The following is a 48,859-nucleotide window of genomic DNA, read 5'->3' as shown; positions in this document are numbered from 1 at the left end:
GGCGAATTACGGGCACACCGAGCCTGAGCGAGGTGCCGAGTGGTGGGGCAAGAGCCTTTTGCTTACTTTTGGCTGGGCCGGCATTCCGGCTCTTTTCAAAAGTGAGCCGCTGTCAGAGCGGAACCCCAAGTGGCCGTTACCGCAGGAATGGATATGTACACAATCCAACTGTGTCGACTGGGAGGCCGTCATCGCAGGCAAGCCAGCTCCCACATTTGGACTGCGGGGTGTCAGGTAGATAGGCGCCTCACGGGTGCAGAGCGGCACTCACACATTCGCGATCATGAATGGGGCGGCAATACATCGAGCCGATACGGCTGAAGAATGCGCTGGTACTCGCCATTCTGCATCAATTGCTCAAGCGCATGATTAAGCTCATTACGCAACGCCGTATCGGTTTTTCGCACCGCAATCGCCACGCTATTACCCAGCAGGCCCGACGACACAGGCGGCCCCATGTAATCGAAGTCCAGCCCCTGGGGCGTGTCGAGCAGGGCTTCACGGATCTCCACCGCGCCTTGCAGGGTCGCGTCGATATCGCCCGAAACCAGGCCCTGCACCAGTTGGTCGTTGAGCCAGAAACTCCTGATGATCACTCCCGCCGGCGCCCACTTCGACAGGGCAAAGGCTTCGCGATTACTGCGCACCAGCACCCCGACACGCTTGCCCCTGAGCGAGCGCCGATCAGGGCGCAGGCCCGAGGTTTTACGCGCCACCAGCCGAGTGGTGATCGGGTAGAGGTCATCGGTAAAACTCACCCGTCGCCGCCGACTGCAGGTGGGCGCCATGCCCATGATCGCGTCGAACTGCCTGGCTTCAAGGGCCGGAAAGTTTTCCATCACGACCTGGTCAACCCAGGTACAGCGCACGTTGAGCTGCTCGCACAGGGCATTGCCCAGTTCGATATTCAGCCCCACCAATTGCCCTTGGGCGTTGCGGCTTTGAAAGGGCGGAAAATGCGCGGCAACGGCGAAACGGATTTCACGCCGAGGTTGAACGTCGGCGGCGACGGCACTCGTCGAGAGCAAGAGAGCAAGCACTGCACAGAGGTGTATCAGGGCCACGGGAATGTCCTTTTCCGGAAAGCTGACTCACCACGTCCCGATGGGCGTCATCGGGACGAAGCAAACGCTGTGCAAGCTTTCAAGAATCGGTCGCGGACCTACAAGCAGAAATGTCCACGGGCGATGTAGGCAACTGCCTATAACGCACGCAACGCTTTAATCTCAGCGTTTACCCATCGAGCGGCGAGTGCCCGGAGGCGCCATGCCTGGCGTCTTGGTATGCCCGTTCTTGGCGCCGCCTTTGTACCAGGGCTGGCTGGCATTCTTGGCACCGGCCAGCTCACCCGGCTTGAAGGGGAACTTGAACGCCGGGATCTCGGCTTTTTCAACGCCGTCGGCGGTAGCCGGATCGACGAGTTCGGCCGCGTCGACAGCGGGTTGGGTTGGGGAAGTCATAAGGGCTCCGGCACAGCTAATAGGTGTAAAAGCGCGAGTATACGGGGCCTGAGCTGCCAGCAGTAACTTCAAGCGACAAGCTCACATGGCCTAGCTGTCACGGCTGTCAGTTTGCCGTCACCGTGCTGACGGCGGAACAGCGCTATAAAGGACGTTCCGAACTCCAACTTGCAGTTTGCGCCGGCGTCCTCCTATGCAGATCAAACGAAACGTGGCCCTGATGCTGGGTGCTCTCCTGATACTGGCCGTTGCAGCCTGGGCGTTAACCCGGCCGGCCAAGGCCCGCCTGGCAGCGCCTACCGCCATTCCTGTGCGGGTGGTGAGCGTGACGCAACAGGATGTGCCTCGGTTTGTCAGCGGCATCGGCTCGGTGTTGTCATTGCACAGCGTGGTGATTCGTCCGCAAATCGACGGCATCCTCACCCAACTGCTGGTCAAGGAAGGCCAATCGGTGAAGGCCGGTGACCTGCTGGCTACCATCGATGACCGCTCGATCCGCGCCAGCCTCGACCAGGCCAGGGCGCAACTCGGTGAAAGCCAGGCGCAGTTGCAAGTAGCATTGGTCAACCTCAAGCGCTACAAAGCGCTGAGCATCGACGACGGTGTGTCGAAGCAGACCTACGACCAGCAACAGGCGCTGGTCAACCAGCTCAAGGCCACGGCGCAAGGTAATCAAGCGGCCATCGATGCGGCTCAGGTACAACTTTCCTATACCCAGATTCGCTCCCCGGTCAGCGGCCGAGTGGGCATCCGCAATGTGGACGAAGGTAATTTCCTGCGCATGAGCGATACCCTGGGGCTGTTTACCGTCACCCAGCTCGACCCGATTGCCGTTGAGTTTTCCTTGCCACAGCAGATGCTGCCAACCTTGCAGGGCCTGATCGCCGCCCCCACCCGGGCCACCGTCGACGCCTACCTGGGCGCCGACACCGATGGCCAGACCGGCGACCTGCTCGGCGAAGGCCACCTGAGCCTGATCGACAACCAGATCAGCTCCACCACCGGCACCCTGCGGGCCAAGGCCGAGTTCAGCAACCCGGCGCATAAGCTATGGCCGGGGCAATTGGTGACCATCAAGATCCAGACGGCCCTCGACAAGAACGCCCTGGTGGTACCGCCGACCGTGGTGCAGCGCGGCCTGGACTCACATTTCGTGTACCGCGTAAGCGCTGACAAAGCCGAGGTGGTGCCGGTGCAGGTCGCCTACCAGAACAGCGACATCAATATCATCAAAGGCGTGCAGGCCGGCGATGTGCTGGTCAGCGATGGGCAGTCGCGGCTCAAGGCCGGCGCCCAGGTGACGGTGCTCAAGGAGCCGCCGCAAGTGATCCACACCGCCAACGCCCAGGTGCAACCATGAGCGCCAGCCGGTCGCCCTCGGCCTGGTGCGTTGATCACCCGGTCGCCACCTTGCTGCTGACTTTCGCCCTGGTGCTGCTGGGGATCATTGCCTTCCCGAACCTGGCCGTCGCGCCACTGCCGGAAGCGGAATTCCCGACGATTCAGGTCACCGCGCAACTGCCCGGCGCCAGCCCGGACACCATGGCCTCATCGGTGGCCACGCCTCTGGAGGTGCAGTTCAGTGCCATCCCCGGCATGACCCAGATGACCTCCAGCAGCGCCTTGGGCTCCAGCCTCTTGACCCTGCAATTCACCCTGGAAAAAAGCATCGATACCGCCGCCCAGGAAGTGCAGGCCGCGATCAACACCGCGTCCGGCAAGCTGCCCAGCGACATGCCGAGCTTGCCTACCTGGAGGAAGGTCAACCCGGCGGACAGCCCGGTGCTGATCCTCAGCGTCAGTTCCAGCAGCATGCCCAGCACCGAGCTGAGCGACTACGTGGAAACCCTGCTGGCGCGCCAGATCAGCCAGATCGACGGCGTCGGCCAGATCAACATCACCGGCCAGCAACGCCCGGCGATCCGCGTGCAAGCGGCCCCTGAAAAGCTCGCGGCCATCGGCCTGACCCTCGCCGACATACGCCTGGCCATCCAGCAGTCGAGCCTCAACCTGGCCAAGGGCGCGATCTATGGCGAGAACAGCGTGTCCACCCTGTCGACCAACGATCAGCTGTTTCACCCGGAGGAATACGGCCAACTGATCGTTTCCTACAAGGACGGTGCGCCGGTTCAACTGCGCGATATCGCCAAGGTTATCAACGGCTCGGAAAACGCCTACGTACAAGCCTGGTCCGGCGATACCCCAGGGGTGAACCTGGTGATTTCGCGCCAGCCCGGCGCCAACATCGTCGACACTGTCGACCGCATTCAAGCCGAGCTGCCGCGCCTGCAAGGCATGTTGCCGGCCTCGGTGCAGGTCAGCGTGTTGACCGACCGTACCAAGACCATCCGCGCCTCACTGCATGAAGTGGAGATGACCCTGCTGATCGCCATCCTGCTGGTGGTGGCGGTGATGGCGTTGTTCCTGCGCCAACTGTCGGCGACGCTGATTGTGTCTGCGGTGCTGGGTGTCTCGCTGGTGGCCAGTTTTGCCCTTATGTACGTGATGGGGTTCAGCCTGAACAACCTGACCCTGGTCGCTATCGTGATCGCCGTGGGCTTCGTGGTGGACGATGCGATTGTGGTGGTGGAGAACATCCATCGGCACCTGGAGGCCGGCCTGGGCAAGCGCGAAGCGGCGATCAAGGGCTCCGGCGAAATTGGCTTTACCGTGGTGTCCATCAGCTTCTCGCTGGTAGCAGCGTTTATTCCGCTGTTATTCATGGGCGGTGTGGTCGGGCGGTTGTTCAAGGAATTTGCGCTGACGGCCACCGCGACCATTCTGATTTCGGTCGTGGTTTCGCTGACATTGGCACCGACGCTGGCCGCCTTGTTCATGCGCGCCCCTTCCCACCCTGCCCATGCCAAGCCCACCTTCAGCGAACGCCTGCTGGCCGGCTATGCGCGCAACCTGCGCCGTGCCCTGGCGCACCAACGCAGCATGGCCGCGATCTTCGTGGTGACCCTGGCGCTGGCGGTGGTCGGCTATGTGCTCATCCCCAAGGGGTTCTTCCCGGTGCAAGACACCGGTTTCGTGCTCGGCACCAGCGAAGCGGCGGCCGACGTGTCGTACAAGGACATGGTCGCCAAGCACAAGGCCCTGGCCGAGATCGTCAAGGCCGACCCGGCGGTGCAGGCGTTTTCCCATTCGGTCGGCGTCACCGGCAGCAACCAGACCATCGCCAACGGCCGCTTCTGGATCGCCTTGAAAGACCGCAGCGAGCGCGATGTGTCCGCCAGCCAGTTCATCGACCGCATCCGCCCGCAGTTGGCGAAGGTGCCGGGCATCGTGCTGTACCTGCGCGCCGGCCAGGACATCAACCTGAGCTCCGGCCCCAGCCGCGCCCAGTACCAATATGTGCTCAAGAGCAACGACGGCCCGACGCTGAACACCTGGACCCAACGCCTCACCGAAAAACTGCGCGCCAACCCGGCGTTTCGCGACCTGTCCAACGACCTGCAACTGGGCGGCAGCATCACCCACATCAGCATCGACCGCCAGGCCGCTGCGCGCTTCGGCCTGACCGCCACCGATGTCGACCAGGCGCTGTACGACGCCTTCGGCCAGCGCCAGATCAACGAGTTCCAGACCGAGATCAACCAGTACCAAGTGATACTCGAACTGGACAGCCAACAGCGCGGCAAGGCCGAAAGCCTCAACTATTTTTACCTGCGCTCGCCATTGACCAACGAGATGGTGCCGTTGTCGGCCTTGGCCAAAGTCGACCCGCCCACAGTCGGGCCTTTGTCCATCAGCCATGACGGCATGTTCCCCGCCGCCAACCTTTCGTTCAACCTGGCGCCTGGCGTGGCCCTGGGCGATGCGGTGATCATGCTCGACCAGGCCAAGAACGAAATCGGCATGCCGAGCACAATCATCGGCAACTTCCAGGGTGCGGCCCAGGCGTTCCAGAGCTCGCTGGCCAGCCAACCCTGGCTGATCCTCGCGGCGCTGGTAGCGGTCTATATTATTCTGGGTGTGCTGTATGAGAGTTTTGTGCACCCGCTGACGATCATTTCCACCCTGCCTTCGGCGGGCCTCGGTGCGCTGATCATGCTGTGGCTGCTGGGCCAGGACTTTTCGATCATGGCCTTGATCGGCCTGGTGCTGCTGATCGGCATCGTGAAGAAAAACGGTATCTTGATGATCGACTTCGCCTTGGAGGCGCAGCGGGTACGCGGGCTGCCGCCCGAAGATGCGATTTATGAAGCCTGCGTGACACGGTTCCGGCCGATCATCATGACCACCCTTGCCGCGTTGCTCGGCGCAGTGCCGTTGATGCTCGGCGCTGGCCCGGGGGCGGAGTTGCGCCAGCCGCTAGGCATCGCGGTGGTCGGTGGCTTGCTGGTGAGCCAGGCGCTGACGCTGTTCACCACGCCGGTCATATACTTGTACCTTGAGCGTTTTTTCCACAGGCCCAAACCAGCGCTGGCGCTGGCGACCACACACTGAGGCGGTCATGCGCGTCCTGATTATTGAAGATGAAGAAAAAACCGCGGACTACCTGCACCGCGGCCTGACCGAGCAAGGCTACACCGTTGATGTAGCCCGCGAAGGCATCGAAGGCCTGCACCTGGCGCTGGAGAACGATTACGCGGTGATCGTGCTCGACGTGATGCTGCCCGGCCTGGATGGCTTCGGTGTATTGCGCGCCCTACGCGCCCGCAAGCAGACGCCGGTGATCATGCTCACCGCCCGCGAGCGCGTGGAAGACCGCATCCGCGGCCTGCGCGAAGGCGCCGACGATTATCTGGGCAAGCCGTTTTCGTTCCTGGAACTGGTGGCCCGCCTGCAAGCCCTGACCCGTCGCAGCGGCGGCCATGAACCGGTGCAGGTCACCGTCGCTGACCTGTGGATCGACCTGATCAGCCGCAAGGCCAGCCGCAACGGCCTGCGCCTGGACCTGACCGCCAAGGAGTTCTCGCTGCTCAGCGTATTGGCGCGGCGCCAGGGCGAGATCCTGTCCAAAACCGCGATTGCCGAGATGGTCTGGGACATCAATTTCGACAGCGACGCCAACGTGGTCGAAGTGGCGATCAAGCGCCTGCGCGCCAAGCTCGATGGGCCGTTCGAACACAAGCTGCTGCACACCATTCGTGGCATGGGTTATGTGCTGGAGAACCGCATGCAGGAAAACCACAGTGGTCGCTAATTCCATCGCCCTGCGCCTGAGCGGCATGTTCACCCTGGTGGCGCTGCTGATCTTCCTGTTGATCGGCGGCGCGCTGTACCAGCAGGTGGACCGTGGCCTCGGGCTGTTGCCAGGTGCCGAGCTGGATGCGCGCTACAGCGTGCTGGAATCGTCGATCAATCGCTTCGGCACGCCAGAGCATTGGGCCAAGATCAGGTCCAAGCTCAAGCTGTTGGGGGAAGAAGACAAGCGCATCCGTTTCTGGGTGGTCAGCAGTGACCCGAGCTACGAATACGGTGAACCAGATGCGCAGATTCGCGCCTTTGCCGAAGGCCCCACGGGCAAACGCGACCTGCGCTTGCCCGGTCACGATTATCCGTTCAAGGTGCTGGTCAGCCAGTTTGCCGCCAAGGACCAGCGCCCGGCGCTGCGCTTCATGATTGCCATCGACACGGAGAACTTCCGCGCCACCCAGCATCACTTGCTGGTGGCGTTGATCAGCCTGGCATTGGTGGGCGTCATACTGGCGGCACTGTTGGGGTTCTGGGTCGCGCGTATCGGCCTCAAGCCCCTGGGCAAACTCTCGGATGAGGCGCAAAAACTTGCGCCGCCGAAACTCTCCGGGCGCCTGCAATTGTCGCCCTTGCCGCCGGAACTGAGCCAATTCGTCAATTCGTTCAACGCCACCCTCGACCGGGTCGAACAGGCGTATTCGCGCCTGGAATCGTTCAACGCCGACGTCGCCCATGAACTGCGTTCGCCGCTCACCAATCTGATCGGCCAGACCCAGGTGGCTCTTACTCGCGGCCGTTCGGCAGAGCACTATTTCGAGGTGCTGCAATCGAACCTGGAAGAGCTGGAACGGCTGCGCTCGATCATCAATGACATGCTGTTCCTCGCCAGCGCCGACCAAGGCAGCAAGGCCACCAAGCTGATCGAAAGCGCCCTGGCCGATGAAGTGGCCACCACCCTCGACTACCTGGACTTCATCCTCGAAGACGCCCAGGTCGAAGTGCACGTGCACGGCGATGCCGTGGTGCAGATCGAAAAAGCCCACCTGCGGCGCGCACTGATCAACCTGCTGAGCAATGCCGTACAACATACCGCGCCGGGGCAAGTCATCGACGTGCACATTCAAGTGCAGGCACACCAAGTGACGATTGGCGTGACCAACCCCGGCGAGGCCATTGCCAGCGAACACTTGCCACGCCTGTTCGAACGCTTCTATCGGGTGGATGCCTCGCGCAGCAACAGCGGGGCCAATCACGGGCTGGGGCTGGCGATCGTCAAGGCGATTGCGTTGATGCATGGGGGGGATGTGTTTGTGCGCAGTGAAGGCGGTGGCAATACCTTTGGTATTACCCTTCCGGTCTAAACAACTCGGCCAAAAAAATGTGGGAGCTGGCTTGCCTGCGATAGCATCACCTCGGTGCGCCTGGCATACCGAGGTGTCTGCATCGCAGGCAAGCCAGCTCCCACAGGAGATCCCATCGCTCGCACTGTTGCGGTTTGGGCAATAGTTATTATCTTGTTACACTCTGTATCGCAGCGCTCGCCTGCGTTACTTTGACGCACCGATGAGCGCGGTGGCAAAGACAGCTGACCCGCTTACCCGAATTTCCCTCGACTTTTTTCCAGGGCTCTACACTGGGAATCTGTCTTAAAGCCGCTGATTTTCAGCGGCTTTTTTTTGCCGTAAAAAAAGGCCGGGCACACCCTCACGACACTGGCCGTTATGGATTGACCAAAGGAGCTTTACCGGTGAAGAACTCGCTGACGTTCACCCCGTTATTCCTCGCGATTGCAGCAACGATCGCCCCACTGGCCCACGCGGCAGACACTACCCCCAACGACGGTTTCGTCGAAGGCTCCCACCTCACCATCAACACCCGCAACTACTACATGAACCGCGACCGGCGCGATATTCATACCGATGACAGCAAGGAATGGGGCCAGGGCTTTATCGGCACTTTCGAATCCGGCTACACCCAGGGCACCGTCGGCTTCGGCCTGGACGTCAATGCCATGCTCGGCCTCAAGCTCGACGGCGGTGGCGGTACGGATGGCTCCAGCATCCTTCCGTATGGCAGCGGCAACGGCAAGGCGCCGGGTTCGTTTTCGACGGCCGGCGGCACCTTGAAGCTGCGCGCCTTCGACACCGAACTGAAAGCCGGCGACCTGCTCCTCAACAACCCGGTGATCGCCGGCGGCATGACGCGCATGTTGCCGCAGACCTTCCGTGGCGTGAGCCTGACCAACCACAGCTTCGACGGCTGGATGTTCGAAGGCGGTCAGGCCAGTTTCACCAAGCTCTACAACCAGAGCGGCCATCGGCGCATCGGCACCAGCTACGGCACGCTGCCCGCCAACACCGACAGCCAGCACCTGGACTGGGCTGGTGTGTCGTTCAGCGCGATTGAGGGGCTGACCAGCAACCTGTACGCCTCCGAACTCAAGGACGTCTGGCACCAGTATTACTACGACCTGGAATACACCTACGCCCTGAACGACCTGGTCAGCCTGACCCCCGGCCTGCACTACTACCACACTCAGGACACCGGCCAATCACTGCTGGGCGATATCGACAACAACACCTACAGCCTGCATTTCACCGTGGGGGTGGGCAACCACAGCGTCACGGCGACTTATCAGCGCGTCAATGGCAACACGCCGTTCGACTACATCACCCAGGGCGACAGCGTGTACCTGGACAACTCCCAGCAGTACTCGGATTTCAACGGGCCCAACGAGCGCTCCTGGAAGCTCAAGTACGCGTACGATTTTGCCGGCCTCGGCGTGCCCGGCCTGACGTCCGCCGTGTCGTACATCAGCGGCAAGACCGACCTGACCAAGGTCGACCCCAACAGTCGCGGCTACAGCAACTGGTACAGCGCCGATGGAAAGGACGCCAAGCACTGGGAGCGCGATATCGACCTGAAATATGTGGTGCAGGGCGGCAAGGCCAAGGACTTGGCCGTGCGCCTGCAATGGGCGACCAATCGCGGCAGCAATGGCTACTCGGCGGTGGACCGCGATGTGGATGAGTACCGCGTGATCGTGGATTACCCGATCAACGTGTTCTGAATACAGGTAGGAGCGAGCTTGCTCGCGAAAAACGTTAACGATAACGCGTGCTTCCTGAATAAACGCGGCGTCTGTGAGTTTTTCGCGAGCAAGCTCGCTCCTACAGCCATATTCAAGGGTTGCTACTACGCTAAGGGCATTCTCAACGCAAAAGTGTGCCCGATGAATTCAAGCCTTACGCGCCCGGAGCGCCTGCTGATCCTGGGCAGCACGCTCACGGTGTTGCTGATCGTTGGGGTCGTGACTGCGCTGCTGATTCGTGAACATGCCAACACCCTGCAGACGGCCAAGCGCACCGCCAATACCATCACGCAATTGATCGACGCTGACGTGCTGCGCAATGTCGAACTTTACGACATGGCCCTCAAAGGCTTGATCAGCGCCACCGAGCGCACCGACCTGCAAGATGTTTCAGAGAGCATCCGTCATTTGGTGCTGTTCGATCGTTCCGCTGCGGCGCCCTACAAGGGCGATATCCTGCTGTTGGACCCGGCCGGCGAGGTGATTGCCGATTCGTCCCTGCTTACGCCCAAGCTGGGTAACTTTGCCGACCGTGACTATTTTCAGGCCCACCGCAACAACCCCGACCTGGGCTTGTATATCAGCCGCCCGTTCATGGCCCGCTGTCAGTGTGACGACCCCTGGCGCATCGCGTTCAGCCGTCGCGTTTCGTCAGCGGACGGGCGTTTTCTGGGGGTGGCGGTCGCCTCCATGCGCCTGTCGTACTTTCATCAGTTGTTCAGCAGCTTGAACATCGGCAACAACAGCACCATCAACCTGCTCAACCACCAAGGCATCCTGCTCGCGCAAGAGCCTTTGCTGGAAGTGGACATCATCGATAAGGACCTGAGCCAGCGCCCGAATGTGGCGCGCATGCTGCGCGAACGGGACGGCAGCTTCCAAAGCATCTCCAGCGTCGATCGCCAGGCACGGCTCTACAGCTTTTCCAATGTGGGCGACTTGCCGCTGATCGTGGCAGTGGCCTTGTCCAGCGATGAAATGTTCGCACCCTGGCGACGTGCGGCGTGGCTGGTCAGCATCGCGACCGGAGTGTTGTGCGTGGGCTTGTTATGGCTGACCTGGGCACTGTGCATGGAGCTGCGCCGCCGCCATCGCGCCGAGCAGGTGCTGTCAGAACTGGCAGCCACCGACGCCCTTACCGGCCTGGCCAACCGCCGCACCCTGGACGAACGCTTGCGGCTGGAATGGGACCGGGCACAACGCTCGACCGAGTCGTTGAGCGTGTTGATGATCGATGTGGACCACTTCAAGGCCTTCAACGACCGTCATGGTCACCAGGGCGGCGATGAGGCGTTGCGTACAGTCGCACAGGTGATCGCCAGCCATATCCGCCGCCCTGCCGACCTGGCGGCGCGTTACGGCGGTGAAGAATTCGCGGTGGTGCTGCCCAATACCGACGCCAAGGGGGCGTGGGTGATCGCCGAGCATATCCGCGAGGGGGTCCAGCACTTGCCGAGAGTGGTCGGGGACGAGCAACCGATCACCTTAAGCATCGGCCTGAGTACCTGGCAGAAGCACAGCCGTATTTCCCTTGAAGACCTGCTGCTCAAGGCTGACCAAGCGTTGTATCAGGCCAAGCACAGCGGCCGTAACCGGACAATGGATGTTTCAAAGACCTCAAACTGATGAGGTCAATTGTGAGAGCTGGCTTGCCTGCGATCGCGGTGGGTCAGCTACCTATAAGCTAACTGGCAGGCCGCTATCGCAGGCAAGCCAGCTCCCACATTTGGATATTCGTCAGGCATAAAAAAAGGCCACCCGAAGGCAGCCTTTCAAAACTAAAGAAAGAGAGTTGTTACTTACACCGCCGCAACGGGACGCATGTAAGAGATCGGTGCGGTGCTGGCATCTTCGAAGGTCACGACTTCCCAAGCGTCTGTCTGCTCAATCAACTTGCGCAGCAGCTGGTTGTTAAGGGCGTGGCCCGACTTGAAGCCTTTGAACTCGCCTATCAGGCTATTGCCCAGCAGGTAGAGGTCACCGATTGCATCGAGGATCTTGTGCTTCACGAATTCGTCTTCATAGCGAAGGCCGTCTTCGTTCAGTACACCATCCGCGTCGACCACGATGGCGTTTTCCACGCTGCCGCCGAGTGCGAGGTTGTGCTTGCGCAGGTACTCGATGTCACTCATGAAACCAAAGGTACGGGCGCGGCTGACTTCTTTTACGAACGAAGTGCTGGAAAAATCCACGCTTGCACTTTGGGTGCGGTCACGGAATACCGGGTGATCGAAATCGATCTCAAAGCTCACTTTAAAGCCTTCGAACGGGACGAAGGTGGCGCGCTTGTCGCCGTCTTCTACTGTCACTTCCCGCAGAATGCGAATGAACTTCTTGGCTGCGTCCTGTTCTTCCAGGCCGGCAGATTGAATCAAGAATACGAAGGGGCCAGCGCTGCCATCCATGATCGGGACTTCGGACGCGGAGAGCTCGACGTAGGCGTTATCGATGCCCAGGCCAGCCATGGCCGAGAGCAAGTGCTCCACCGTGTCCACTTTGACGTCACCGTTGACCAATGTGGTCGACATAGTGGTTTCGCCAACGTTTTCCGCGCGAGCAGGAATCTGCACCACAGGGTCCAGGTCGGCACGCACAAACACGATGCCGGTGTCGACAGGTGCAGGCTTGAGGGTCAGGTATACCTTCTCCCCGGAGTGCAGACCTACACCTGTGGCACGAATAATATTCTTCAGGGTGCGTTGTTTAATCATGGCTTGGACCGCTTCAGCGCAAATTGCGAACTGGTATCAACAAAGGCTGGCGATAATAGCAGACCAGACCTTTGCTGAACACCAATCACCTTCATAGCCCTGATACATTCCATTAATCGGCCTGACGACGCAGGAATGCCGGGATGTCCAGGTAGTCCAGGTCATCTTGCGGATTCGGGCTACGGGACGCCGCAGCACCGGCCTGAGCCTGGTTGCGCATCACGGTCGGACGGTCCAGGTCACGGTAGTTCACCGACGGCAGTTCCTGGCGAGCAGGGGCTGGAGCGGCGGCTGCCTGGCTGGCCTGGCTGGTGTGCAGGGTGTTGTCGATGACCTTCACTGGCTTCTCGATTTTTGCACCCAGGCCGGTGGCAACCACGGTTACATGCAGCTCATCGCGCATGTCCGGATCGATAACGGTACCGACTTTGACCATGGCGTGCTCGGAAGCGAAGGCTTCGATGATGCTACCCACGTCGGAGTACTCACCCAGGGACAGGTCGGGACCGGCGGTGATGTTCACCAGGATGCCGCGTGCACCTTGCAGGTTAACGTCTTCGAGCAACGGGTTGCGGATGGCCGCTTCGGTGGCTTCGCGTGCACGGTTCGGACCGCTGGCGCAGCCAGTGCCCATCATCGCCATGCCCATTTCGCTCATGACCGTACGTACGTCGGCAAAGTCGACGTTGATCATGCCTGGGCGCTTGATGATGTCGGAGATACCGCGAACGGCACCGGCCAGTACATCGTCAGCCTTGGCGAAGGCAGACAGCAGGCTGGCATCCTTGCCCAGGATGGTCAGCAGTTTCTCGTTGGGGATGGTGATCAACGAGTCGACGCTTTCAGACAGCAGACGGATACCTTCGTCGGCGATCTGCATGCGCTTGCGGCCTTCGAACGGGAACGGACGCGTCACGACAGCAACGGTCAGAATCCCCATTTCCTTGGCCACTTCGGCAATGATCGGTGCAGCACCGGTACCGGTACCGCCGCCCATGCCGGTGGTGATGAACACCATGTTGGTGCCTTGCAGCACTTCGGCAATACGCTCGCGGTCTTCCAGGGCGGCTTGACGGCCGACTTCCGGATTGGCGCCAGCGCCGAGGCCCTTGGTCACCGCGGTGCCCAATTGCAGGATGGTCCGCGCGCCGATGCTTTTGAGCGCCTGGGCATCAGTGTTGGCGCAGATGAACTCAACGCCTTCAATGTTGCTCTTGACCATGTGGTTGACAGCGTTGCCGCCGCCACCGCCGACACCGATTACTTTGATAACCGGGCTAGCGGGGATATTGTCTACGAGTTCGAACATGTTCCCTCTCCTTTCATTTTCTCTAGTTTTTTCGCCTACTGCTTGTTGCGGGTGTTGCGGTGTCGCGGTAAATCTTTAGAAATTGCCTTTTACCCAAGCCTGCAGCCGCTCGAACAACGGCGCTTTCGCCTCGTCGTCGCTGCGGTAGCTGTCACGGATGCTCGGGCCCGACAGGGAAATGCCGTCGGTCTGCTTTTGCAGCCCGTACAACAGCAAGCCCACACCGGTGGAATAAATCGGGTTGCGCACTACGTCGCCCAGGCCTTTCACGCCATGGGGCACGCCCAGGCGCACCGGCATGTGGAAGATCTCTTCGGCCAACTCGACCGCGCCTTCCATCTTCGAGGTACCACCGGTCAGCACGATGCCGGCCGGGATCAAATCTTCGTAGCCGCTGCGGCGCAGTTCAGCCTGGATCAGGGTGAACAGCTCGTCGTAACGTGGCTCGACCACTTCGGCCAGGGCCTGGCGCGACAGCTCGCGCGGTGGACGGTCACCCACGCTTGGCACCTTGATGGTCTCGCCGGCACCGGCCAGCTTGGCCAGGGCGCAGGCGTAGCGGATCTTGATTTCTTCGGCGTACTGGGTCGGTGTGCGCAACGCCATGGCGATGTCGTTGGTGACCTGGTCGCCGGCAATCGGGATCACCGCGGTGTGACGGATCGCACCCTCGGTGAAGATCGCGATGTCGGTGGTGCCGCCGCCGATATCCACCAGGCACACGCCCAGCTCTTTTTCGTCGTCGGTGAGTACCGAGTAGGCCGAGGCCAACTGCTCGAGAATGATGTCGTCGATTTCCAGGCCGCAGCGGCGCACGCATTTTTCAATGTTCTGTGCGGCGTTGACGGCGCAGGTCACCACGTGAACCTTGGCTTCCAGACGCACGCCCGACATGCCCAGGGGCTCGCGCACGCCTTCCTGGTTGTCGATCACGTAGTCCTGCGGCAGGGTGTGCAGCACGCGCTGGTCCGCCGGGATCGCCACGGCCTGGGCAGCGTCGAGCACGCGCTCAAGGTCGGCCGAGCTGACTTCACGGTCGCGGATCGCCACGATGCCGTGGGAGTTCAGGCTGCGGATGTGGTTGCCGGCCACGCCGACGAACGCCGAGTGAATCCGGCAACCGGCCATCAGCTGCGCTTCTTCGATGGCGCGCTGGATCGATTGCACGGTGGACTCGATGTTCACCACCACGCCCTTCTTCAGGCCCCGGGACGGATGCGTGCCAATACCGACGATTTCGATCGCGCCGTCTTCCCCGACCTCGCCCACCAGCGCCACCACCTTGGAGGTGCCGATATCGAGACCGACGATCATTTTGCCGCTTTGCACGTTTGCCATGGGTCCTGCCTCTTCTTAATTCTTCGCGACAGCGGGTTGTGCTGCCGTGGGCGCAGCCGGTGTACGCCAGCCGACGGCCAGGCCGTTGGCGTAACGCAGGTCGACGCTCGCAATGTTCGTAATCTGTTCTTTCAAGGTTTTTTCATAGATGGCAATAAAGCGGCGCATCTTTTCCACCAAGCGGTCGCGTCCCAGCAACAACTCGATGCCCGGGCCGGAACTGCCTGCCCCGGTCGTCAAAAACCAGCTGCCCCGCTCACGCAATTCCAGGCGTGCAATGGAGAAGCCCAGTGGCCGCAGCATCTGGCTCAAGGCCTGGTACTGCTGCATCACTTGCTGCTGCGCCCGCTGCGGCCCGAACAGCTGCGGCAGGTGTTCATAGTTGGCCAGCTCACGCGGGGTGAACGCCTGGCCCTGGTTGTTCAACAGCGCTTCATCGCCCCAACGGGCCACGGGCAGTTGTTCTTCCAGGCGGATCGTCACCTGGTCCGGCCATACACGGCGAACTTCGGCGTGGGCGATCCACGGCATCTGTTCCAGCTCCGAGCGCATGCCCGCCAGGTCGATGGTAAAGAAGCTCGCCGCCAGGTATGGGCCGATGCGCTGCTGTACCGCTTGCTGGCTGATGTAGCTCAAATCGCCCTGCACGCTGATCTTGGTGATCGGCCGGTCGGCATACGGCAACAGGCGCTGCGCGCCTTCGTACGTACCAAAGCCCAACACCACCAGCAGCACCGGCCAGAACAGCGCCTTGATAAAACCAAAGTTGGCTTTTGGCAGGCGCGAAGACATCGGCTCTTTAGCCACCATTCGGCTTGCACCCCGTGGCACCGGCTTGCGGCTCGGTGCTTGTGGGGGCTGATGACGAAGCGATGCGCCGTTCATGTGTTTAGCCTCTTGGCTCAATGCTGTCGGCCAGGATCGCCAGCACTAACTGCTGGAAATCCAGACCGGCGGCACGGGCTGCCATGGGAACCAGGCTGTGGTCGGTCATGCCCGGTGCGGTGTTGACTTCAAGGAACCAGAAATTCCCTTGGTCATCCTGCATCACGTCTGCCCGCGCCCAACCGGCGATACCCAGCGCCTCACAGGCTTTCGCCGTGAGGTCCATCAATTCTTGTTCCTTGGTTGCTTCGAGGCCGCATGGGATCCGGTACTGAGTATCGGAAGCCAGGTACTTGGCGTCGTAGTCATAAAAGGTGTGGGGCGTGCCCAAAGCGATGGGCGGCAATACCTGGCCACGCAGGGTGGCGATGGTGTACTCGGGACCGGAAATCCACTGTTCCACCAACACTTGCGAATCGTAGGTACTTGCCGCTTTCCATGCGTCGATCAATTCGGCGGCCGAGTTCACTTTGGCCATGCCGATACTGGAGCCTTCATGGGCAGGTTTGACGATCAAAGGCAGGCCCAGTTCCTTGGCCGCAGAAATACAATCGTCTTCGCTGCACAGTACGGCGTGACGCGGGGTCGGAATGCCCAGGCTGTGCCACACCTGCTTGGTGCGCAACTTGTCCATCGCCAAGGCCGAGGCGAGGATGCCGCTGCCGGTGTAAGGGATGCCGGCGCACTCGAGCAGGCCCTGCATGCTGCCGTCTTCACCGCCACGGCCGTGAAGAATGAGAAAGGCACGGTCGATCTTCTCGGCCTGCAGGCGGGCGAGAAAATCATCGCCCACATCGATACCGAACGCGTTCACGCCAGCACTTTGCAGCGCCTCAAGCACCGCATTGCCGGACTTGAGCGACACTTCGCGCTCGGCGCTCTTGCCGCCGAACAGCACGGCGACGCGACCGAAGTCGGCAGGCGCAAGGGTGGAAAACAGGGAGCCGTAGTCAGTGATCATTTCAACTTCCCCTTGGCCGCGGCTGCAAACAGCGGGCTCGCCAGCAACTTGGGCGCAAGGCCACCGATATCACCGGCGCCCTGGCACAGCAGGATGTCGCCGGCACGCAGCAGCGGCTTGACGATAGGCGCCAGGTCCACGCCACGCTCGATGTAGATCGGGTCCAGCTGGCCGCGCTGGCGGATGCTGTTGCACAGCTTGCGGCTGTCAGCGCCCGGGATCGGTTCTTCACCGGCCGGGTAGACTTCCATCAGCAACAGGACGTTGGCATCGGCCAGTACATTGACGAAATCGTCGTACAGGTCGCGGGTGCGGCTGTAGCGGTGCGGCTGGTACACCATCACCAGGCGGCGCTCCGGCCAGCCACCGCGCACGGCCTTGATCACGGCCGCCACTTCGGTCGGGTGGTGGCCGTAGTCGTCCACCAGCATCACGTCACCGCCTTCAACCGGCAGTTGGCCGTAAACCTGGAAGCGACGGCCCACACCGGCAAAGCGCGACAGGCCCTCGACGATGGCTTCATCGCTGACGCCTTCATCGGTAGCAATGCAGATGGTCGCCAAAGAGTTCAGCACGTTGTGGTTGCCCGGCATGTTCACCGACACGTCCAGCGGCTCGCGGTCGGGGCGCAGCACGGTAAAGAAGGTTTGCATGCCTTCCTGGCGCACATTGATTGCGCGCACGTCGGCATCTTCGCTGAAGCCGTAGGTCACGGTCGGGCGCTTGACCTGGGGCAGGATTTCACGCACCACCGGGTCGTCCAGGCACACCACCGCCAACCCGTAGAACGGCAGGTTGTGCAGGAAGTCGACGAAGGTTTTCTTCAATTTGTTGAAGTCACCGTCGTAGGTCGCCATGTGGTCTTCGTCGATGTTGGTGACGACGGCGACCAGCGGTTGCAGGTGCAGGAAGCTCGCGTCACTTTCATCGGCTTCGGCGATCAGGTAGCGGCTGGTGCCGAGCTGGGCATTGGTGCCAGCTGCATTCAGGCGGCCACCGATGACGAAGGTCGGGTCCAGGCCACCGGCGGCGAACACCGAGGCGATCAGGCTGGTGGTGGTGGTCTTGCCATGGGTACCGGCGACGGCGATGCCGTGGCGATAGCGCATCAGCTCGGCGAGCATCTCGGCACGCGGCACCACTGGAATACGGCGTTCAAGGGCAGTGGCCACTTCCGGGTTGGAGGTGTTCACGGCACTGGACACCACCAGCACGTCGGCCTCGGCAGCGTTCTCGGCACGGTGGCCGATAAAGATCTGCGCACCGAAGGACTTCAGGCGATCAGTGACCGGCGACTCTTTCAAGTCCGAGCCGGACACCTGGTAGCCCAGGTTCAGCAACACTTCGGCAATCCCGCACATGCCCACGCCACCGATACCGACGAAGTGAATACGGCGGATGCGGCGCATCTCGGGTTGCGGCATGGCTTTCTGATTCTCAACCATGGGCCACCTCCAGGCAGATATCGACCACGGTACGGGTTGCGTCAGGTTTGGCCAGGCGGCTTGCGGTGCTCGCCATGCTGTTGAGTCGTTCCGGTTGCATCAAAACCTCGGTCAGGCGAGCGGCCAAATCGGCGGCGCCAGTCGTTCTTTGCGGCAGCAGGAAGGCAGCGCCCTCCCCGGCCAAATATTCGGCGTTGCGGGTCTGGTGATCGTCGATGGCGTGGGGCAAAGGCACCAGCAAGGACGGCAGACCGGCGGCCGCCAGTTCACTGACGGTCAGCGCACCAGCGCGGCAGACCACCAGGTCGGCCCAGCCATAGGCTTGGGCCATGTCTTTGATGAAGGGCTGTACATTGGCCTCTACACCGGCCTCGCGATAACGCGCGGCGGTGACTTCATCGTGGTTCTTGCCGGCCTGGTGGAAGATCTCCGGGCGCACATCCTCAGGAAGTTGCGCAACGGCTTCAGGCAGCAATTTGTTCAGAGGCTCGGCGCCCAGGCTTCCGCCCAGGATCAGCAGGTGTGCCTTGCGCCCCGCCAGCGCGTCACGCGCAATGGCCATGAACAGTTCGGTACGCACCGGGTTGCCGGTGGTGCGAAGCTTGTCGGAGGCGGCGAAGGTTTTCGGAAAGGCTTCACACACCCGCGCAGCCAACGGCACCAGCAGGCGGTTGGCGGTACCGGCGACGGCGTTCTGTTCGTGGACGATCACCGGCACGCCCGCGAGTTTCGCCGCGACGCCACCGGGGCCGGTCACATAACCGCCAAAGCCGAGCACACACACTGGCTTGAGCTCGCGAATGATCTTGCGCGCCTGCATGACCGCCTTGAGCAGCACGAACGGCGCCTTGAGCAGGGACAACTTGCTCTTGCCACGCAAACCGGTGACGTTGATCAAATGCAGCGGCAAGCCGGCATTAGGCACCAATTCGTTTTCGATGCCACGGGGTGTACCCAGCCAGTGCACGGTGTAGCCACGGTTCTGGAATTCACGGGCGCAAGCCAGGGCCGGGAACACATGCCCCCCGGTGCCGCCTGCCATGATCAGCACATTAGCGCCCATGGGTCGGCTCCTCGGCGAAGTCGCTCTCGCTGAACTCCATCTCTTCGCTGCCCAGGTGGGTACGACTCTCCCACTCGATACGTAGCAGCAAGCCGAGACAGGCGCAGCAAATCACCAACGAACTGCCGCCGTAACTGAGGAACGGCAAGGTCAGGCCCTTGGTCGGCAGCAGGCCGACGTTCACGCCGATGTTGATCAGGAACTGGCCGATCCACAGGAAGGCCAACCCATAAGCCACGTAGGCAGCGAAGAACTGCTTGGCCTTCTCGGCCCACAAGCCGATGTACATGGCGCGCACGCAAACGAACACAAACAGCGCAACGGTGCACAGCGATCCCACCACACCCAACTCCTCGGCCAATACCGAGAACACGAAGTCGGTGTGGGCTTCCGGCAGGTAGAACTGCTTCTGCACACTGTTGCCCAGGCCCACGCCCAGCCACTCGCCGCGACCGAAGGCGATCAGCGCCTGGGTCAACTGGTAGCCGGAGCCGAACTGGTCGGACCAGGGGTCGGTGAAGGTGATCAAACGCGCCATCCGGTAGGGCTGCGCCTGCACCAGGATGGTCACCGCCGCGACCGCCAGCACCACCATCAAGGTGAAGCGGAACAGCCCGACGCCACCCAGGAACAGCATCGCGGCGGCGGCGCCCATCATCACCACCGTGGCCCCGAAGTCGGGTTCCATCAGCAACAGGCCAGCCATGGGCAGCAGCACGATGAACGGCTTGAAGAAGCCCATCCAGCTTTCGCGTACTTCTTTCTGGCGGCGCACCAGGTAACCGGCGAGGTAGATCACCACGAACACCTTGGCGATTTCCGAAGGCTGCACGTTGAACGCGCCGAAGCCGATCCAGCGCATTGAACCGTTCACCTCGCGGCCAATGCCCGGCACGATCACCATGACCAGCAAGCCGAACGCACCGATCAGCATCAGCCAACCCAGACGCTGCCAGGTGGCAATCGGGATCATCATGGTGACGATGCAGGCGCCCAGGCCGATCACCAGGTACACCAGGTGACGGATCATCATGTACAGCGTGTTGCCCGACTGCACGGCAGCCACTTCGGAGGACGCCGAGGTGATCATCACCAGGCCCAGGCCGAGCAGCGCCAGGCAACCGGCGAGCATAGGGAAATCAAGGTCAATGCCGCGCCCGGTAATGATCGGCGACGGGTAGGGCTTGATGATGTTTCTCAGGTTGAGGCTCATGCCAAAGCCTCCACGGCGCGGGCGAACAGGTGGCCGCGCTCTTCATAGTTCTTGAACATGTCGAAGCTGGCGCACGCGGGCGACAGCAACACCGCATCGCCGGGCTGGGCCAGGGCTTTGCACTGGGCAATGGCGTCGTCCAGGGAAGCTGCGCGTACTTGCGGTACAGCGTCACCGAGGGCGGCGGCGATCAGGTCCGAATCGCGGCCCATCAGCACCACGGCGCGGCAATGGGCGGCCACTGGCGCTTTAAGGTCCTTGAAGTCGGCACCCTTGCCATCACCACCGGCGATCAGCACCAGCTTGCCGTCGATATCGGCACCCAGGCCTTCGATGGCCGCCAGGGCCGCACCGACGTTGGTGGCTTTGGAGTCGTTGTAATAGCTGACGCCATTGAGGTCGCGCACCCACTGGCAGCGATGCTCAAGCCCGGCAAAGGTGCGCAGGCTGGCGAGCATGGCGTCGAATGGCAGGCCAACCGCGTGACCGAGCGCCAAGGCCGCCAGGGCATTGGACTGGTTGTGTGCGCCACGGATCTTCAGTTCGCGTACCGGCATCAGGTTCTGGAATTCGAACGCCAGGTATTTCTCGCCGTTCTCTTCACGAATGCCGAAGCCTTTGAAGTCCGGTTTGCCCAGGCCGAACGTCCAGCAGGGCATGCCCTCGCCCATCAGCGGACGGCTCAGGGCATCCTGACGGTTGACGACAAATTGCCTGGCGCCACGGAAAATCCGGTGCTTGGCCAGGTGATAAGCCGGCAGGCCGCTGTAGCGGTCCATATGGTCTTCGCTGACGTTCAGTACCGTCGCCACTTCGGCGCCCAGGTCGTGGGTGGTTTCCAACTGGAAGCTCGACAATTCCATCACGTACAGCTCGACGTCGTCGCTGAGCAGGTCCAGGGCCGGCACGCCAAGATTGCCGCCGACAGCCACACGCTTGCCCGCCGCCGCCGCCATCTCGCCGACCAGGGTGGTGACGGTGCTTTTGGCGTTGGAACCGCTGATGGCCACGATCGGTGCCTTCGCGTTGCGCGCGAACAGGTCGATATCGCCGGACAACTTCACGCCACGGGCCGCCGCCGCTTGCAGGGCCGGTGTCGCCAGGGCCAGGCCCGGGCTCACGTAGAGCTCATCGGCACGGCACAGAAACTCGACATCCAGCTCGCCACAACGCACTTCCACGTGCGGGTAGTCACGGCGCAGCGTGACCAGCTCCGGTGGATTTTCCCGCGTATCGGCCACAGCAAACGACGTGCCCCGGTTCGCCAGGAAGCGAACCAGGGACATGCCGCTCTTGCCGAGGCCGACAACGATGCGGAAGTGGTCTGAAGCGATCAGGGACACTCGTTTCTACCTCAGTTTCAGGGTGGCAAGGCCGACCAGTACCAGAATCACGGTGATGATCCAGAAGCGGACAATCACGCGTGGCTCAGGCCAGCCCTTGAGTTCAAAGTGGTGGTGAATCGGCGCCATGCGGAACACGCGGCGCCCGGTCAACTTGAAGGACGCGACCTGGATGACCACCGACAGGGTTTCCATCACGAACACGCCGCCCATGATGAACAGCACGATTTCCTGGCGAACGATCACCGCGATGGTGCCCAAGGCCGCGCCCAGCGCCAGTGCGCCGACGTCGCCCATGAAGACTTGTGCCGGGTAGGTGTTGAACCACAGGAACCCCAGGCCGGCACCGATCAGCGCGCCGCAGAACACGATCAGTTCACCAGCGCCCGGTACATAAGGAATCAACAGGTATTCCGCGAATTTCACGTTACCCGACAGGTAGCAGAAGATGCCGAGCGCGCCGCCCACCATCACCGTCGGCATGATCGCCAGGCCGTCGAGGCCGTCGGTCAGGTTCACCGCGTTGCTGGAGCCGACGATCACGAAGTAGGTCAGCACCACAAAACCAACACCCAGCGGGATGCTCACGTCCTTGAGCATCGGGATGATCAAGGTGGTTTCCACGGCACTTGGCGCGGTGGTGTACAGGAAGATCGCGGCGGCCAGGCCGAACACCGACTGCCAGAAATACTTCCAGCGGCTTGGCAGCCCCTTGGAGTTTTTCTCGATCACTTTGCGGTAGTCATCCACCCAGCCGATGGCACCGAACAGCAGGGTCACCAGCAGCACCACCCACACGTAGCGGTTATGCAGGTCGGCCCACAGCAAGGTGCTGACGCCGATGGACGACAGAATCAGCGCACCGCCCATGGTGGGCGTGCCGGACTTGGACAGGTGCGACTGCGGGCCGTCGTTACGAACCGATTGACCAATTTGCAGGTTCTGCAGGGTGCGGATCATCCACGGCCCTAAAAACAGCGACAAAGACAGCGCGGTCAGCACACCCAGGATCCCGCGCAGGGTCAGGTACTGGAAGACCGCGAAGCCTTTGTGGAACTGTTGCAGATACTCAGCCAGCAGCAGCAGCATTAATGTTTCTCCGTACTTGAGCCACACAAGGCTGCGACGACGTTTTCCATCACCGCGCTGCGCGATCCCTTGATCAAAATGGTTGTGTGTGTGTCATGTTCAGCCGCCGTCAACGCCTGGATCAGCTCGGCCTGGCTGGCGAAGTGCCGCGCGCCAGGGCCGAAAGCGTTGACCGCATGGGCCATGTTCGTACCAACGGCGTAGAGCGCGTCCACTTTGCCGGCGGCATAGGCGCCGACTTCACGGTGGCCTTGTTCAGCCCAATCGCCCAGTTCGCCGATGTCGCCCAGTACCAGGACCTTGCGCCCATCAAAGCCTTTGAGCAGGTCCACAGCGGCATTGATGGAGGACGGGTTGGCGTTGTAGGTGTCATCGATCACGCGCATGCCGTTGCCAGCCAGTTGCGCCACGGTGCGGCCCTTGACTGGCTGCACCGCGCCCAGGCCTGTGGCAATACCGAACAGCGACACACCCAGGGCATGGGCGGCAGCGGCGGCGGCCAAGGCGTTGGCGACGTTATGGTTGCCTAGCAAATTCAACTGCACGTGCTCATCACCTTGCGGGGTGTGCAAGGTGAAAGACGGGCAGCCACGGGCATCGACATTGATGTTGGAGGCGTAAAAATCGGCTGCGGCATTGAGCACCGCAAACGTCAGGACCTTGCGACCGGCGGCGCGTACATGCCAGGTCTCGAAGGCCTTGTCATCCAGGTTCAGTACCGCAGTGCCCGAAGCGTCGAGGCCTTCAAGGATTTCGCCCTTGGCTTCGACGATTTTTTCCGGGCCGCCGAACTCGCCGACATGGGCGGTACCGGCGTTATTGATGATCGCCACGTGCGGCTGGGTCAGCGCCACGGTGTAGGCGATTTCGCCGATGCGCGAAGCCCCCAGTTCGATCACTGCCGCCGTGTGTTCCGGGGCCAGTTCGAGCAGGGTCAGCGGTGCGCCGAAATCATTGTTCAGGTTGCCACGGGTCGCGAGTACCGGCCCGCGCGTGCGCAAGACGCCGGCAAGCAGTTCCTTGACCGTGGTCTTGCCGCTGGAACCGGTAATGGCCGCCACCGGCTTATCAAAAGCGGCGCGGTTAAGCGCGCCCAGTTGGCCCAGGGCCAGGCGGGTGTCGGCTACCAGCAATTGCGGCAAGGCGGAATCGGCCACTTCACGCTGTACCAGGGCACCGACGGCACCTTTGGCGGCAACGTCGTTGAGGTAGTCGTGGCCATCGAAACGCGGGCCGGCCAGGGCGACAAACAGTTGCCCCGGCTGGATGTTACGGCTGTCGATACTCACGCCATTGAATGTGCAGTCGCTCGACAGCACACGGGCCGACAGGGCCTGGGCCAGCTCGCTGAATGTCATCGCTTTAAGCATGGGCGACCTCCCAGGCGGTCAGGGCGTGATCCGCCTCGACCAGATCGGAGAAGGCATGGCGCTCACCGTTGATTTCCTGATAGTCCTCGTGGCCTTTACCCGCGAGCACCACTACGTCGTCCGCGCCGGCACTGGCGATCAGCTGGGCAATGGCGGCGCCGCGACCAGCCACAAACGTGACCTTGGAGGCGTCTTTGAAACCGACACGGATGTCGTCGAAAATCTGGCTTGGGTCTTCGCTGCGCGGGTTGTCGTCGGTGACGAGTACGCCATCGGCCAAGCGCTCGACGATCTCGGCCATCAATGGGCGCTTGCCGCGATCGCGATCACCGCCACAACCGAACAGGCACAGCAGCTTGCCCTTGGCATGTGGGCGCAGGGCTTCGAGGACTTTTTCCAGGGCATCCGGAGTGTGGGCGTAATCGACCACCACCAGCGGTTGTGTGCCGCCACCCAGGCGCTGCATGCGACCGGCCGGGCCTTCCAGCTTCGGCAGTACCCGCAGGATTTCATCCAGGGCGTAGTCCAGGCCCAGCAGTGCACCGATAGCGGCGAGCACGTTGCTCAGGTTGAACCGCCCGAGCAAGGTGCTGCGCAAGTGGTGCTCGCCCTGCGGCGTCACCAAGGTGGCACGCACGCCTTCGTCATTGAATTGGGCTTCGCGGCAATACAGGTAGGCGCTGGCATCTTGCAGGCTATAGCTGATCAAGCGCGCGTCGCTGTCTTGGCCCGCCAGTTGGCGGCCAAACGCGTCGTCGAGGTTGACCACCCGGCACTTCAGGTCATTCCAGGCAAACAGCTTGGCCTTGGCGGCGGCGTACGCTTCCATGGTGCCGTGGTAGTCGAGGTGATCGCGGGACAGGTTGGTCATCACCGCCACGTCAAAGGCCAGGGCAGTGACTCGCCCTTGGTCCAGACCGTGGGAAGACACTTCCATGGCAACCGCCTTGGCGCCGGCCTTTTTCAGGTCGGCCAGGGTCGCTTGTACGGCAATCGGGTTTGGCGTGGTGTGCAGGCCGCTTTGCAGCGCGCCATAGAAACCGGTGCCCAGGGTGCCGACGATGCCGCAGTGCTGACCCAGCAGGTCCAACGCCTGGGCGACCAATTGGGTCACGCTGGTCTTGCCGTTGGTACCCGTCACGCCCACCAGGTTGAGTTGGCGGCTCGGGTCACCGTAGAAACGCCCGGCGATGTCAGAAAGCTGCGCAGCCAGGCCCTTGACCGGAATCAACGGCACATCGGTGATCGGCAGCACGGTGGCGCCTTGCACTTCATAGGCAACCGCCGCCGCACCGCGTTGCAGGGCATCGGCGATATGCGCACGGCCATCGAGCTTGCCGCCGGGTACCGCCAGGAACAGGTCACCGGCGCGCACATTACGGCTGTCCAGAGTCAGCTCACGAATCAGCAGATCGTGGCCGGCATGGGCAAAAATCTTGTTCAGGCTAAGAGACATCAGCCGCGCCCTCCATTGGCTTTGACCGCTGCGGCCGGTGGGCCGGCGTTGGCTTGTTGAGTCGGCGGCAGGTTGTCCGGCGTGATGTTCATCAGGCGCAGGGTGCCGGACATCACTTTGCTGAACACCGGGGCCGAAACCAGGCCACCGAAGTAGCCGGCTTTACTAGGCTCGTCGATGACCACGACGATGGCGTAGCGCGGGTCGCTCATTGGGCCGAAGCCGGCGAACAGCGATCGGTAGGAGTTTTCGGCATAGCCTTTGGTGCCCACCGAAGTCTTACGCGCCGTACCCGACTTGCCCGCAACGTGGTACGCCGGCACCTGGGCGCGGAATACGCCACGCGGTGCCTCGATCACTTGTTGCAACATGCCTTGCATGGTCTTGGCGACGTTTTCCGGGATCACTTGGGTGGCTTTTGGCGCTTCGTCGACATGGATCAGGCTCAGTGGAACCATGCGGCCGTTATTGGCCAATACCGAGAAAGCGTGGGCCAACTGGATGGCGGTCACCGACAGGCCGTAGCCGTAGGACAGCGTGGCAGTCTCGGCTTTTCTCCATTCGCGGTAGTTCGGCAGGTTGCCCACGCGCTCACCTGGGAAATCGAGGCCGGTGGGTTGCCCCAGGCCGATTTTTTGCGCCAGGTGATAGATCGTTTCACCGCCAATGTCGAAGGCAACCTTACTCATGCCCACGTTACTGGAGTTGATCAGGATGCCTGTCAGATCCAGCACCGGACCTTCAGTGCGGGATACGTCACGAATAGTGTATTTGCCCAACTGCAAGGTGCCTGGATAAACCTCGACCTTGTCGCTAGGTTTCCAGCGCCCGGTTTCCAGGGCAGCGCTCATGGAGATGGCTTTCATGGTCGAACCCGGCTCGAACACGTCGATCATTGCGCGGTTACGCATCATCGCCGGTTGCAGGTTGCGACGGTTGTTGGGGTTATAGGTCGGCTGGTTGACCATGGCGAGGATCTCGCCGGTCTTCACGTCCATGATCACCAGGCTGCCGGCTTTGGCGCCGTTCTCGATGATCGCGTTACGCAGTTCGCGGTTGGCCAGGTATTGCAGGCGCAAATCGATCGACAACGCCAGAGGCTTGCCAGCCTTGGCGTTCTTGGTGACCTGGACGTCCTTGATCAGCCTGCCGCGCCGATCCTTGATGACCTGGCGTTTGCCCGGAACCCCAGCCAGCCATTCGTCATAGGCCAGTTCGACCCCTTCGCGGCCGTGGTCATCGATGTCGGTGAAACCCACCATGTGCGCGGTGGTTTCACCGGCCGGGTAGAAACGCCGAAATTCCTCGATACCGTAGACACCGGGGATTTTAAGGTCGAGCACTTGCTGGCCTTGCTCAGGGGTAAGCCCGCGCACCAGGTAGATGAATTCTTTGTTGGCCTGGGCTTCCAGGCGCTCGGTCAGGGCCTTGCGGTCTTGCCCCAGGGCAGCCGCCAGTTCAGGCCACTTGTCCTTGGCAACTTGCAGTTCCTTGGCGTTGGCCCACAGGGTGGTCACCGGGGTACTGACGGCCAGGGGCTCGCCATTACGGTCGGTGATCAGGCCGCGGTGTGCAGGAATCGGAATATGCCGCAGGCTGCGGGCGTCACCCTGGCCGATCAGGAAGTCGCGGTCGACGACCTGCAGGTCGAAGATGCGCCAGACGATCGCGCCCACCATCAATGCCAGCAAGCCGAGCATCAGGCGGAAGCGCCACGGGTAGAGTGCCCCTTCGAGTTTCATCATGGCGCCACCATGCGGACTTCAGCCGCGCCAGGGATGTGCATCTTCAGCTGTTCGGTGGCCAGCACTTCGATACGGCTGTGGGCCGTCCAGGTGCTTTGCTCAAGGATCAACCGGCCCCACTCTGCCTGGGCTTTATCACGCACGCTCAATTCCCCGTACAGGGTATTGAGCAACTGACGGTTCCAGTGGGCGCTGTAGGACACCGCAATCGCGGACACCAGCACGCCGACAAACAGCAGCAACATAAAGAAGCTGCCGCCCGGGAGGGGCTTGGCGAAAAGCTTGCTCACCGCAACTTCTCCGCAACACGCATGACGGCGCTACGGGAACGTGGGTTGGCCTTGAGTTCGGCTTCGGAAGCGAACTGCGCTTTGCCATGGATTTTGATTTTCGGCACAAAGGCTTCGAAACGCACCGGCAGGTTACGCGGCAGGTTGTCGGATTCGCCCTTGACCAGACGACGCATGAAGAGTTTGACGATGCGGTCTTCCAGGGAGTGGAAGCTGATCACCACCAGGCGACCGCCCACTTCCAAAGCATCCAGAGCGGCTTCGAGGCCGGCTTCCAGATCGCCCAATTCGTTGTTGACGTGAATGCGCAGGCCCTGGAACGCACGGGTCGCCGGGTTCTTGCCCTTTTCCCAGGCCGGATTGGCGACCTTCAGCACTTCGGCCAGGTCAGCGGTGCGTTCGAACGGCTGGATTTCGCGGCGCTCGACCACGGCACGCGCCATGCGCCCGGCGAAGCGCTCTTCACCATATTCCTTGAACACACGGGCGATTTCTTCCACCGGTGCGGTGGCGATGAACTGTGCAGCACTGACCCCACGGGTAGGGTCCATGCGCATGTCGAGGGGGCCGTCGTTCATGAAGCTGAAGCCGCGCTCCGGGTCATCGAGCTGCGGCGAAGACACGCCCAGGTCGAGCAGAACCCCGGCCACCTTGCCCGCCATGCCGCGCTCGGCAACTTCGGCGCCCAGCTCGGCAAAGCTGCGCTGCACAACGACAAAGCGGCCGTCTTCGGCCGCTAGCGCTTGCCCGGTGGCAATCGCTTGAGGATCTTTGTCGAACCCGAGGAGTTTGCCGTCGGACCCGAGCTGGCTGAGTATCAACCGGCTATGCCCGCCCCTGCCGAATGTGCCATCGACATAGCAGCCATCGGCACGTACGGCGAGAGCCTCAACGGCTTCGTCAAGCAGTACGGTGATGTGGTTAAAGCCGCTATCAATAGTCACAGGATCAAATCACGCAGTTCATCAGGCATGGCGCCCGGTTGTTGAATAGCAGCCAGGTCCGCTGCAGAAACAGCATCCCAGGCATCTTCGTCCCACAATTGGAACTTGTTCAGTTGGCCTACCAGCATTGCGCGCTTGTCCAGCTTGGCGTACTCGCGCAGTCGCGGAGGCACCAGGAAACGACCGCTGCCATCGAGTTCAAGGTCGACGGCATTACCGATCAGCAAACGCTGAAGGCGGCGGTTTTCTTCTCGCAATGAAGGCAGCGCGCGCAACTTGGTTTCAATCAACTCCCACTCGTCGAGGGGGTAAACACACAAACAGGGGTCAACGGCGTCAATCGTGATGATTAACTGCCCTGAACTTCGCGAAATGAGCTCGTCACGATACCGGCTCGGCATGGCGAGACGGCCTTTTGCATCGAGACTGATAGCGTTAGCTCCGCGAAACACAGATGCGTTTCTCCAAATTTTAGCGTTTTACGTTCAAAAAACCCACTTTGTGCCACTTTCCGCCACTTGCGCACACTATAGGAATGCGCCCACCACACCGTCAAGGCGCGTATTCAAGGAAAAGCCTTACAGAACGGAGATTTAGGAAGGTAAAGGGAGGAGAAACGAGAGTTTTGCGATGTTTTTGACTCAACAACAGCAAACAGCTCAAAGAGCTAGGGCTTAAAGTTAAAGTGTTTTATTAAGAGTAAGATTTTTTTGGTATTACGAAGATGCATCTGCCAATGATTTGGCAGGGAGGGATTCTTGCGTTACTACCGGGTTTGCGCACGAGATTCGAACGCAAGGAGAAAAGGTGGAGAGTCGATCTGTAAGCCGGGTTCTGTCTTGAACAGTCATTCGTCTACGATGGCCATCACTGGACATCTTTAGCAACCTACCCGGTCCCAGCGCGGGCCACGCCTTGGGACCCTATTTGGTCTTGCTCCAAGTGGGGTTTACCTAGCCACGAACTGTTGCCAGTCGTGCGGTGCGCTCTTACCGCACCTTTTCACCCTTACCGGCACCGAAGTGCTTAGGCGGTTATTTTCTGTGGCACTTTCCGTAGGCTCACGCCTCCCAGGCATTACCTGGCACTTCGCCCTATGGAGCCCGGACTTTCCTCCCCCCCCTAATTTTCATAGAGGGCAGCGACTGTCCAATCGACTCTCCGCCGCGAAGGTTAACGGCACGGCGGCTTGAGGACAAGTATTAAAAGTGCAGCATTGCCATCACGTTCAGACGAAATACAGTTTTGGCCCCGGAACTATTCGGCCTTCTGTTTATCGAGCGCGACCTGATACAACACATTCTTGCGCACCCCGGTAATTTCGGCAGCCAGGGCGGCGGCGCGCTTGAGTGGCATTTCCTTGAGCAACAAATCGAGGATGCGCATGGCCTCGCTGCCCACCGCGTCTTCACTCTCCGGCGCGGTCCAGCCGGCTACCAGCACCACGCATTCGCCGCGCTGCTGATTGCTATCGCCCTCGACAAACGCCCGCAACGCCTCCAGCGGCAGCCCCTTGAGGGTTTCGAAGGTCTTGGTCAACTCCCGGGCCAGCAAGGCCAGGCGCTCGCCGCCAAACACCAGCTCCATGTCTTGCAGGCATTCAAGAATGCGATGCGGGGCCTCATAGAAGATCAAGGTGCGCGGTTCTTCTTTAAGTGCCTGCAGACGCGCCCGACGCCCTACAGCCTTGGCGGGCAGGAAGCCTTCGAAGATAAAGCGGTCCGAGGGCAACCCGGCGGCCGATAATGCAGCAATCAGCGCGCAGGCTCCTGGAACAGGCACTACATTGATACCAGCGGCGCGCGCCTGGCGGACCAGGTGGTAACCAGGGTCGGAAATCAGCGGCGTGCCCGCGTCAGAAATCAGTGCGACGTCATCACCCGCCAAAAGGCGCGTGATGAAGCGGCTACCCTCTTCACGTTCGTTGTGTTCGTGGCAGGCCGCTAATGGCGTGCTGATACCAAAATGCTGCATCAACCGTTGGGAGTGCCGCGTGTCTTCTGCCGCGATCAATTTCACCTCGCGCAACACCTTCAGCGCCCGGGCACTGATGTCGTCCAGGTTGCCAATGGGCGTCGCCACCACAAAAAGCGAGCCTGCAGTGGAATTCAAAGGACCTGGAGCAGTCAAAGCGCACACCTCGATGGTTGGCAAAAGTCACATTGTAGCGCGTAGAAGCCTTGAAAATATGCCATCACGGCCGATGCCGTTTCAGCCACCGTCAGCTACTGGCAACATTTGCACGACCTAAATCCACGGTTTAACGCCATGAACATCGCGCCTGGGCCAGTGCTTGGGTACACTTCCACGCTAATTTGATCGGTATCAGGAACACTTACATGATCGCTTGCCTGCGGCTGCTCTCCGTCCTCTGCCTCGCTGCCTTGCTGGCCGCTTGCGCCAGTTCGCCCTCCTCCAGTCTTGGCGAACTGCCACGCACGCCCGATGCCAGTATCGAGCAACTGCTCGAACAGGCGACGAACGCCAAGACGCCAGAAAAAGCCGCGTTGCTGCGCCTGAGCGCGGCAGACCTGGCCTACCAGCAGAACAATCCCGGCCGCTCCTCGCAGATCCTTGCGCAAGTGCCCCTGGATGCCCTGAAGCCAGCCGCGCAAGTATTTGCCAGCACCCTGGCCGCAGAACTAGCCATGGGGCGCAACCAGCCCAAGGCGGCCTTGGCAGCGCTGAACCACCCCAGCCTGCAAAGCCTGAAGGAACTGCCGACCGACCAGCAGATCCGCACCGGCACCGTGCATGCACGCGCCTATGAAGCCGACGGCCAGACCCTCGCCGCCGCTCGTGAGCGCGTGGCCATGGCGCCCCTGCTGACGGGTGAGGCTGCCAGCAGCAACCACGAAGCCATTTGGGTATTGATTGCCGCGCTGCCAGCCGAACAGCTGCAAGCCACCGGCAACCCGACACTCGATGGTTGGATCACCCTGGCCCAGGCGGTCAAGGGCGCCGGTACGCTGGAGCAACAACAAGCCGCCATCGACACCTGGCGCGCGCAGAACCCGGGCCACCCGGCGGCGGTGCAACTGCCAGCGCCGCTGACCAAGCTCAAGGAACTGGCCAGCCAGCCCCTGAACAAGATCGCCCTGCTGCTGCCCCAGGAAGGCCCGCTGGCCGCTGTGGGCAAAGCGCTGCGCGAAGGCTTCATGGCGGCTCACTACCAGGCTGAGCAAGCCGGGCAAAAGCCACCGGTTATCGAGTTCTATGACAGCTCGCGCCTGACCTCCCTCGACGACTTCTACGCCAAGGCCCAGGCCGCCGGCGTGCAACTGGTGGTCGGCCCGCTGGAAAAACCGCTGGTCAAGCAACTCAGCGCACGCCCGCAGTTGCCGATCACCACCCTGGCCCTGAACTACAGCGAGACCGATCAAGGCCCGGCGCAGCTGTTCCAGTTCGGCCTGGCCGCTGAAGACGAAGCCCGCGAAGTATCGCGCCGAGCGCGTGCCGATGGCCTGCATCGCGCCGCCGCCATGGTGCCCCGTGGCGAATGGGGTGAGCGCGTGTACAAGGCGTTCCGCCAGGATTGGGAAGCCAATGGTGGCACCGTCATGGGCGTGGAATATGTCGATCAGCCTGTGGCCCTGGCCCAGCAGATCGCCGATCTGTTCCAACTGCGCAAGAGCGAAGGCCGCGCCAAGAGCCTGCAAAGCACGGTCGGCACCGACGTGGCCGCCCAGCCTTCGCGTCGCCAGGACATCGAGTTCATCTTCCTGGCCGTCACGCCGCAACTGGCCCAACAGATCAAACCGACCCTGAACTTCCAATACGCCGGCGATGTGCCGGTGTACGCGACCTCTCACGTGTTCAGTGCCAGCGGTGACCGCAACCAGTACCTGGACATGACCAATGTCATGTTCTGCGAAACCCCTTGGCTGCTTAACACCACCGACCCGCTGCGCAACCAAGTCGCCGCACAATGGCCGCAAGCCAATGGCAGCCTGGGCCGCCTCTATGCGATGGGCGTGGATGCCTACCGCCTGGCGCCACGCCTGGGCCAGCTCAAGGCACTGCCGGACACTCGTGTCGACGGCCTCTCGGGCAACCTGGGCATCAGCGCCAACCAGCGCGTCGATCGCCAGATGCCGTGGGCGAAGTTCGTCGGCGGCGACATTCAGCGCCTGCCTGATACCCCACGCTGATGCCCGAGCGGTCCAGCGCACAAAGCGGCAAGGATGCCGAACTGCATGCACTCAATTACCTGCAACAACAGGGTCTGCGCCTTCTGGCGCAGAACTGGTTATGTAAACGCGGCGAGCTTGATCTGGTCATGCTTGACGGCGATACAGTAGTATTCGTCGAAGTCCGCTACAGAAAACACGCACAATGGGGTGGCGCGCTCGCCAGTATCGACGGGCGCAAGCGTCAAAAGCTGATACTCGCCGCGCAGTTTTTTCTGCAAAAAGAGCATCGCTGGGCTGACTGCCCCTGCCGTTTCGATGTGGTTGCCATGGAAAGCACCCCGTCAGGCACAGCTGATCTGACCTGGCTCAAAAATGCCTTCGACAGCTGATTCGCCGGGCACCTTCACCACTCATTTTTGCTCTTTGCTTTGCGGGCTGCACATTACCTGTGCCAAACAGCCGCGCTACTTAAGGTCACACAGATGGACATGCAATCCCGAATTCGCCAGCTTTTCCAGGCCAGCATCGACACCAAGCAACAGGCGATGGACGTACTTGCACCGCACATCGAGCAAGCCAGCCAGGTGATGGTCAATGCCTTGCTCAACGAAGGCAAAATGCTTTCGTGCGGCAACGGTGGTTCGGCCGGCGATGCCCAGCATTTTTCCTCCGAGCTGCTCAACCGCTTCGAACGCGAGCGCCCGAGCCTGCCGGCTATTGCCTTGACCACCGATTCGTCGACGATCACTTCGATTGCCAACGACTACAGCTACAACGAAATCTTCTCCAAGCAGATCCGCGCCCTCGGCCAGCCCGGCGATGTGTTGCTGGCGATTTCCACCAGCGGCAACTCGGCCAATATTATTCAAGCGATCCAGGCCGCACATGATCGCGAAATGATTGTCGTAGCCTTGACCGGTCGCGACGGCGGCGGCATGGCGTCGCTGCTGCTGCCTGAGGACGTGGAGATTCGCGTCCCGGCCAATATCACTGCACGTATCCAAGAAGTTCATCTGCTGGCGATCCACTGCCTGTGCGATCTGATCGACAGCCAACTGTTCGGGAGTGAAGAATGACCGTTAATCGCCTCAGTCTTTTGGCCATCACGCTGTGCGTCGCCATCAGTGGCTGCAGCTCGGCTATCACCGCTACACGGGACACCCCTATCCAGGATGACCGGGGCACACGTACGTTCGGCAGCACCATTGATGATTCGCTGATCGAAACCAAGGTGAAGGTCAACGTCGCCAAGGCCGCTACCGACCTGGGCAACGGTGCCTCGCGCATTGTAGTGACCAGCTTCAATGGCGTGGTCCTGCTGGCAGGCCAAACGCCCCGCGCCGATCTCAAGGCCCAGGCCGAGCAAGCCGCCGCCGGCGTGCAACGCGTCAAGAAGGTCCACAACGAACTGCAGGTCATGGACCCGATCACCCTGCTGGCCATCAGCAACGATGCCTTGCTGACCACCAAGATCAAGGCTCAGATGCTGACCGACAGTGCGGTGCCTGGTTCGCGGATCAAGATCGTCACCGACAACGGCATCGTCTACATGATGGGCTTGCTGACCCAGGCCGAAGCCACCCGCGCCGCCAACCTGGTGCAGGGCGTGTCGGGCGTACAGAAGATTGTGAAGGTGTTCGAATACATCGACTGATGTAGATCGAAGGTGCCTGATCGTTCCCACGCTCTGCGTGGGAACGCATCCCGTGACGCTCCGCGTCACCGCACACGCTTCAGCTTTTGCGCCAAGAGTAGGACGCGGAGCGTCCGAAGGAGCGGGCATTCCCACGCAGAGCGTGGGAACGATCAAAAAAGGGCGCCGTGCATTGACTGCACGGCGCCCTTTTTAGTGTTTAACGTTTACTGGTATTGCTGGTACGGGTTGCCCTGGAACTGGTTGTTCTGCTGTGGCGCCTGCTGCTGGCCCGCAGGTTGGCCGTATTGCTGGCCAGGGATCGGGCCGAGGTTGACCTCGACACGACGGTTCTGGGCACGGCCGTTCACATCGCCGTTGCTGGCAATCGGGTTATCCGGGCCGGCACCGCGTGCGCTCAGGTTGGCACCGTTGACGCCTTGGGAGGTCAGGTAGTTGGCCACGCTCTGCGCACGGCGCTGGGACAGGTCCATGTTCAGTTGACGGCTACCGGTGCTGTCAGTGTAGCCAACGATCTGGATGGTGTTCTGGTTGAACTGCTTGAGGGAGTTGGCCAGGTTGTTCAGCGGCTGGTAGAAGCTGCTGGAGATCGCGTCCGAGTTGGTGGCGAAGGTAATGTTACCCGGCATGATCAGCTTGATCTGGTCACCCTGGCGCTGCACCTCAACCCCGGTGTTGGCCATGCTTTCACGCAGTTTTTTCTCTTGCTGGTCGGCGTAGTAGCCATAACCTGCCGCACCGGCACCCGCAACCACCGCGCCAATCAGCGCGCCCTTGCCACGGTTGTTATGGTCGATGGCCGCACCGGCCAATGCGCCAGCCAGCGCACCGAGGCCGCCGTATTTGGCGGTTTTGCTCATGCCGCTTTCGGAACCATTGCTGGCCTGTCCCTGGCTGCCGTCATAAGGGTTAGGTGAGGCGCAGCCAGACAACAGGGCTACGGCGGTAGCGACAACAAGCAGACGACGCGGAGTGAACATGAAGGAAGCTCCTACTTTTGCATTCTGTGATGCAGAGGACATTGGCAATGGACCTGTGCCGAGTTTGGAACGCGACAAACGGTAAAAATTCCGTGGAGGGGTGCGTAAAGCATAGCTGTCTTTGGCTTGGGTCTGTGCCTGTGTGTCTGTACCGGCTTGTATCAGAGCCGACAACCCATCACGCACGCACGAAAGGATTCTCCCGCATCTCATCGCCCAGCAACGTATCCGGCCCATGCCCAGTGACCACCGTCGCGCCTTCATCCAGCGTATACAGGCGCTGCTTGATCGACCGCACAATCGTCGCCTGGTCGCCGCCCCATAAATCCGTACGTCCTACCCCGCGACGAAACAAGGTATCGCCGGCGATCAACAGCTTGGCGTCGGCAAACCAGAAACTCATCGAGCCCGGTGTATGCCCAGGAGTATGCAAGGCTACGCCACAACCGCAGGCAAGTTCTTCGTCATGCTCCAGCCAGCGATCCGGAGACGGCACCGGGACGTAGGGCACGCGAAACATCTGGCATTGCATTTCCAGGTTGTCCCACAGAAATTGATCCTCTTTGTGCAGGTGCAGCGTGGCGCCGGTCTTTTCTTTCAATTGCCCGGAGGCCAGGAAATGATCAAGGTGAGCATGGGTGTGGATAATGCTCACCACCTTCAGGCCCAGTGCATCAAGGCGCGCCAGGATCAACTCGTGATTGCCGCCAGGGTCGACTACGATGGCTTTTTTAGTGATCGGGTCGCCAATGATGGTGCAGTTGCACTGCAACGGCCCGACGGGAAAGGTTTCGCGAATCAACGGTTGTTTTTCAATAGTCATGGGTGTCCTGCAAGCTCTCTGGCGCGTTCCAAGTGCAGTATGGTGTAGCTTGCCTCTGCGCGGGAAGGCGTCGATTGCGCGATCTATCCGCTGCTAAGCTACACACGCGCCATTGAAATCCCCCGCTGCAGTCAGTCGCATTTGGAGCAACACCCATGGCGAATCAACAGATCATCTGCGAACACTGCGACTGCGTGTACGAGAAAGTCACGCTCGCCAAACATCAGAAAGCCCTGTGCGTACGTTGCTCGGGCGTGCTGCAGCGCTATAACGGCCTGTCGGTGCAACAACGTCTGGCCCTGACGGTGACTGCCGCAGTGCTGTGGACCTTTGCCAACTTTTACCCGGTGATGAGCATCAGCCTGCAAGGCTTGAAAAACAGCGCCACCCTCTGGGACTCAGTGGTTGCACTGAGCCTGGGGCCAATCACGTTCATTGCACTGGTGGCAGCGATCTCCATCATTATCGCCCCGGTGTTTCAGCTAGCGTTGCTGATCTGGGTGCTGAGTTTCGCCTTGGCCGGCCGGCGCTCGCCAGCGTTCAAGCTGTGCATGCGCTGGCTCGAAGCGCTCAGGCCTTGGAGCATGCTGGAGGTGTGCCTGCTGGGCGCGATGGTCGCGGTGTTCAAGCTGGCCGGCATGCTGGATGTGATCCCTGGCACCGGCCTGTTTGCCTTGGCCGCCCTGAGCCTGTTGCTGATCCGCATTGCCGGGCGCGATGTGCGTGACCTGTGGGACACCGTATGAATTCACCGCCCACCGCTCGCGAGCTGAACCTGTGCCTGTGCCACACCTGCGGCCAGCCCTGCGACATGCGCCTTGAACCCACCGAGTGCGACCGCTGTGGCGCCGCGCTGCATCGGCGCAAGGTGCAGTCCCTGACCCGAACCTGGGCCTACATGCTCACTGCCCTCGCCTTTTATGTCCCGGCCAATTTATTGCCGGTGATGAACACCACCATGCTCGGCTCGGGCGCAGACAGCACCATCATGAGCGGCGTGCTGGAGTTCTGGCAGCATGGCGCCTGGGACATTGCGCTGATCATTTTCATCGCCAGCATTGCCGTGCCGGGCATCAAGTTCTTGTCGCTGGGGCTGCTGCTGGTCACCGTGCAGCGCAATAGCCAGTGGGCGCGCAAGGAGCGTTCGAAGCTGTTTCGGTTTATCGAACTGATCGGCTACTGGTCGATGCTCGATGTCATCGTGGTCGCCCTGGTGGCCGCGCTGGTGAAGTTTCAAGCCCTGGGCACGATCGAACCGCGCCTGGGTATTCTGTTTTTTGGCCTGGTGGTCGTGTTTACGATGCTCGCGGCCATGAGCTTTGATCCCCGGCTAATCTGGGAAAACCCACCTAACGAGGAGACCTCGGATGAGCTCATCCAAGGCTGACACCCCTGCGGGGCAACCCGTGATCAAGACGCGTCGTTTCAGCGTTTCGCTGGTCTGGATCGTGCCGATTGTCGCCGTGCTGGTGGGGATCTCGCTGGTGATCCACAGCGTCATGCAACAAGGGCCGACCATCGTCCTCAACTTCAAGACCGGCAGCGGGCTGGTTGCCAACAAAACCGAGGTCAAATACCGCAACGTGGTGATCGGCCAGGTAACTGCCGTGGCCCTGAGTGATGACCAGAAAAGCGTCAACGCCACCGTCGAGCTGGTCAAACAGGCCGAAAGCTTCACCCGCGAAGATTCGAAATTCTGGGTGGTGCGCCCGCGCATTGGCGCAGGCGGCGTGTCGGGCATCGACACGTTGTTGTCCGGCGACTACATCGGCGCAGACATCGGCCAGTCCGAGACCCGCGCCAAGCACTTTACCGGCTTGGAAAACCCGCCGCCCATCACTTACGGCGAGCCGGGCAAGCGCTTCACCCTGCACACCCAGGCTCTGGGCTCCCTGGACATCGGCTCGCCGGTCTATTACCGCAAAATCCCGGTGGGCCAGGTGGTGGCCTATGAGCTGGACAACGAGGGCAAGGGCGTGAATGTCGAGATCTTCGTGCATGCGCCCAATGACGTGTACATCACTGAGAACACGCGGTTCTGGAACGCCAGTGGCGTCGACTTGAGCGTTGGCGCCAATGGCTTCGCGCTGAAAACCGAATCCTTGTCGTCCATGTTGATGGGCGGGATCGCCTTCCAGGCGCCGCCCTACAACCCCAATGACAAACCGGCCGAAGAAAGTCGCAGCTTTGAGTTGTTCGAAGACCAGCAAAGCGCCCTCGCCCCACCCAACGGCAAGGGCCAATACATGGTCCTGCGTTTCGATCAGGCTCTGCGCGGGCTGAAAGTCGACGCACCGGTGGAGTTCCTTGGCGTGGAGTTCGGCAGGGTTGTATCGATCAACCTGGATTTCGATGCGAAGAAACGCACCTTCCCGGTCAATGTCGGCATCGTGATCTACCCGCAACTGCTCGGCGAGGCCCACACCAAGCTGCTCAAGGCCATGAACAATAACCCTGACGATGAGGCCGCCGGCGTACGCCTGATTGGTACCTTCATCGAAAACGGTCTGCGCGCCCAGGCCCGCAGCGGCAACTTGCTGACTGGCCAGCTGTACATCGCCCTGGACTTCTACCCCAAGGCCGAGAAAGTCGCGTTCGACCCGAACCAGCGACCCGTGGGCATCCCCACCATCCCGGGCAACCTGGAACAACTGCAAGAGAAGTTCGAAGGCATCGTCAACAAGATCAGCCAACTGCCTGTCGAGCGCATTGCCGGCAACCTCGATGCCAGCCTGGTCGAACTGCGCAAGGGCCTGGCGCAATTCAACGCCAAGACACTGCCGGGTGTGCAGACGACCTTGACCGACGTGAGCAAGACCCTGCAATCGGCCAGTTCAACCCTGGCCGAAGACTCGCCACAGCGTGAACAACTGACCCAGACCCTCGACGAGTTGGGGCGCATGTCGCGCTCCCTGCGCGAGCTTTCGGATTACCTGGGCCGGCATCCGGAGTCGCTGATTCGCGGCCGCCCCGATAACGCCGCACCGACGGACCTGCAAGGGCCACCCCGCAAATGACCATTGGAGCCGCCATGACATTGCCGTTGAAGATCACGTTGCTGAGCGCCCTGCTGATGCTCGGTGCCTGTCGCAGTGAACCCATCGCCTTTCACACCCTGACCCCGGCACACTTGAGCCCGAGTACGCGAGCAGAGGCCGGCGGTGTACGCATTGAGAGCATCAGCGTGCCGCCTCAGGTCGACCGCGCGCAGATAGTGATTCGCCAGGGCGACAGCGGCCTGGCGATTCTTGAAACCCAGTGGTGGGCGGCCACCCTCGCCGATGAGCTTAAGAGCGCCCTGGTGGACCAGTTGGCCAGCAGCAATGCCCGGCAAGCCGTGGCGTTGCGCGTGGACGTGCAGCGCTTTGACTCGGTACCGGGGCAGTACGCGTTGCTCGATGTGCGCTGGCGCCTGAGGCAAATCAATGGCGACCGTCCGGCGTTGACCTGCCGCACCACTTTGCAGTCGCCTGCCGGGCCGAGCATCGACGAACTGGTGGTGGCGCACCAGAACAACCTCAAGCGGTTCGCGGCGCTGATCAATCAGACCGTCGACACTTCACTCAAGGGCTGCCCGACCGCGCCTTGAGCCACGGGCTCAGGCCAGCAAGCCCATGGACTTGGCCCGCGCGACTGCCTGGGTACGACGCTCCACGCCGAGCTTGCTGTTGATGTGGCTGGCGTGGGTCTTCACCGTGTGCAGGGAGATGAACAGCTGATTGCTGATTTCCTGGTTTGAACAGCCTTGGGCAATCAGCTGCAGCACTGCCAGCTCTCGGGTGCTCAGGGTTTCCTGTTGAGGTGAGGCTTCAACCGCAATGACTTGGGGCAGCAGCGCCAGCAAGCTCTGGTTGAGCAGCCCATGGGAGTCCTTGCCCAGCTGCTCGCGCATCCACTGGGGGTAACCCTCCAACACGCGTTGAAACGGCTGCAACGCACCGCCCGAGCCGGCTTGCAGGGCACGGGCCAATACCGGCCTGGCCTTAGCCTCCTGGCCATTCTCCAGAAGCAACTGCACCTGCTGGACCAGCGCCATCAGGGCAATCATCTGGCGCCCGCTGTCATGGGCCTGCTGGGCCAGCGCTTCGAGGCGTTGCAGCGCACTGTCGGGTTGATGGCGAGTGGCATCGAGCGCGGCTTGTTGCAGCTCGATATGTTGCGGCAGGTGCGGATGAAACTCGGGGGCGGCCGCGGCGTGCTCGCCGTTGTAGGTCTGCCCCAGGCGGGCCAGCCAGGCGTCGGCCAGGTCAGTGCGACCCTGGGCCAGCCACAGCTCGCATTTGATCAGGGTGATCATCGCCAGGTAATAGATCGGCGGCACATCCCAGATGTGCATCAAGCGCTCGGCCTCGGCCAGTTCGGCAAAGGCATTGGCAAACTCCCCACGCCGCCCTTCGAAACTGGCGATGACACAGTGCCCGATCAGCACACTGATATCGCGGCAGGCGCGGGCCTCGGTCAGGCCGGCGCGCAAACGCGCAAGGCCGGCTTCGGGCTGGTAACGCACCAACAGCAGGTAACCTTCGTAAAGCGACAACCGTGCGCGCACGGCATACAGGCGCTGGGGTGCCAGCCCATGCAGGCGCTCCAGGCCTTGGCGAACTTCATCCAGAGAACGCAGGATCTCACCTCGCGACTGCAACACCCGCGCTCGGTCGTAATGGGCCAAGGCCTCAAACAAGGGGTTACCGACGCGCTGCGCCAGTTCCAGAGATTCGCGGTTCAGGCCACGGGCGCGCCACAGGTCGGCATCGGCGATTGCCAGGTTGGACAGAGTCGAGAGGCACACCAGGCGCTGGCCGTAACGCTTTTGCGGCAGGCTTTCCAACGCCTCTTGGCAATAGCGCTGAGTCAGCTCACGGTCTCCGCGCCCACGGGCAATGATCCCGCTCAGCGCCAACCATTGGGCCAACATGGATTTTTGCGCGGTGGCCGATGGCGCCGGCAGGAAGCGGCTGAGGTAACTGGACAGTTCCTGCGCCGCATCCAGTTGGCATGCGAGCCCCAGCGCCCAGCTGTACAGCACGATCAAACGCGGCGTGCTGATCAGCAAGCTGTCGGGCAGGTCCATCTTCCAGCGCAGCAGCATGCCGATGTTCTGCTCTGCCAGCAGTTGCTCTTCGGACAGGTTCTGCACCAGGTTCGCCGCCACATCCAGGTGCCCGGCCCGCAGCGCCTGCTCCACCGCCTCGTCGATCAAGCCCTGGGCGTTAAACCAGCGACAAGCGCGCAAGTGCAAGCTGGCCGGCGGCAAGGTGGCACTCTTCTCGCGGCGGGTGCGCAGCAGATCGGAGAACAAATGGTGATAGCGGTACCAGTGCCCTTGCTCATCCAACGGCACCAGGAACACTTGATGAGCCTGCAGATAACGCAGGATTTCTGCGCTGTCATGGGCCTCTCGGATGGCGTCGCACAGTTCGCTGCAAAAGCGCTCCTGCGGTGCGGTGTCGTACAGGAACGCTTGCACTTCTGCGGGAAGGCAGTCGATGACTTCTTCGAGCAGGTAATCGCGAATCAGCCCTTCGCCACCGTGCAGGCTTTGGGGCAAGGCGCCCTCACTGCCCGCTTCGGAGGCCGCCAACAGCCAGAAGCGCAGGCCGGCGACCCAGCCCTCGCTACGGCGGATCAGGTTTTCCAACGCCTCACCGCGCAACGCATTGCCGTGTCCATCCAGCACCGCCAGGGATTCATCGTGAGTCAGGCGCAGGTCTTGCTCATGCAGTTCCAACAGGTGCCGCGACAGGCGCAGGCGTGCCAGGTGCCAGTCCGGACGCTGCCGGCTGGTGACCAGCACCACCAGTCCATCAGGCAAATGGTTGAGGAAAAATTGCAGGCAGCGATCCAGCACCGGGCCCTGGGCCAGGTGATAGTCATCCAGCACCAGCAATAACGGCGAACGCGCAGACAGGTGCATGGCCAGCTCGTCGAGCAGGCCATCGAGCCATTCTTCGAAGGCAAAGGGTTGGTGACGCTGGCGCATTTTCAGCAAGCCCATGGATTGGGCGCCGAGTTGCGGGAAATACTGTTGCAAGCCGTCGAGCAGCCGCTCCAGGAAACGGCCGGGGTCACTGTCCCTTGGGCTCAGGCCCAACCAGAGGCTTTGCCACTGAGCTGGCAAGCCCTGGCAAAACTCCACCGCCAACGAACTCTTGCCAAACCCAGCAGGCGCGCTGACCAGCAACAGTCGCCCCTCCAGGCCCGCATTCAGCCGTTCGCACAGGCGTGGGCGCAGCACGTAGCCGTCAGGCAGCGGCGGCCTGTAGAAGCGGCCTTCCAGGGTCGGCATCACCACACTGGCAGGCCCATGGGTTCGGGACAGATCAGTCATCGCCGGGCTCTTGTAGAAGGCTGTTGTCGGCATTGCAGATGTCCGCAGACTAGCGGTAAAAGCGGCGGGATTGTAGATCTTTGCAACAAATGGCTGAAAAAGAACTGCGACAAAAAATATCTCTTCCAGCCACCAAGAAAGAAGTAGGAGCGAGCTTGCTCGCGAAGGGCTCAAAAACAACGCGCCCATTCAGGATGGGCGCGTGAGGCGTGACGCAGAGCGTCACAGGAAGCGCTCCCACGCAGAGCGTGGGAGCGATCATTAGCAGAGGTTAGCGAACACCGTCCTGGCGCAGGGCCGCTGGGGTGAAGTCGCTGGTGCTGGCGGTGAAGCCAAAGTCATAGGCCTGCTTCTCTTCGTTCTTCATGCCCAAGGCCAGGTAGCGGCCGGACTGCAGGTCGTAGAGGGTTTCCAGGGCGTACCACGGCACTTGCTTGTCGTAGTAGTTCTCGGCATGGGCTTCGGCGACACGCCACAGTTGGCCACGACCGTCGTAGTGGTCGATCACCGCGGCTTGCCAGGTGTCTTCGTCAATGTAGAAGTCACGCTTGGCGTAAATGTGGCGCTGGCCTTCCTTCAAGGTGGCGACCACGTGCCAGACACGGCGCAGCTCGTAGCGAGCCAGGTCCTGGTTGATGTGGCCAGCCTTGATGATGTCGGCGTACTTGAGCTTGGGATCGTCGACCTTGTAGCTGTTGGAGGCGATGTAGATTTCTTTCTTGCCTTCCAGCTTCCAGTCGTAGCGGTCCGGCGCACCGTTGTACATGTCGAGGTTGTCGGAAGTGCGCAGGCCATCGGCGGCGGTGCCCGGCCCGTCATAGGAGACTTGGGGCGCCCGACGCACGCGGCGCTGACCGGCGTTGTAGACCCAGGCCGACCGCGGTTCTTTGACCTGGTCCAGGGTTTCGTGCACCAGCAGTACACCACCGGCCAGGCGCGCTGGCGCAGTCACTTGCTGCTTGAAGTAGAACAGCACGTTGCCTGGGTTTTTCGGATCGAAGTCCTTCATCTTGTCGCGGAACACGAACTGGTCGCGGAAATACACCAGGCTGTAGGAACCGTTGGTTTGCGGGGTGGCCTGGGTGACCAGGCGGGTGACGCTGCCGCCGCGGTAACGGGTGATGTGGTTCCAGATCACTTCAACGCCGCTCTTGGGAATCGGGAACGGGACGGCGGTTTCGAAGTTTTCCAGGCCGTTGCCGCCGGACACCAGGTTGGTGGTGGTGGCGTTTTTCTTGATCGAGGCAAACACCTCAGCCGGCACGGTGGCACCGCGATGGGTCGGGTACACCGGCATCTTGAAGCTGTCCGGGTAACGCTTGAACATCGCGTATTGCCCGGGGGCCAGCTTGTCTTTGTATTGCTCGACGTTCTGCGCGGTGATGGTGAACTGCGGTTGCTCGCTGGCATACGGGTTGGCGAGGAAACCACGGGCGTCGACTGCGCCGGCATTGGTCGGCAATGGCGACCATTTTGGAATGGTGCCAGCCGCGTTACCCGCCATCTCGGCGCCCATCGGGGTCAGGGTCGTGCCGAGCTTGGCGGCTTCATCTGCCGAGACTGCCGCCATGACGTTACTCGCCAGGATCGACAGCCCAAGCACACCCACGTGCAACAGACTTTTTGTTATTTTCATGCTCTGGTCTTCCTGAATACATGCCACTTGAAAAGAGTGTGCTTAGAAGTTGGCGCCGAAGCTCAAGGCGACAAAGTCGCGGTCATCCACGGTGCTGAACTTGCCACCAAAGAAGTTGGTGTACGCCAGGCTCGCGGTGTAGGTGTTCTGGTATTCGGCATCCAGGCCCAGGCTGACCGCCTTGCGACCTTCTTCAAAGTTGCCGCCAGGGCCTGGCGAGTAACCTTTGACGTCATGGGACCAGGCCACGTTAGGCTTGAGGTTCACGCCCGCGAACACATCCGGGTATTCCCAGATGGCACGGGCACGGTAGCCCCAAGACGTTGCAGTGGTGTAACCGTCGTTATTGCAGTTGGTGTTCAGGCCGGCAGCGTTGGGCAAGCCGGCGCCGTTGGCGGTGGAGTTGTTGAGGGCGTTGCAGAACCCACCTGGCAACGTGCCTGGGCCGAACACTGGGTCGCGGCCGTAACGAGCCTGGGATTTGCTTTCCAGGCCGCCCACGTGGGTCACGCCGATTTCACCGACGGTGGTGAGGCGGCTGGCGCCCATGACCTGGTCGAAGAAGTGCGTGAAGGTGGTCTGGAACTGGGTGACTTCCTTGCGGTTGTAGCCGTGCAGGTCCTGGCCCGGCGTGCCCTTGAGCACAGACGCATTGCCAAAGCCTGGGATCGGCGTGACACCGGCGAACAGAATGTCAGTGGTGCTCAACTGCACCGGCGCATTCGGACGGTAGCTCAACTCACCACTCCAGGCGGTGCCGGTAGGCAAGGTGGTGGAGAAGCTCAGGCCGTAGAGGCGGATATCTTCCGGGTACTCGACGAAGTAATTCGAGCTGCCCGCCACGATCAACGGCCGCAAGGCTCCCAGTGGCCCCAGCGGACGCGTGTAGGCCGCCGATGGCGCGCCCTGTGCACTGAAGATCGGCGCACGGCTATGGTAGTTCATGAAATACGCGCCGAACTCAGTATCCAGCGGTTCGAAGTTGTAGCGCATGGCCACGCCGAACTGGCCGCTGTCGCGTGCATCACGGTCCGGCCCACGGCGCACCAGCACGCCTTCGCTGTTGACGTCCACACCCAAGGCCCCCAGGGTCGGCAGGGCGGCGGCAGGAATGGTGGAACGCTTGTTCAGTACCCGCAGGTTATTGCTGCAACCATCGGAGATCACGTCCGGCTGCGAGAAGAAGGTGCCGCAGTTATCGGTCACGGTCTGGTCCCACTCCAGCTGGTAAAACGCCTCGGCCGACAGGTTGTCGGTGAGCGACTGGGACACGTAGAACATGTTCACCGGGATCAAGCCTTCCTTGATCTCGGCCCCCGGACGACGAAACGCCGACACGTCGATCGGGTTGATGGAGTTGATGCCGCCACCGATGAAGGTACTTTCGCCCCAGCTCACCACCTGCTTACCAAAACGCACGGAACCCGGCGCATCGGCAATGGAATAGTTGTGGTAGACGAATGCGTCGAGAATCTGCCCGCCCGAAGACTTGGCGCCCTCTTTGCGGTTGTTGTCGCTGATGTCCTTGAACGGACGGCTTTCGTCCTTGAGTTCGAAGTCGTACCAGTACTTGCCCCGCACAAACACACCGGTGTCGCCGTACTTCAGTTCCAGGTCGTGGATGCCCTTGAAGATCTTCGAGAAGGTCTCGCCGCGCTTGAAGTTCAGGTGGCCGTCATCGGAGGTCTGGGACAGGCCCTTGCCGCCGTTGTTGGCACCGATCAGGTCACGATTGGGTTTGGCCGTGGACCAGCTCGCCCCCACGGAAAGCGACGAGTCAAAGCTCCCTTCGATTTCACCAATGTTGAAACTGACGCCGAATGCCGGCCCGGCGAGCGTAGAAGCGAGGCTGACGGCCAGGGGCAGTCTTGCCCGGCGCCAGAACTGGTTTACTGAGGTCATCGACGCTACTCCATGTGCATATTTTATTGTTATGGCAGTGAGCCCTTTCTTCAGATGTAACGGCCGGGATACAACGATTCCAATGCCGCATCGCCACCGAGCCTCCATGGCTCGAAGCGCAACATCCGCGAAAAACTCTGAAAGGGACTATAGCCAGAGGGGGGTAGTGCTTGATCCCTCTAAAGTGTGATTTGCATCACCAACCTGTCTGCCACAACCCTTTCGCCACGCCGACGAAGGTCGACGCGGGAAGGATGGCTGAAATTCGGCAAATCACAAGTAAAGGCTTGATATAGAGCATTGCCGCGCCCGAACGGGCGCGGCGAGAGGGCTTAGAGCGTGGACAGGAACGTGCTGTTGTTGGCCTGCCATTCGATGATGTCGACACGGATACGTTTCTTGTCGAGCTTGCCGACACTGGTCTTGGGAATTTCAGTAACAACGGCGATCTGGCTCGGGATCGCCCACTTGCTCAAATGGCCCAGCTCGACAAAAGGCTTGAGGTGTTCCTTGAGCTCTCGCGCATCGATCACATGCCCTTCACGCACCACCAACAGCGCGAAGGGACGCTCGCCCCATTGCGGATCGGCAATGCCTACCACCGCCACTTCCCGCACCGCCGGGTGGCGGCTGACCAGGTCTTCCAGAGCCAGGGAAGAGATCCATTCGCCGCCGGTCTTGATCACATCCTTGATGCGGTCGCGGATATCAATCACGCCGAAGGCATCCAGCGTGGCCACATCACCGGTGTGCAACCAACCACCGGCCCAGAGTTCGGTGCCCTTTTGCGGTTCTTTGTAGTAACCCTCGGTCAGCCACGGCGCGCGCAGCACCAGTTCGCCCTGGGTTTCGCCATCGGCGGGCAGGAAATGACCGTCAGTGTCCATGATTGCCGCCTCAACCAACGGGCCCGGCACACCGGCCTTGATGCGGTAGGTGGTGCGCTCATCTTCGCTGCCGGCCATCAACTCATCATTGAGGTGAGCGCAAGACACCAGCGGCCCGGTCTCGGACATGCCATACGCGGCGGTCAGTTGAATGCCCCGAGCCTTGGCGGCTTCGTACAGCGAACGGTTGAGGGCGCTGCCGCCGATGACGATTTTCCAACCGCCGAAATCCACGTTCTGCGCAGCCTTGGCGTTGAGCACCATTTGCAGGATGGTCGGCACACAGTGGGAGAACGTCACCTTCTCCTTGCGCCACAGTTCTACCAGGTATTCCGGGTCGTAGCGGCCAGGGTACACCTGCTTGAGCCCGAGCATGGTCGCCACATACGGCAATCCCCAGGCGTGTACGTGGAACATCGGCGTGATCGGCATGTACACGTCGTTGGTGCCCAGCAGCCGCACGCTGTCGACGCTGCCCATGATGGTCGCCACGCCAATGGTGTGCAGCACCAGTTGCCGATGGGTGAAGTACACACCTTTGGGGTTACCGGTGGTGCCGGTGGTGTAGAAGGTGGTGGCGACCGAGTTTTCGTCAAAATCCTCGAAGTCATAGCTGGGGCTGGCGGCGGCCAGGAGGGTTTCGTACTCACCGACAAGATTGGGTAGCTCGGCGGTGTGGGTGTCACCATCGGTAATCAACAAGGTCTTGTCGACGGTAGTGAGCTGCCCGGCAATCGCCTGGTAGAGCCCCACGAACTCACTGTTGACCAGCACAAAGCGGTCTTCGGCGTGGTTCATGGTGTACAGAATCTGCTCCGGCGACAGCCGCACGTTAATGGTGTGAATCACCGCGCCAATCATCGGGATGGCGAACATGCACTCCAAGTAACGGTGGCTGTCCCAGTCCATCACCGCCACGGTATCACCGGCCTTGACCCCGGCTTCAGTCAGCACATTGGCCAGGCGCGCAACGCGCTCGATCAGCGTGGGGTAGCTGTAGCGCAGCTTGTCGCGATAGATAATTTCCCGGGTCTTCTCGTAGCGAGTCCCGGACATCAACAGGCGCTTGATCAACAGCGGATATTGGTACGCACCTTCGGCGGGCGGGATAACACGGGTCTGCAACATAAGAATCCCTTTAATGACTGCACGGTCTTGGCTTGAAGACCTGCACTGTAGAGCGCTTATGTTTCAGCCAAATCAGCCAAAGGAATGATTTGCAGGAGCCAGCAAATGCTAGCGTTACGCCATTATCCAGACGTCATTGCGTTCCAGCAATCGACGGTAACCACGATGCGAAGCGAGCCGCTCTTGATCTGCTCTTGATCTGCTTTTGATCTTGATCTCAAGCGCCCCGTCAAACCACGCTGGCCGGAATTCGACAGTGATTTGGGGGGTAAACCGGCAGGGATGCCGGTTTAGCCGCCCCGCGCCATGGATGGCGCGTGGCGGCGCCCCCCCAAATCACTGGCGGATTACGGGCACACCGAGCCTAGGCGAGGTGCCGAGTGGTGGGGCAAGAGCGTTTTGCTTACTTTTGCGCTTTTCAAAAGTGAGCCGCTGTCAGAGCGGAACCCTAAGCGGCCGTTACCGCAGCAATGGATATGTACACAATCCAACCGTGTTGACTGCCAGCCCGCCTTCGCGAGCAAGCCCGC

Annotated in this window: 39 protein-coding genes and 1 other RNA gene; 14 read left to right on the top strand and 26 right to left on the bottom strand. The window is 61.3% G+C overall.

Going from position 1 to position 48,859, the window contains the following annotated elements; genetic code table 11:
* Window positions 1-281: 281 nt before the first annotated feature.
* Together E1K68_RS05620 and E1K68_RS05615 are read right to left on the bottom strand one after the other, a co-directional pair.
* Entirely contained in the window at window positions 282-1,064 is a 783-nt protein-coding gene (locus E1K68_RS05620; protein ID WP_003188697.1) for a transporter substrate-binding domain-containing protein, read from the bottom strand.
* A gap of 162 nt (window positions 1,065-1,226) precedes the next feature.
* Window positions 1,227-1,460, bottom strand: coding sequence for a hypothetical protein (locus E1K68_RS05615; RefSeq protein WP_212613854.1), 234 nt, complete (start codon window positions 1,458-1,460; stop codon window positions 1,227-1,229).
* Window positions 1,461-1,653: 193 nt separating this feature from the next.
* On the opposite strand from E1K68_RS05615, the gene E1K68_RS05610 reads away from it, so the two are divergent.
* The 6 genes from E1K68_RS05610 (at window position 1,654) to E1K68_RS05585 (ending at window position 11,322) form a co-directional block, all read left to right on the top strand.
* On the top strand, window positions 1,654-2,820 hold the full coding sequence (locus E1K68_RS05610) for an efflux RND transporter periplasmic adaptor subunit (protein WP_212613853.1): 1,167 nt from the start codon (window positions 1,654-1,656) through the stop codon (window positions 2,818-2,820).
* Window positions 2,817-5,912, top strand: coding sequence for a multidrug efflux RND transporter permease subunit (locus E1K68_RS05605; protein ID WP_212613852.1), 3,096 nt, complete (start codon window positions 2,817-2,819; stop codon window positions 5,910-5,912). Before E1K68_RS05610 ends, E1K68_RS05605 begins: the two co-directional genes overlap by 4 nt.
* A gap of 7 nt (window positions 5,913-5,919) precedes the next feature.
* Window positions 5,920-6,612 (top strand): heavy metal response regulator transcription factor, encoded by a 693-nt coding sequence (locus tag E1K68_RS05600; RefSeq protein WP_003188690.1) that lies wholly within the window; start codon window positions 5,920-5,922, stop codon window positions 6,610-6,612.
* Window positions 6,602-7,966, top strand: coding sequence for a heavy metal sensor histidine kinase (locus tag E1K68_RS05595; protein ID WP_003188688.1), 1,365 nt, complete (start codon window positions 6,602-6,604; stop codon window positions 7,964-7,966). Before E1K68_RS05600 ends, E1K68_RS05595 begins: the two co-directional genes overlap by 11 nt.
* Window positions 7,967-8,352: 386 nt before the next feature.
* Window positions 8,353-9,675 (top strand): OprD family porin, encoded by a 1,323-nt coding sequence (locus E1K68_RS05590; protein ID WP_192002458.1) that lies wholly within the window; start codon window positions 8,353-8,355, stop codon window positions 9,673-9,675.
* Between the two features lie 162 nt (window positions 9,676-9,837).
* A complete protein-coding gene (locus E1K68_RS05585; protein WP_057710943.1) occupies window positions 9,838-11,322 on the top strand; it encodes a sensor domain-containing diguanylate cyclase in 1,485 nt (494 codons plus the stop codon).
* Window positions 11,323-11,495: 173 nt separating this feature from the next.
* Here E1K68_RS05585 and lpxC read toward each other — a convergent pair whose 3' ends face one another.
* The 18 genes from lpxC to rsmI all read right to left on the bottom strand — a co-directional run bounded on the left by lpxC (window position 11,496) and on the right by rsmI (window position 30,988).
* Window positions 11,496-12,407 (bottom strand): UDP-3-O-acyl-N-acetylglucosamine deacetylase, encoded by a 912-nt coding sequence (lpxC, locus tag E1K68_RS05580; RefSeq protein WP_003171886.1) that lies wholly within the window; start codon window positions 12,405-12,407, stop codon window positions 11,496-11,498.
* Window positions 12,408-12,519: 112 nt separating this feature from the next.
* Window positions 12,520-13,716 carry a cell division protein FtsZ gene (gene ftsZ, locus E1K68_RS05575; protein ID WP_003188685.1) on the bottom strand — a complete coding sequence of 399 codons (1,197 nt, stop codon included), beginning with the start codon at window positions 13,714-13,716 and terminating at the stop codon, window positions 12,520-12,522.
* A 75-nt stretch (window positions 13,717-13,791) separates the two neighbouring features.
* On the bottom strand, window positions 13,792-15,054 hold the full coding sequence (gene ftsA / locus E1K68_RS05570; RefSeq protein ID WP_003188682.1) for a cell division protein FtsA: 1,263 nt from the start codon (window positions 15,052-15,054) through the stop codon (window positions 13,792-13,794).
* Window positions 15,055-15,069: 15 nt separating this feature from the next.
* A complete protein-coding gene (locus E1K68_RS05565) occupies window positions 15,070-15,939 on the bottom strand; it encodes a cell division protein FtsQ/DivIB (RefSeq protein WP_032893516.1) in 870 nt (289 codons plus the stop codon).
* Between the two features lie 4 nt (window positions 15,940-15,943).
* Entirely contained in the window at window positions 15,944-16,900 is a 957-nt protein-coding gene (locus E1K68_RS05560; protein WP_003188679.1) for a D-alanine--D-alanine ligase, read from the bottom strand.
* Complete coding sequence (gene murC, locus E1K68_RS05555) at window positions 16,897-18,345, bottom strand: UDP-N-acetylmuramate--L-alanine ligase (RefSeq protein ID WP_212613851.1); 1,449 nt, start codon at window positions 18,343-18,345, stop codon at window positions 16,897-16,899. The genes E1K68_RS05560 and murC overlap by 4 nt, the downstream gene beginning before the upstream one ends.
* Window positions 18,338-19,408 (bottom strand): undecaprenyldiphospho-muramoylpentapeptide beta-N-acetylglucosaminyltransferase, encoded by a 1,071-nt coding sequence (gene murG / locus E1K68_RS05550; RefSeq protein WP_003188675.1) that lies wholly within the window; start codon window positions 19,406-19,408, stop codon window positions 18,338-18,340. Before murG ends, murC begins: the two co-directional genes overlap by 8 nt.
* Complete coding sequence (gene ftsW / locus E1K68_RS05545; protein ID WP_161793210.1) at window positions 19,398-20,609, bottom strand: putative lipid II flippase FtsW; 1,212 nt, start codon at window positions 20,607-20,609, stop codon at window positions 19,398-19,400. The genes murG and ftsW overlap by 11 nt, the downstream gene beginning before the upstream one ends.
* Before the next feature lie 8 nt (window positions 20,610-20,617).
* On the bottom strand, window positions 20,618-21,964 hold the full coding sequence (gene murD / locus E1K68_RS05540) for a UDP-N-acetylmuramoyl-L-alanine--D-glutamate ligase (RefSeq protein WP_034134893.1): 1,347 nt from the start codon (window positions 21,962-21,964) through the stop codon (window positions 20,618-20,620).
* Window positions 21,965-21,970: 6 nt separating this feature from the next.
* Window positions 21,971-23,053 carry a phospho-N-acetylmuramoyl-pentapeptide-transferase gene (mraY, locus tag E1K68_RS05535; protein ID WP_003188670.1) on the bottom strand — a complete coding sequence of 361 codons (1,083 nt, stop codon included), beginning with the start codon at window positions 23,051-23,053 and terminating at the stop codon, window positions 21,971-21,973.
* Window positions 23,053-24,423: a UDP-N-acetylmuramoyl-tripeptide--D-alanyl-D-alanine ligase gene (gene murF, locus E1K68_RS05530; protein WP_003188669.1), complete on the bottom strand. Its 1,371-nt coding sequence runs from the start codon at window positions 24,421-24,423 to the stop codon at window positions 23,053-23,055. Before murF ends, mraY begins: the two co-directional genes overlap by 1 nt.
* Window positions 24,416-25,879 (bottom strand): UDP-N-acetylmuramoyl-L-alanyl-D-glutamate--2,6-diaminopimelate ligase, encoded by a 1,464-nt coding sequence (locus E1K68_RS05525; RefSeq protein ID WP_034134891.1) that lies wholly within the window; start codon window positions 25,877-25,879, stop codon window positions 24,416-24,418. The genes murF and E1K68_RS05525 overlap by 8 nt, the downstream gene beginning before the upstream one ends.
* The gene (locus E1K68_RS05520; protein WP_019816949.1) at window positions 25,879-27,621 is read right to left on the bottom strand and encodes a penicillin-binding protein 2; all 1,743 of its coding nucleotides are present in this window, start codon (window positions 27,619-27,621) and stop codon (window positions 25,879-25,881) included. Before E1K68_RS05520 ends, E1K68_RS05525 begins: the two co-directional genes overlap by 1 nt.
* Window positions 27,621-27,914: a cell division protein FtsL gene (ftsL, locus tag E1K68_RS05515; protein WP_003188663.1), complete on the bottom strand. Its 294-nt coding sequence runs from the start codon at window positions 27,912-27,914 to the stop codon at window positions 27,621-27,623. Before ftsL ends, E1K68_RS05520 begins: the two co-directional genes overlap by 1 nt.
* Entirely contained in the window at window positions 27,911-28,852 is a 942-nt protein-coding gene (gene rsmH / locus E1K68_RS05510; protein WP_087149552.1) for a 16S rRNA (cytosine(1402)-N(4))-methyltransferase RsmH, read from the bottom strand. Before rsmH ends, ftsL begins: the two co-directional genes overlap by 4 nt.
* 2 nt (window positions 28,853-28,854) lie before the next feature.
* Window positions 28,855-29,310, bottom strand: coding sequence for a division/cell wall cluster transcriptional repressor MraZ (gene mraZ, locus E1K68_RS05505; protein ID WP_003171868.1), 456 nt, complete (start codon window positions 29,308-29,310; stop codon window positions 28,855-28,857).
* A 355-nt stretch (window positions 29,311-29,665) separates the two neighbouring features.
* An RNA gene (gene rnpB, locus E1K68_RS05500) (RNase P RNA component class A) lies at window positions 29,666-30,019 on the bottom strand.
* A gap of 96 nt (window positions 30,020-30,115) precedes the next feature.
* Entirely contained in the window at window positions 30,116-30,988 is an 873-nt protein-coding gene (rsmI, locus tag E1K68_RS05495; RefSeq protein ID WP_034134890.1) for a 16S rRNA (cytidine(1402)-2'-O)-methyltransferase, read from the bottom strand.
* 209 nt (window positions 30,989-31,197) lie between these two features.
* Between rsmI and E1K68_RS05490 the strand changes: the two genes are divergently transcribed.
* The 4 genes from E1K68_RS05490 (at window position 31,198) to E1K68_RS05475 (ending at window position 34,645) form a co-directional block, all read left to right on the top strand.
* Window positions 31,198-33,009 carry a penicillin-binding protein activator gene (locus E1K68_RS05490; protein WP_212613850.1) on the top strand — a complete coding sequence of 604 codons (1,812 nt, stop codon included), beginning with the start codon at window positions 31,198-31,200 and terminating at the stop codon, window positions 33,007-33,009.
* On the top strand, window positions 33,009-33,380 hold the full coding sequence (locus tag E1K68_RS05485) for a YraN family protein (RefSeq protein WP_003188656.1): 372 nt from the start codon (window positions 33,009-33,011) through the stop codon (window positions 33,378-33,380). The genes E1K68_RS05490 and E1K68_RS05485 overlap by 1 nt, the downstream gene beginning before the upstream one ends.
* 93 nt (window positions 33,381-33,473) lie before the next feature.
* The gene (locus tag E1K68_RS05480) at window positions 33,474-34,067 is read left to right on the top strand and encodes a phosphoheptose isomerase (protein WP_186651830.1); all 594 of its coding nucleotides are present in this window, start codon (window positions 33,474-33,476) and stop codon (window positions 34,065-34,067) included.
* Window positions 34,064-34,645 carry a BON domain-containing protein gene (locus E1K68_RS05475; protein WP_003188655.1) on the top strand — a complete coding sequence of 194 codons (582 nt, stop codon included), beginning with the start codon at window positions 34,064-34,066 and terminating at the stop codon, window positions 34,643-34,645. The genes E1K68_RS05480 and E1K68_RS05475 overlap by 4 nt, the downstream gene beginning before the upstream one ends.
* A 206-nt stretch (window positions 34,646-34,851) precedes the next feature.
* On the opposite strand, the gene E1K68_RS05470 is transcribed toward E1K68_RS05475, so the two are convergent.
* Both E1K68_RS05470 and E1K68_RS05465 read right to left on the bottom strand, forming a co-directional pair.
* Window positions 34,852-35,625, bottom strand: coding sequence for an OmpA family lipoprotein (locus tag E1K68_RS05470; RefSeq protein WP_003188654.1), 774 nt, complete (start codon window positions 35,623-35,625; stop codon window positions 34,852-34,854).
* A gap of 178 nt (window positions 35,626-35,803) precedes the next feature.
* Window positions 35,804-36,448 carry an MBL fold metallo-hydrolase gene (locus E1K68_RS05465; protein ID WP_003188651.1) on the bottom strand — a complete coding sequence of 215 codons (645 nt, stop codon included), beginning with the start codon at window positions 36,446-36,448 and terminating at the stop codon, window positions 35,804-35,806.
* Between the two features lie 155 nt (window positions 36,449-36,603).
* Here E1K68_RS05465 and E1K68_RS05460 point away from each other — a divergent pair, with 155 nt between their 5' ends.
* Genes E1K68_RS05460 through E1K68_RS05445 form a run of 4 tightly spaced genes read left to right on the top strand, consistent with a single transcriptional unit; the run spans window position 36,604 to window position 40,037 of the window.
* Window positions 36,604-37,194 (top strand): paraquat-inducible protein A, encoded by a 591-nt coding sequence (locus tag E1K68_RS05460; RefSeq protein WP_034134888.1) that lies wholly within the window; start codon window positions 36,604-36,606, stop codon window positions 37,192-37,194.
* On the top strand, window positions 37,191-37,835 hold the full coding sequence (locus E1K68_RS05455; protein WP_003188648.1) for a paraquat-inducible protein A: 645 nt from the start codon (window positions 37,191-37,193) through the stop codon (window positions 37,833-37,835). The genes E1K68_RS05460 and E1K68_RS05455 overlap by 4 nt, the downstream gene beginning before the upstream one ends.
* On the top strand, window positions 37,816-39,465 hold the full coding sequence (locus E1K68_RS05450; protein WP_003188647.1) for an MlaD family protein: 1,650 nt from the start codon (window positions 37,816-37,818) through the stop codon (window positions 39,463-39,465). Before E1K68_RS05455 ends, E1K68_RS05450 begins: the two co-directional genes overlap by 20 nt.
* Window positions 39,466-39,479: 14 nt before the next feature.
* Window positions 39,480-40,037, top strand: a complete 558-nt coding sequence (locus tag E1K68_RS05445; RefSeq protein ID WP_034134885.1) for a PqiC family protein — start codon at window positions 39,480-39,482, stop codon at window positions 40,035-40,037.
* Between the two features lie 9 nt (window positions 40,038-40,046).
* Here the strand turns inward: E1K68_RS05445 and E1K68_RS05440 are convergent, their stop codons facing one another.
* The 4 genes from E1K68_RS05440 to E1K68_RS05425 form a co-directional block, all read right to left on the bottom strand.
* A complete protein-coding gene (locus E1K68_RS05440; protein WP_057710937.1) occupies window positions 40,047-42,776 on the bottom strand; it encodes a LuxR C-terminal-related transcriptional regulator in 2,730 nt (909 codons plus the stop codon).
* A gap of 271 nt (window positions 42,777-43,047) precedes the next feature.
* Window positions 43,048-44,412, bottom strand: a complete 1,365-nt coding sequence (locus E1K68_RS05435; RefSeq protein WP_003188642.1) for a DUF1329 domain-containing protein — start codon at window positions 44,410-44,412, stop codon at window positions 43,048-43,050.
* A gap of 42 nt (window positions 44,413-44,454) precedes the next feature.
* Window positions 44,455-46,314, bottom strand: a complete 1,860-nt coding sequence (locus tag E1K68_RS05430; protein ID WP_003188640.1) for a DUF1302 domain-containing protein — start codon at window positions 46,312-46,314, stop codon at window positions 44,455-44,457.
* 332 nt (window positions 46,315-46,646) lie between these two features.
* Window positions 46,647-48,329, bottom strand: coding sequence for a fatty acid--CoA ligase (locus E1K68_RS05425; protein WP_003188638.1), 1,683 nt, complete (start codon window positions 48,327-48,329; stop codon window positions 46,647-46,649).
* Window positions 48,330-48,859: the final 530 nt, after the last annotated feature.

Source organism: Pseudomonas sp. B2021, from assembly GCF_018135665.1.
In the GTDB taxonomy this organism is placed as follows: Bacteria; Pseudomonadota; Gammaproteobacteria; order Pseudomonadales; family Pseudomonadaceae; genus Aquipseudomonas; species Aquipseudomonas lactis.
Note: the sequence above shows the minus strand (reverse complement) of the source record. Positions and strands in the feature narration are given on the sequence as shown.

What these genes read in the sequence shown, in the direction of transcription:
- E1K68_RS05615 (WP_212613854.1), bottom strand. Translation starts at nt 1,460, where the DNA reads ATGACTTCCCCAACCCAACCCGCTGTCGACGCGGCCGAACTCGTCGAT.
- E1K68_RS05610 (WP_212613853.1), top strand. Translation starts at nt 1,654, where the DNA reads ATGCAGATCAAACGAAACGTGGCCCTGATGCTGGGTGCTCTCCTGATA.
- E1K68_RS05605 (WP_212613852.1), top strand. Translation starts at nt 2,817, where the DNA reads ATGAGCGCCAGCCGGTCGCCCTCGGCCTGGTGCGTTGATCACCCGGTC.
- E1K68_RS05600 (WP_003188690.1), top strand. Translation starts at nt 5,920, where the DNA reads ATGCGCGTCCTGATTATTGAAGATGAAGAAAAAACCGCGGACTACCTG.
- E1K68_RS05585 (WP_057710943.1), top strand. Translation starts at nt 9,838, where the DNA reads ATGAATTCAAGCCTTACGCGCCCGGAGCGCCTGCTGATCCTGGGCAGC.
- lpxC (WP_003171886.1), bottom strand. Translation starts at nt 12,407, where the DNA reads ATGATTAAACAACGCACCCTGAAGAATATTATTCGTGCCACAGGTGTA.
- ftsZ (WP_003188685.1), bottom strand. Translation starts at nt 13,716, where the DNA reads ATGTTCGAACTCGTAGACAATATCCCCGCTAGCCCGGTTATCAAAGTA.
- ftsA (WP_003188682.1), bottom strand. Translation starts at nt 15,054, where the DNA reads ATGGCAAACGTGCAAAGCGGCAAAATGATCGTCGGTCTCGATATCGGC.
- E1K68_RS05565 (WP_032893516.1), bottom strand. Translation starts at nt 15,939, where the DNA reads ATGAACGGCGCATCGCTTCGTCATCAGCCCCCACAAGCACCGAGCCGC.
- E1K68_RS05560 (WP_003188679.1), bottom strand. Translation starts at nt 16,900, where the DNA reads ATGATCACTGACTACGGCTCCCTGTTTTCCACCCTTGCGCCTGCCGAC.
- murC (WP_212613851.1), bottom strand. Translation starts at nt 18,345, where the DNA reads ATGGTTGAGAATCAGAAAGCCATGCCGCAACCCGAGATGCGCCGCATC.
- murG (WP_003188675.1), bottom strand. Translation starts at nt 19,408, where the DNA reads ATGGGCGCTAATGTGCTGATCATGGCAGGCGGCACCGGGGGGCATGTG.
- mraY (WP_003188670.1), bottom strand. Translation starts at nt 23,053, where the DNA reads ATGCTGCTGCTGCTGGCTGAGTATCTGCAACAGTTCCACAAAGGCTTC.
- murF (WP_003188669.1), bottom strand. Translation starts at nt 24,423, where the DNA reads ATGCTTAAAGCGATGACATTCAGCGAGCTGGCCCAGGCCCTGTCGGCC.
- E1K68_RS05525 (WP_034134891.1), bottom strand. Translation starts at nt 25,879, where the DNA reads ATGTCTCTTAGCCTGAACAAGATTTTTGCCCATGCCGGCCACGATCTG.
- E1K68_RS05520 (WP_019816949.1), bottom strand. Translation starts at nt 27,621, where the DNA reads ATGAAACTCGAAGGGGCACTCTACCCGTGGCGCTTCCGCCTGATGCTC.
- E1K68_RS05490 (WP_212613850.1), top strand. Translation starts at nt 31,198, where the DNA reads ATGATCGCTTGCCTGCGGCTGCTCTCCGTCCTCTGCCTCGCTGCCTTG.
- E1K68_RS05485 (WP_003188656.1), top strand. Translation starts at nt 33,009, where the DNA reads ATGCCCGAGCGGTCCAGCGCACAAAGCGGCAAGGATGCCGAACTGCAT.
- E1K68_RS05480 (WP_186651830.1), top strand. Translation starts at nt 33,474, where the DNA reads ATGGACATGCAATCCCGAATTCGCCAGCTTTTCCAGGCCAGCATCGAC.
- E1K68_RS05475 (WP_003188655.1), top strand. Translation starts at nt 34,064, where the DNA reads ATGACCGTTAATCGCCTCAGTCTTTTGGCCATCACGCTGTGCGTCGCC.
- E1K68_RS05470 (WP_003188654.1), bottom strand. Translation starts at nt 35,625, where the DNA reads ATGTTCACTCCGCGTCGTCTGCTTGTTGTCGCTACCGCCGTAGCCCTG.
- E1K68_RS05465 (WP_003188651.1), bottom strand. Translation starts at nt 36,448, where the DNA reads ATGACTATTGAAAAACAACCGTTGATTCGCGAAACCTTTCCCGTCGGG.
- E1K68_RS05460 (WP_034134888.1), top strand. Translation starts at nt 36,604, where the DNA reads ATGGCGAATCAACAGATCATCTGCGAACACTGCGACTGCGTGTACGAG.
- E1K68_RS05455 (WP_003188648.1), top strand. Translation starts at nt 37,191, where the DNA reads ATGAATTCACCGCCCACCGCTCGCGAGCTGAACCTGTGCCTGTGCCAC.
- E1K68_RS05450 (WP_003188647.1), top strand. Translation starts at nt 37,816, where the DNA reads ATGAGCTCATCCAAGGCTGACACCCCTGCGGGGCAACCCGTGATCAAG.
- E1K68_RS05445 (WP_034134885.1), top strand. Translation starts at nt 39,480, where the DNA reads ATGACATTGCCGTTGAAGATCACGTTGCTGAGCGCCCTGCTGATGCTC.
- E1K68_RS05440 (WP_057710937.1), bottom strand. Translation starts at nt 42,776, where the DNA reads ATGACTGATCTGTCCCGAACCCATGGGCCTGCCAGTGTGGTGATGCCG.
- E1K68_RS05435 (WP_003188642.1), bottom strand. Translation starts at nt 44,412, where the DNA reads ATGAAAATAACAAAAAGTCTGTTGCACGTGGGTGTGCTTGGGCTGTCG.
- E1K68_RS05430 (WP_003188640.1), bottom strand. Translation starts at nt 46,314, where the DNA reads ATGACCTCAGTAAACCAGTTCTGGCGCCGGGCAAGACTGCCCCTGGCC.
- E1K68_RS05425 (WP_003188638.1), bottom strand. Translation starts at nt 48,329, where the DNA reads ATGTTGCAGACCCGTGTTATCCCGCCCGCCGAAGGTGCGTACCAATAT.